We start from the raw sequence: 56,956 nt of genomic DNA, 5'->3' as shown, positions 1-56,956 counted from the left end.
GCCGAGGCGGATCGGCTCAAGAGTCTGCTGGTCGCCGAGGGCATGTGGAGTCAGTACCTGGAGGTGGGCATCGGTCCGGACGCCGAGATTTTCACCAAGGGTCAGATCCTCTCCGCCGTCGGCACGGGTGTCCCGGTCGGCGTGCTCGCCGCATCGACCTGGAACAACCCGGAACCCGAGGTCACTCTCATCGTCCAGTCCAGCGGTCGGATCATCGGCGCCACCCTCGGCAACGACGTGAACCTGCGCGACATCGAGGGCCGCTCGGCGCTTCTGCTTCCCCTGGCGAAGGACAACAACGCCTCCTGCGCCCTCGGCCCGCTGATCCGGCTCTTCGACGACCGGTTCGGCATGGACCGGGTACGCGAACTCGAGGTCCGCCTGGAGGTGCACGGCGAGGACGGCTTCCACCTGGAGGCGGTCTCGGAGATGACGCAGATGTCGCGCGACCCGCAGGAGTTGGTGCGGCAGCTGATCGGACCGCACCACCGTTATCCCGACGGCGCCGCCCTGATGCTCGGCACCATGTTCGCGCCCATCCAGGACCGGGACCGCCCCGGCGAGGGCTTCACCCACAAGGTCGACGACGTGGTGCGGATCAGCTGTCCGGCGCTCGGCACCCTGGTCAATCGGGTGCGGCATGCGGAGGAGTGCGAGCCCTGGCACTTCGGCGTCCGCGATCTCATGGGCAATCTGGTGAGGAGAGGACTGCTGTGAACGTGGTCAGCACGGTCGATCCACGCGACGGTCAGCGTCGCGCGACGGATCTCACCGAGACCGACGAGTCTCGGCTGGCGGTGATCGCCGGTCAGGCATCCCGGGCGGCGCAGTGGTTGGCCGACCGGGGGAGGCTTGGCCGCGCGGAGTTGCTGGACGCGATCGCCGCGTCGCTGGAGTCCCGTCGGGTGGACCTGGTCGCTGCCGCCGAGGCGGAGACCGGTCTGAGCGACGCGCGGCTGGACGGGGAACTCACCCGGGCGGCGGTCCAGTTCCGGATGTTCGGCGAGGTGCTGCGCGACGGAGCGTACGTCGAGGCGGCCATCGACCACGCCGCCGACACACCACTGGGACGTGGCCCGGACCTGCGACGGATGCTCGTACCCCTCGGACCGGTCGCGGTCTTCGGGGCCAGCAACTTCCCGTTCGCCTTCTCGGTCGCCGGTGGTGACACCGCCGCCGCGCTCGCCGCCGGTTGTCCGACGATCCTGAAGGCTCACCCGTCACACCCGCTGACCTCGCACGCCTCCGCCGCCGCGATCGAGTCGGCCGTCCGCGACCTCGGCGGGCCCGAGGGTGTCATCGCGACCGTGTACGGGGAGCAGGCCGGTCGTTCGCTGGTGCGCCACCCGGTGATCCGCGCGGCCGCGCTGACGGGCTCCGTCGGCGCCGCCCGCGCCATCCAGGCGGCCATCGACGAGCGTCCCGATCCCATTCCCCTGTACGCCGAACTGAGCAGCGTGAACCCGATCGTCGTCCTACCCGACGCGGCCACCGACCGGGGTGACCAGATCGCCGAAGGGTTGTTCGGCTCCTTCACGAACTCGGGCGGGCAGCTGTGCACCAAGCCCGGCCTGGCGTTCATCCCGGCGGGCTCCGGTGGCGACCGCCTGGTCGACGCGCTGCGGGTACGGGTCGCCTCCTCGGGCGGCACGGTTCTGCTCAACGAACGCATCCGGGACGCGTACGAGAACCGGGCCACGGAGTTCGAGCGGGCCGGCGCTCGGGTCTCGGCGCGGCCCCAGGTCGACCCCGGCGTGGGCTTCACCGTCGCGCCGACTCTCCTGGAGGTCGGCCTGTCGGGACTGACCGCGGAGATCGCCGACGAGTGCTTCGGCCCGCTCATGGTCGTGGTCCGCTACGACGACGCCGCCGACCTCGATGCCGCGCTGGCCGCCGTCCCGCCGTCGCTGACCGGATCGCTGCATCGCGGGCCGGGCGATGACGCCGACGTCGTGCGCCGACTGGTCGACGTGCTCGCCGCCCGCGCCGGTCGGATCGTCTTCGACGGCTATCCCACCGGTGTCCGCGTGTCGTGGGCCCAGCACCACGGTGGGCCATGGCCGTCGACCAACGCCGTGCACACGTCGGTGGGTGCCACGTCGATCCGCCGGTTCCTCCGCCCGCTGGCGTGGCAGGACGCCCCGACCTGGGTGCTTCCCGAGGAGTTGCGAGACGAGTACGCCGCCATTCCCCGACGCGTCGATGGGAGGTTGCAGCCGGCGACGCAATAGCCACGTCGGCACGTACCCACACGCGCGTTTCCTGACGGCGTGCGACGGGCGCGCGAATTCATTGACGAATTGGTTCGACAGGGAATTCGCGCGCCCGGCGTGTCGGGGTCGCTGAATCGCGCCCAAATCCTTTCACCGCAATTCCGGGGACTGATCTGCAAAAGCCATCTTGACCGTCAATGCGATTCATGGTTCTGTTTTCGACAGGGAACGATGTTAGCGCTCGCACAGCTGCATCGCTCGTTACTGGTATCCCTTCACCTCACCATCGAATGGTCGGTCGACCGCTGGGTGCGGTCTGACCACACACCGAAGAGGGAGCAGGACCATGCCCGTCGCACCACCCCGTCCCCTGCTGCCGGCACGGACACGCCGGCTGATGCTCACGCTGCTCGCCGCCCTCACCGTCACGGCCGCCACGGTCGCCGCGCCGGCGGCGTCGGCCGCACCACCCGCACCGCTGGGCCCGACCGTCACCCGCACCGACAAACCCCCGACCGGCTACACCGTCACCTTCCGGTACCGGGCACCGGAGGACGTCCAGCAGGTGCACATCTACGGCGACTGGTTCTACTCCCGACCGGAGAACATCGCCTGCCAGGACTGCGGCGACGCCCGGCCGCCCGCCGAGTGGCAGCCCGGAGACGTGGCGGCCACCCCGTGGCACACCCAGGCCATGCGGAAGGGCCCCGACGGGGTGTGGACCTTCACCACCCCGCTGCCGGCGGGCACCTTCCGCTACGCCTTCACCCACGACTGCGCCAACGAACTCGCCACCGGCTGCGCGCTGCACGACGACCCGGCCAACCGGTGGCAGATCCAACCGCAGTACCCGGGGGCGCCCGGTGCCGTACGGAGCACGATCTACGTCCCGGCCAGCAAGAAGTTCCCGACGTACGACACCGGCTACCAGGCGCCGGTCGCCAGGGTCGGCCGGCTGGAGTCCCGGCGGTACACCTCGCCGCTGTCGACCAATCCGGCGGGAGTGCACGACATCGTCGTCTACCTGCCGCACGGCTACGACCCCAACCGGGCCATCCCGTACCCGACCCTCTACCTGAGCCACGGCAGCGGTGACCACTCGACGGCCTGGACGATGCAGGGCGTTGCCCACCTCATCCTGGAGAACGCGATCAAGGACCGTGCGGCGCAGCCCATGGTGATCGTGTCCACCGACTTCAACGGCCTGCCCGGCGGCAACGAGGGCTTCGTCAACGAGCTGCGCAACAACATCTTCCCGTTCGTCGAGCAGAACTACCACGTCTCGACCCGGCCGCAGGACCGCGCGTTCGCCGGCTTCTCCGCCGGTGGCAGCCGGGCGTACACCATCATGTACAACCACACCGACCTGTTCGGCTACCACGCGGCCTGGAGTGCGGGCGGCCCGGCCGCCACCCAGGCGCAGATCGACAGCATGAAGGCGGTGGCCGGCGGCATCATGATCGGCACCGGGCTCCAGGACCGGCTGGGCAACATCGCCGAGAACTCGCAGCGCAACGCCGCCGCCCTGCGGGCCGCCGGCGTCGAGCTGGACGAGTACAACGTGCCGGGCGTGCACACCTGGCACGTCTGGCGTCCGCTGCTGAACCACTACCTGCGGGCGCTGGCGTTCCGGGCCACCACGACCGACCTCGACGTCACCACGTCGCCGGCAGGCGGGTCGCACCGCACGAAGGTCACCGCCACCGCGACGGTCGGCGCGGTGAGCACCAGCACGGTGGCACCTGCCGGCACTGTCGTCTTCTACGCGGGCGACACGCACCTCGGGTCGGCTCCGGTGCGGCACGGCGTGGCCCGGCTGACGAAGACCGTCCAGGGTGAGCTGACGGCGCCGGTGGTCGCCCGCTACCAGGGCGACAAGTTCTTCAGCGAGTCCCAGAGCGCACCCGTCGACGCCCGGTAGGCCGGGCTCGACCCGTATTCCCTGTGGTGGGGACACCCCGGCCGCGCACACCCTGGCTCTACCAGGGGGTGCGCGGCCGGAGTGGTCTACGGGGTCAGGTCGGCGGCCCGCAGCCGCAGCATGGTCCAGGACGCGGGTGGCAGGGTCAGCTGGACGCTGGCGTCGGCGCCGCGTGCCGTGCCGTTGGGGCGCGGCGCGGCGTGGTCCGGACCGTCCGCCGTGTTCTTGGCGTGCAGGTCGGTCCCGCCGACGGTGACGCACTCGATGATGTCGGTCACCTGCGCGCCGGAGACGTCGATGGTCACCTCGGCCGGCGTGGTGGTGACGCGGTTGACCAGGAACACGGTCATCTCGCCGGTGCTGTCGTCCCAGGTGGAGACCGCGTCGACCGCGTCCACCTCACCGTAGCGGTCGGTGCTCGTGGTGCTGCCCTCGCGGAGCACGTCCAGGACGGCGCCCTGGGCGTGCCGGGCCGTACGGGCGAAGGGGTGGAAAATGGTCTGACGCCAGGCCGAGCCCCCGGTTTCGGTCATGATCGGTGCGATGACGTTGACCAGTTGGGCCTGGCACGCCGCGGTCACCCGGTCGCTGTGCCGCAACAGGCTGATGAGCAGGCCACCGACGACGACGGCGTCGGCCACGCTGTAGTGATCCTCCAGCAGTGGCGGCGCTACCGGCCAGTCCTCGCCGCTCGGCGGAGTGGACGGGGCGGCGGACTGGTACCAGACGTTCCACTCGTCGAACGCGATCATGATCTTCTTGGTGGACCTGCGGATCGCCCCGACCGAGTCGGCGATGGCGGTCACGGCGTCGATGTACCGGTCCATGTCCTCGGCCGAGGCGAGGAAGCTGGCCAGGTCGTCGTCCACCGGCTGGTAGTAGGCGTGCAGCGAGATCAGGTCGACATCGTCGTACGCCTCGGTCAGCACGTCCCGTTCCCAGCTGCCGAAGGTCGGCATGCCGAGGTGCGACGAGCCGCAGGCGACGAGTTCGAGATCGGGGTCGAAGCGGCGCATGGCCTTCGCGGTCTGCGCCGCGAGACGCCCGTACTCGGTCGCGCTCCGCTGGCCCACCTGCCACGGACCGTCCATCTCGTTGCCCAGGCACCACAGCTTGATCCCGTACGGGTCGGTCGCCCCGTTGGCGCGGCGCTGGTCGGCGAGGTGACTCCCGCCGCGGTGATTGGCGTACTCCAACAGGTCGATGGCCTCGGCGGTGCCGCGGGTGCCGAGGTTGATCGCCATGATCGGGTCGACGCCCGCCTTGCGGACCCAGCGCATGAACTCGTCGAGCCCGAACGCGTTGGTCTCCAGGCTGTGCCAGGCGAGGTCGAGCCGGGCCGGCCGTTGGTCGACTGGGCCGACGCCGTCCTCCCAGCGGTAGGACGAGACGAAGTTTCCGCCCGGATAGCGCACCGTGGTGACGCCCAACTCGCGGACCAGCGCGAGGACGTCGCCGCGGAAGCCGTCGGCGTCGGCGGTGGGGTGCCCCGGCTCGTAGATTCCGTTGTAGACACAGCGGCCCAGGTGCTCCACGAACGAGCCGAAGAGCCGACGCGGCACCGGTGCGACGCGTCGGCGGGGGTCCAGGGTCAAGCGGGCCTCGAGGTGGGTGTTCAGGGCTGGCTCCCTTCGTGCGGGGTCCGACGCGGAGAACTCTGCCGGGCGCCGGGACCGAGGGGTGGTGGGGGCAGTGTGAGCTCTGGACAGCGTGGTCGCCTTCGATTACGTTGTCGATCTATGTAAACGTTACCGATTACGTTTACGTAAGGGAACACGGCATCTGGATCAAAGTTGTCGCTGGCCCGGCCCCCACGCCATGCCGCCGCAGCTGGCCGGGTGTCTCGCTCTCACGCTTCTGGCGGGTGATTGGGGTGACCGGGTGACCACTGTTGAGCCGGAGATCGAGGCGACCTACGCCGACGCGACCGCGCCCGTCGACGAACGGGTGGCGGACCTGCTGGCCCGGATGACCCGCGAGGAGAAGCTCGCGCAGCTGGGCAGTACGTGGGCGTTCACCCTCCTGGAGGGTGGACGGTTCGCGGCGGAGCGGGCCCGGCCGATCCTTCGACACGGCCTGGGGCACGTGACCCGCGTCGCGGGCGCGACCAGCCTGAAGGCGGCGCAGGTGGCGCGGGCCGCCAACGCGATCCAGCGCTTCCTGGTGACCGAGACCCGACTGGGCATCCCGGCGATCGTGCACGAGGAGGTCTGCTCGGGAGTGATGGCCCGCGAGGCGACCATCTTCCCGCAGGCGATCGGCGTCGCGAGCACCTGGGCGCCGGAGCTCAACCGACAGCTCGCGGACGCCGTTCGCGCGCAGATGCGTGCCATGGGAAGCCACCAGGGGCTCTCGCCGGTGCTGGACGTGGTGCGGGACCCGCGGTGGGGCCGCACGGAGGAGACCTACGGCGAGGATCCGTACCTGGTGTCCCGGATGGGGGTGGCGTTCGTCCGGGGCCTGCAGGGCGCCGACCTGACCGACGGAGTCCTCGCCACGGCCAAGCACTTCGTCGGCTACGGGGCGTCCGAGGGCGGGCTGAACTGGGCGCCGGCCCAGCTGCCACCGCGTCTGCTGCGCGAGGTCTACCTGTACCCGTTCGAGGCGGCCGTCCGCGAGGGTGGGCTCCAGTCGGTGATGGCCGGCTACCACGAGCTGGACGGGGTCCCGTGCCACGCCAACCGGGAGCTTCTCGCCGACGTCCTGCGGGGGCAGTGGGGCTTCGCGGGCAGCGTGGTCTCCGACTACTTCGCCGTCAACGACCTTCACTCGTACCACCACTTCGCCCCGGACCAGCAGCAGGCGGCGGCGGTGGGCCTCGACGCCGGAGTGGACGTCGAGCTGCCGGCGACCGACGCGTACGCGGACGCCCTCACCCGCGCCCTGGATGCCGGCGAGGTCAGCGAGGCTCGACTCGACGAAGCGGTCTCGCGGGTGCTGCGGCACAAGTTCGAGCTCGGGCTCTTCGAGAACCCGTACGTCGACGAGGACGCGGTCGGCACGACGGCGGAGGCCGAGCGGCACCGGAGCGTCGCGCTGGAGATCGCCCGTCGCAGTCTCGTCCTGCTCAAGAACGACGGCGTCCTGCCGCTGCTCGGGGCTGCCGGAACGGTCGCCCTCATCGGCCCGAACGCCGACGACGCCCGCCACCTGCTCGGTGACTACTCGTTCGCGGCCCACATCGAGGCACTGGTGGAGGCCCGTAAGCGCAAGGGCCTGCTCGGCGAGATGATGACGATCCCGGACGATCTGGAGATCGACGAGAGCACCGACGGTGTGCCCACGGTGCGGGACGAGCTCGCGGCGCGGCTGGGCGAACGGTTGCGCTTCGCCCCGGGCTGCGACGTGCTCGATCCGTCCACCGAGGGGTTCGCCGAGGCGGTCGCGGTCGCCGCGGCGGCCGACGTCGCGGTGCTGGTCCTCGGGGACCGCTCGGGGCTGACGCCCGGTGCCACCACGGGCGAGTCGCGCGACCGGTCCAGTCTGGACCTGCCGGGAGTGCAGGAGGAACTGGTCCGTGCCGTGGTCGCCACCGGCACGCCCGTCGTGGCGGTGCTCGTCGCCGGCCGACCCGTCGGCAGCGACTTCCTGCACGAGGAGTGTGCCGCGGTGCTGATGGCCTGGCTGCCGGGGGAGACCGGGGCGCAGGCGATCGCCGAGGTCCTTCTCGGTGAGGTGAACCCGAGCGGAAAGCTGCCGATCTCGTACCCCCGTAGCGTGGGCCAGATCCCCGTCTTCTACGGCCACAAGGTGTCCGGCGGACGGTCGCACTGGCACGGCGACTACGTGGATTCGCCGGTCAGCCCGCGATACGTCTTCGGCCACGGCCTCGGCTACTCCTCGTTCGCGCTCGACGACGCCACCGTGGAGAGCGCGGAGGTCCGCGCCGGAGACAGCGTCGGTGTCCAGGTCACGGTCACCAACACCGGGCAGCGGGCCGGGGAGGAGGTCGTGCAGCTCTACGTTCGCGACCCGCAGGCGACGGTCACCCGACCGGTGCTCGAACTGAAGGCCTTCGCCCGGGTCGCGGCCGCCGCCGGCCAGCGGGTGGCGGTGCGGTTCGAGCTACCCACCGGCCAGCTCGGTTTCTACGACCGGGCCATGGCCTACGCGGTGGAACCCGGGCAGATCGAGGTGTACGTCGGCTGCTCGTCGAACGACCGTGTCCACGCCGGTACCTTCGTCATCGGTGCGGACGCGGGCCGGCCGCCGCAGAAGGCCTTTACCGGGAGCACCGAAGTTCGGGGGCTGTGAGCGCTCACAGCCGTAGGGAATGGTTCCTTACGGAGAGTGCCGTCCCGTTGTCAACGGGTCGAGCCATTGGTGGAACCACGCTCCACTTTGATCGCCGGAAAAGTCGGTCGACCACATCCGTGTTGACGGCGACCGACGGTGCGCCGGGCCCTTGCGATCATCCAGATAGGACCTCCTTTTCGGCGCTCCGACGAGGGCGAGAAGGTCTTGTGTTCGTAATCGTTGTCGGTTACGTTGGCAACATCCTGGAAACGTAACCGATAACGATTGCAGTCCAGAGAGAGCGGCATGATCGAAGTCAATGCGCCGGTAACAATGAGTGATGTCGCCCGGGCCGCCGGCGTTTCCACCGCCACCGTCTCGCGCGTGGTCAACGGGCATTACGGCGTCAGTGCCCGCACGATCGCTCAGGTGCGTTCCGCCATCGAGCAGCTCGGCTACGAGTCGAGTCTGGTGGCCACGAGCCTCCGGCGCAGCCGCACCAATGTCCTGGGCCTCGTCGCGCACAGCTTCCAGTCGTACACGGCGGAGGTGCTCAAGGGCGTCATGAAGGCGTTGAGCCGGTCGGGCTTCGACCTGATCATCTACGCCAACAGCGACCTCTACGGCTCGTATTCGGAGGGCTGGGAGCAGCGGCACCTGACCCGCCTGTCCGGCACCCTCACCGATGGCTGCATCGTCGTCACGCCCTGGGGTGAGGTGCGCAGCCGGACGCCGGTCGTGGCCATCGACCCGGTGCGGGGCTCGACGGCGCCCTCGGTGATGGCCGACAACCTCGCCGGCGCCACCACCGCCGTCGAGCACCTGCTCGGCCTGGGCCACCGGCGCATCGGGTTCATCGCCGGCCGCGACAGCCTGGCTTCGGCCTGGTCGCGGGAGGAGGGCTACCGGGCCGCGCTGACCGACGCCGGCGTCCCGGTCGACCCGACGCTGATCGGCCGGGGGGATTTCAACCCCGAGTCGGCAACTCCGTTGGCGCGTGTCCTGCTGCAACGACCGGACCCGCCGACGGCGATCTTCGCGGCCAGTGACGGGATGGCCCTCAAGGTTCTGGAGGTCGCCAGGGAGCTGGGGTTCTCCGTGCCCGGCGACCTGTCCGTCGTCGGGTTCGACAACATTCCGGAGTCGGCGTTGACCGAGCCGGGCCTGACCACTGTGGACCAGTCGATGTATCAGCTCGGGTACGAAGCCGCCCGGATGTTGAAGTCACTGGTGACCGGCGAGTGGGACGAGCCCCGCCAGATCGTGCTTCCGACCAGCCTCGTGGTCCGCAGCTCGACCGCACCACCGACGAGCGCGGCACGACCATGACATCTGTCCACGGGCGCCAGCGCGGCCCGCTTCCGACAAAGCGAGCAGGGTTGGTGCACCCGTGGCAGGAGCCGGAAGGAGGTGCACGCAACACGCACGGCGAGATCCACCGATGAGTTGAGCCGGTCAGTCGGGTCGCATCCGCTGCCGGCACATGAAAGGAGTGGAGCGTGACAACCGAACAGTATCACGGGCGCTTACGCCGTTCAGGCGTACGCCGGCTCTCGGCAGCGTTCACCGCCGGAGTCATCGCCATGGCAGCGGCCCTGCTCGCGCCGCAACCAGCGGCGGCGGACACGCCGTGGCTGAGCGTCTCGGCGGACCGCTACGCCTCGTTCGCCGTTCCGGCCGCGTACGTCCAGGAAAAGCTGGGCACCGTCTCGCAGGTCGTCGTCGAAGGCAACTTCGGCCCGTCCGCCTCCTGGTCGGAATTCGGTCTGACTCGCCGGGGCGACGTGTGGTCGGGTGTTCTCGGCGCACTGGAGCCCGGGCTGTACCAATACCAGCTCACCGCCGACGACACCAAGACCATCAAGGACCCGACGAACAGCACCAGCGTCGCGTCCAACCCGCTGCGGAGCACGTTCCTCGTCGCGGGCGACTCGGCGCGGTGGCTGGTCGACGCCCAGCCCGGCTCCGGTGGAGCGATCGAGACGCTGACCTACCGCACCAGGAACGGTCAGCGGTCGGCTCTGGTCTGGACCCCGCCGGGATACGCGGCCAAGGGCGCGAAGGGTTACCCCGCGCTCTTCCTGCAGTCGGGTGACGGGGTGGCCGCCACCGACTGGCTCGACCTCGGTCGATCCAAGCAGATCCTCGACAACCTCTCGGCCGCTGGCGCCATCCGGCCGATGGTGGTGGTGATCAACGATGCGAACGGCTCGGACGACAAGCAGTTGACGGACCTCCGCAAGGCGGTCGCCGACAACTACCGGGTCCTTCGCGACCCGGCCCACCAGGCGATCGCGGGTGTGTCCGACGGCGCGACCGAGGCGGTACGCGGCGCGCTCACCAAGCCGGGTCAGTTCGGCTACGTCGGCTGGTTCTCGGGCACCTCGGCCCCGGCTATCGACCGGAAGGGCGCCAAGGCGATCAACCGTGGCGTCAAGATGCTGCGGCTGTACACGGGGAACGTGACCGATCCCGCGTACAACCCCACCTACCGCTTGATGAAGGCGTTGGGCCGCGCCGACGTCCGGTTCGAGTTCGACGGCGTCAACCCGGACGGTGGGGCGAACTGGACCACCTGGCAGGAGAACCTCGTCGACTTCCTGCCGCGACTGTTCGGGCCCGTGCGGGACGACGGGCCCAGCCCCGGTCACCAGCGGCTGAAGGGGGAGTTCGCTCCACCGCCGGCCGGCACCACCCCGACGCCCTTCGTCACCGAGGACGGGTTCGTCACCTTCGAGACCACCACCGCGTTCAAGGACGCCCAGCACGTCACGGTCTGGGCGAACGTGGCGCCGGGCGGTAGTTGGCTGCGTCTGCCGCTGACCCGCGACGGCGACCGCTGGCGGGCGACCGTGGGTCCGCTGAAGCCCTGGTTCTACTACTACCGGCTGATCGTGGACCGGGTCGCGGTCAAGGACGCCTCGAACCCGACGAGAGTCACCTCCGAACCGATGTGGAGCACCTTCCTCATCCCGGGGCCGGGTGCCCGACTGCTCTCGGACGTGCCCGCCGGTCGCGGCGGGAAGGTCGAGAGCATGACCTACCCGAGCACGGTGGCCGGCCAGGACCGGACCGCGCTGGTGTGGACCCCACCGGGGTACGACCCGGGCCGGGCGCAGCCGTACCCCGTTCTCTATCTCCAGCACGGCAGCGGCCAGAGCTACACGGACTGGGTAGAAATGGGCCGCGCCAAGCAGATCCTCGACCATCAGTTCCTCGACGGCGACCTCACGCCGATGGTGGTGGTGATGGGCAACGGCAACTCGTCGAACTTCAACCAGGAGCTGCGGGAGAACATCGTTCCGACGGCCCGTGCCCGCTACCACATCTCCAGCGATCCGTCGCAGCAGGCCCTCGCCGGCCTGTCGATGGGCGGCGGGCAGGCGCTGGGTGTGCTGCGCGCCTACCCGGGCGAGTTCGCCTACGTGGCAGCCCTGTCGGCCGGGTTCGGCAGCGGCACCGGCGTCGACGTCGAGGCGATCAACAACGGCACCACGATGCTGCGCCTGTACGTCGGTGACCGGACCGACTTCGTGTACCCGAGCTTCATGGCGTCACTGACCACGTTGAACAACCTCGGTATCCGCTACGAGTTCGACGGGGTGACCCCCGGGCCGCACGGCTGGGACGTGTGGCAGAAGAACCTCATCGACCTGGCGCCGCGCCTGTTCAAGCGCTAGGAGCCTTCGCCGGCGACGCCACCGGGAGCAGGGATTCCTGCCCCGGTGGCGGCCGCCAGCGTATGGATGCTGTGCACCGCCATCGCCGAAGGGAACCATCTCAATGAAGAGAAGACGGATACTCGCCACGGTAGCCATGCTCGTGGCGGGGAGTGGCCTCGTCGCCTGCTCGTCCGACGAGGGTGGCAGCGACGCGAGCAACTGCACGAACACCATCACCAAGCAGAACGTGCCGGTCGTGACGATGTGGGGCTGGTACCCCAACATGCAGCTCGTCGTCGACAACTTCAACAAGCAGCACGATGACGTGCAGGTCTGCTGGACCAACGTCGGCCAGGGTGGCGACGAGTACGACAAGTTCCAGACCGCCATCTCGGCGGGCACCGGGGCCCCTGATGTGATCATGGTCGAGGCGGACCGGATCCCGACCTTCCAGATCCAGGGCGCGCTCGTCGACATCAAGCAGTACGGCTACGACGCGGTGAAGGCCAACTACAGCGAGGGCGCCTGGAAGGACGTGTCGGTCGGTGACAAGGTCTACGGCGTCCCGGTCGACGGCGGCCCGATGGGCATGATCTACCGGAAGGACATCTTCGAGAAGTACAAGGTCACTCCGCCGAAGACCTGGGCCGAGTACGAGCAGACCGCGCAGAAGGTGAAGGACGCCGGTGGTCCGCTCTTCGGTGACCTCGGCGCGAACGTTCCTGCGGTCCTGATGGCGCTGCAGATCCAGAAGGGTGCCACGCCCTTCACCTACGACCCCGCGCAGCCGAAGGCGATCGGTGTGAAGCTCAACGACCAGGCGTCCAAGGACGTGCTGGACTACTGGGGCGGCCTGGCCAAGAAGGGGCTGGTCGGTACGCAGGACCAGTTCACCCCGGAGTACATCTCCGGCGTGATCAACGGGAACTACGCGACGTACATCTCGGCGGCGTGGGCGCCCGGCTACCTCACCGGCGCGGGCGTGGGTAAGGGGCAGGACACCGGCAAGTTCGCGGTGGCGCCGCTGCCGCAGTGGGATCCGGCCAACCCGGTGCAGGTGAACTGGGGTGGGTCGGCCTTCTCGGTGACCAAGCAGGCGAAGAAGCCGGAGCTGGCGGCGAAGGCCGCCTACGGGCTCTACGCCGACAAGGAGTCGCTCACCGACGGCTGGACCAACCAGATCATCTTCCCGCTGAACCTCACGGCGCTCAAGGACCCCGCGTTCGCCGACCTGAAGGTGGCGTTCTTCGACGGTCAGCAGGCGAACAAGGAGGTCTACCTTCCCGCCGCCGACGCCTACAAGGGCGTCGCGTACGCCCCCTTCGGTCAGTACTACCTCGACGCCATGACGAAACAGGTCAGCGAGATCATCAAAGGCTCGGTCACCGGTTCACAGGCTGCTGACCGGGTCCAGGAGGACGTGGCGAAGTACGCCAAGGAACAAGGTTTCACCGTTCAGTGACCGGACGGGTGGGCCGCGCCGGCACTGGGCGGCCCACCCTCCACCCCCAGCGTCCACGTCCCGGAGACCAAGATGACACTCCTGACCGAGAAGCGCGCACCGCGTCCTCAGCATGAGACGCGCAAGATCCGTGGCAAGGTGCACCTCCGCGAACACCTGATGGGGTGGCTCTTCGTCGGGCCGTTCGGGGTGGTGTTCCTGGCGTTCCTCATCGCGCCGCTGGCGTACGCGTTGTACCTCAGTCTCTTCCAGAAGAAGCTGATCGGCGGTACCAGCTTCGTTCTCTTCGACAACTACGTGAAGGCGTTCACCGACCCGAGCTTCCTGTCCGGGGCGTGGTTCGTCATCCGATTCTCGCTCGTCTCGATCCCGGTGCAGATCATCATCGCGCTCGTGATGGCTCTGATCCTGGACTCGGTGACCACAGTGTTCGCGCGCTTCTCCCGCCTCATGATCTTTCTTCCGTACGCGATCCCGACCGTCATCGGAGCGGTGATGTGGGGGTTCCTCTACAGCAAGGGATTCGGCCCGCTCACCGACATCTTCGGGCTGTTCGGCGCCACCGCACCCGACTTCCTGAGCAGCGACCTGATCTTCTACGGCCTGCTCAACGTGGTCACCTGGCAGTGGGCCGGCTACTACATGATCATCCTGTACGCGGCGTTGCAGGGCGTCGATCCGACGCTCTACGAGGCGGCCCGGATGGACGGCGCCGGGCGGTGGCAGGTCGCGACGCGGATCAAGATCCCGCTGATCGCGCCGGCGCTGATCCTGATCCTGGTCTTCTCGCTCATCGGCACCCTGCAGTTCTTCAACGAACCGCAGATCCTGCGATACCTCGCCGCGGGCACGATCGGGTCGGACTTCACCCCCAACATGTACGCGTACCAACAGGCGTTCTCTCTCGCCAACTTCAACTACGGGTCCGCCATCTCCTTCGCCCTCGGCGGGATCGTGTTCATCTGCGTGTACGCCTTCCTGTTCTTCACCCGCAAGCGGAGGAGTTTCCTCTGATGACCGAGCACACCAGCGTCCGCGCAGGCGCCCGCCGACCGCAGCGCTACCTCCCTCTGCAGATCCTCCTCGGCTTCCTGGTGATCTACTTCCTCGTACCGTTCTGGTGGGTCATCGTCAACAGCTCGAAGGACGCGCCGGGCCTGTTCGGCGGTGGTAACACCCTCTGGTTCACCGACCAGATCGACTACCTCGGCAACCTCCGGCAGCTCTTCACCTACGACGGTGGCATCTACCTCCGGTGGATCCTCAACTCCACGCTGTACGCCATCGCCGGCGGAATCGGCGCCACGGTCCTGGCGGTCATGGCCGGCTACGGGTTCGCCAAGTACCGGTTCGCCGCCCGACGCTTCAGCTTCGCCATCGTGCTCGGCGCGTTGATGGTGCCGGCCACCGCTCTGGTCATCCCGACCTTCATCATGTTCTCCCGGCTCGGCCTGACCAACACGGTGTGGGCGGTGATCCTCCCGTCGCTGCTCAACCCGTTCGGCGTCTACCTGATGCACGTGTACGCGCGCGACGCGGTGCCCGACGAGCTTCTGGACGCGGCGCGGGTCGACGGTGCGGGAGAGCTACGGACGTTCATTCAGATCGCTCTTCCGCTGATGCGTCCCGCGGTGGTCACCGTGCTGCTCCTGTCGGCGGTGGCGTCCTGGAACAACTACTTCCTGCCGCTGGCCATGCTCTCCGACAACCGGCTCTTCCCGGTGACCGTCGGCCTCGGCCTCTGGCAGGGGATCGCGTCCGCCAACAACGCGGGAACCACCTCGCTGTGGAGCCTCATCATCCTGGGCTCGCTGCTGTCCGTGATCCCGCTGATCATCGCGTTCTTCAGCCTGCAACGACACTGGCGCGGCGGGCTGTCGGTCGGAGGTCTCCGCTAGCCCGTAACCAATCCACCACACGCATTGATCGCCGCAGAGGACGCGGCCGGACGGATGACAGGAAGGTGTGCTGATGTCGACGACGGATCGAGCGCCGCGCAGCGGGCAGTGGTTCGGTGCGGAGGGCCGCAACGGGTTCATCCATCGGTCCTGGATGCGCAACCAGGGGTTCGCGGACGACGTCTTCGACGGTCGTCCGGTGATCGGCATCGCCACCACCTGGTCGGAGCTGACCCCCTGCAACGCCCACCTACGGGACCTGGCCGAGTCGGTCAAGCGGGGCGTGTGGGAGAGCGGCGGCCTGCCGCTGGAGTTCCCGGCGATGAGCCTGGGTGAGCCGCTGATGCGACCCACGACCATGCTCTACCGCAATCTGCTGGCGATGGAGTTGGAGGAGTCGGTTCGCGCCAACCCGCTCGACGGCGTGGTCCTGCTCTCCGGCTGCGACAAGACCACACCCGGCCTGCTGATGGGAGCGGCGAGCGTCGACCTGCCGACCCTGATGATGACCGGCGGTCCGATGCTCAACGGCAAGTTCCGGGGCCAGGACATCGGCTCGGGCACGGTGGTCTGGCGTTTCACCGAGGAGATGCGGGCCGGGCGGATGACCGCGGCCGACTGCTCCGAGGCGGAGGTCGGCATGTCCCGCAGCCGGGGTCACTGCATGACCATGGGCACGGCCTCCACGATGGCCTGCGTGACCGAGGCGCTGGGCGTGCAACTGCCGGGGGCCGCCGCTGTGCCGGCGGTCGACTCCCGGCGGTACGCGCTCGCGCAGGCCGCCGGACGGCGGATCGTCGCCATGGTCGAACAGGACCAACGGCTGTCCTCGGTGCTCACCAGGCAGGCGTTCGAGAACGCCATCCGGGTCAACGCCGCGATCGGCGGGTCCACCAACGCGGTCGTCCACCTGCTCGCCATCGCCGGACGCCTCGGCGTCCCCCTGTCGTTGGAGGACTTCGACACCCTCACCGCCGACGTGCCCATGCTGGTCAACCTCATGCCGTCCGGGGCGTACCTGATGGAGGACTTCGCCTACGCGGGCGGCCTGCCGGTGGTGATGAAGGAGCTCGCCCCGCTGCTGCACATGGACCACGTCACCGTCAGCGGCAGGAGTGTGGCGGACAACGTCGGGGGCGCCCAGTGCTGGAACCGGGACGTCATCGGCACCCTGGAGGAGCCGTTCCAGCCCGTCGGTTCGGGCACCGTGGTGCTGCGCGGGTCGCTCGCGCCGTCCGGGGCGGTGCTGAAGGTCTCCGCCGCCTCCGCCCAGCTCCTCACGCACACCGGCCCGGCACTCGTCTTCGACCGGATCGAGGACTACGTCGTCGCCGCCGACGACCCGGACCTCGACGTCACCCCCGACACGGTGATCGTCGTCCGTAACGCCGGACCACGGGGCTACCCCGGCTTCCCGGAGGTGGGCAACGTGCCCATGCCACGGCGGTTGCTCGCCGATGGCATCACGGACATGGTGCGCATCTCCGACGCGCGCATGAGCGGCACCGGGTACGGCACCTGCATCCTGCACGTGGCACCGGAGGCGTCCGTCGGTGGCCCGCTCGCCCTGGTACGCACCGGTGACCTGGTCTCCGTCGATGTTCCGACGCGCCGCCTGGACCTGCTGGTCGACGACGCGGAACTCGCCCAGCGCCGCTCCACCTGGCAGCCGCCGAAGCCGGTGGCCCACCGGGGTTGGGTGCGGCTGTACAGCGAACACGTTTTGCAGGCCGACAGCGGCGCGGACCTGGACTTTCTCGTCGGTGGCAGCGGCAGCGCGGTGCCCCGTCACTCACACTGACGGCCACGGACGGACGAGGCCCACGAGGAACTGATCCCATGGAAGAACGGACGGGCCGCCAGTGCGAGTTCCCGCAAGGGCCGCTGTGACAGCGGCCGACCGGCCACCGGTCATGGCCGATGTCGCTCGCCTCGCGGGCGTGTCACACCAGACGGTGTCCCGGGTCATCAACGGTGCGCCCAGCATCAGGCGCGAGACGCGGGAGCGGGTCCTCGAGGCCATTCGACGACTCGACTACCGCCCCAACACGGCCGCCCGTGCGCTGGTTCGCGGACGGTCCGGGATGATCGGCATCATCGGCACGGCCAGGACACTGTTCGGTCCGACGAGCATCCATCGCAGCGTCGAGGACGCCGCCCGCGCGGCCGGCTACTTCGCCACCTCGGTGAGCCTTTCCGAGGTGACGGTACGGGCGCTCAGCGACGCCACCGAACACCTCATGCGCGTCGGCGTCGAGGGCGTCGTGATGATCGCCGGCAACGACGAGGCGCTCGAGGTGGTGCGGATGACACGCTCGGGCGTGCCCTTCGTCGTCGTGGAGGGCGATCTGTCCAGGGCCAGCGTGACCGTCGGCGTCGACCAGGTGCTCGGCGCCCGGATGGCCACCGAACACCTCCTCGACCTGGGGCATCGGGAGATCGTGCACGTGAGCGGCCCGCTCAACTGGGCGGAGGCCCGCGCCCGCCTCGAAGGTTGGCGTCAGGCGATGAACGCGGCGGGCCTGCGCCCGCCGGAGCCGGTCGAGGGCGACTGGCGAGCGCCCAGCGGCTACGCCGCCGGGCTGCGGATCAGGGCGATGCGTGCCACGACGGCGGTGTTCGCCGCCAACGACCAGATGGCCATCGGCGTGCTGCGCGCGCTGCACGAACGCGGCCGGCGGGTGCCACAGGACGTCTCCGTCGTCGGATTCGACGACGTCCCCGAAGCGCCCTACCTCATCCCGCCGTTGACGACGATCCAGCAGGATTTCGACGCCGTCGGTCGACGGGCCATCACGGCCGTCACCCAGGCCATCGACGACACGGTGCCGCAGCGCCTGCCACTAGTTGTCCCCAAGCTCGTGGTGCGCCAGAGCACGGCACCGCCGACGGGGGCCACCAACGCCCTCTCGGGCGCTGACTGATCCCGCACCTGTCGGTCCAGTGGTCCGCACGTCATTTCACCGAAATTCGGCTAGCTGTCAGGTTCTGTCCGATGCGTGCTTCTCTTCCCTCGCAAGGCTCAGGGCATGACTGTTTCCACTGCTGGACTGTCCGGATTGCGCCGCGCCGGTGCGCTCGCTGCCGCCACGCTGGCCGCGGTGGCGCTTGGTGTCGTTCCGGGTGCCCGCGCCGACGCCGCCGGCGGCATCCTGCCAATCGGCGATGCCGACCTGACGGAGGTCACCACCAGCCGGGCCCTGGCCGACGGTGTGACCCTGACCCGCATCGTCCGTGGCACCGAGCCCGCGCCATCCGACCAGATCAACACCACCAGTCGAGGCCCGTGGGTGGTCAACGTGCTCACCATCGACCCGCGTCGGGCCCGCGGGCACCTGAAGGCGACGTACGGCCCGAACCTCGGCCAGGTCGAGAAGACCACCGATCTCGTTCGTGACGCCGGCGCCCTGGCCGGCGTCAATGCCTCGTTCTTCACCTTCACCGCCAGTCCGCTCTACCCCGGTGACCCGGTGGGCCTGGGCCTGTACGGCGGGAAGCTGCTCAGTGAACCCACCACCGAGCCCGGCGAAGTCAACTTCGTCGTCGACGCCAACAACAACCGCGCACTCACCGGAAAGCTCACCTGGTCGGGCAGCGTCCGAAACCGGCAGACCCGCGCGGTACTGCCACTGGAGTTCATCAACCACCCGCCGGTCATCCCAGCCGGCTGTACCGCCCTGACCGACCAGAGTGCGTGTACCGAACCAGGTGACGTCGTCCAGTTCACCTCCGAGTTCGACTCGGCCACTCCGACGGGCCTCGGCGTGGAGGTCGTCCTCAATCGGCTCGGCTGCGTGGTGCGGACCGCGACGAGCCGCGGCACCACCCTCGCCGCGGGCCAGACCTCGTTGCAGGCCACCGGGCGGGACGCGGGCGCGCTGCTCAAGGTGGCCGGCCGGGGATGCCTGGACCTGACCTCGACCCTTGCCGACCAGCAGGGGCGGCGACTCCCGCTGCGCCCCGGCCTGTTTGGCGTGAACGGGCGGTACCGGTTGACGGCGGACGGTCAGATCGTCGTGCCCGACGGCGGATCGGACAGCTTCTTCGCGCGCAACCCACGTACCATCGCCGGCACCACCCGGGAGGGGAAGGTCGTGCTCGCGACCATCGACGGCCGACAGACCACGAGCGTCGGCACCACACTGGACGAGACGGCCGCCGTCGCCCAGGCACTCGGTATGACCGACGCGGTCAACCTCGACGGCGGCGGCTCTACCGCCATGGCCGCCGAGGGCACGCTGGTCAACCACCCGAGCGGTGCCGAGCGGGCCGTTGGCGACGCGCTCGTCTACGTCGAAGGCCGGTACCACGGCGGGAAGTAACCGTCGCCGCCGATCCGTCCCCGTCTCCGCACCGGTTGCGGAGGACCCGGGAGAGGGAGTCGGCGCGCGCTGCCCGATGGTGATCATGGGGCGGAACACGCGCCCGCTGCCGAGCGGGTGCCCCAGCGTGTGGCTGGGGCACCCGCGGCGCTGGACGAGCCACGGTGGATGGCTGGCGGCGTTGGCGTTCTGCGAGGTGAGGTCACCGCCCGCAGGTGCCGCATTGCCTTCGAGTGCGCAGGTGGTAGTCGGCGGACGCGACGAGCAGGCCCAGCCCCATGACGAGGTACGCCGACATCGCCACCCACAGGAACGCGTCGGAGAACTCGCTGTACGAGCCCGACGTCACCTGCACGATCCCCATACCGAAGTAGGCCACGATGCCCGCGCCGAGCCCGAAGCCGGGCACCAGCAGCAGCGGACGAGGAATCGCGTGACCGGCGAGCAGCGGCACCCAACCCGGCCAGACCTCACCCCAGCGGTGCACCAGCGCCAACGGCAGCAGCACTCCCGCCAACACCAGACCGATCTCCAACCCGGTCAGGGCGGCGGTTCGGTCAAGGCGGTCGAACCCCACCACGAACTGGGCCGCGAAGCGGGTCACGAGGCCGGCTACCGTGGCGTACGCCGCCCAGAGTGCCCAGCGCGCGGAGGCTGAGCGTCGTGCACCCGGTTGTCCGGTACGGCAGCAGGCCGGACAGTCGCCCCGGGTGCGCCGCTGATAGCGCGCGGTGGCCAGAGCGAGCAGGACCGCTCCGGTGACACAACCGAGCCGACTGACGAACGCCACCAGGTCGAAGTTGGGGCCGACGGTGAACAGCAGGAAACCCACCAGCTCCGGCAGCAGGATCGCGGCCGCCGCGACGAGCGCCCCGGCGACCGCCCAGGCGGCCCCGGCAAGTGCCGGCCGCCACGTCGCCACCCGGTCCAGGGCAATCGCCAGCAGTCCTGCGGCCGCGCACAACGCCACCGACCGCCACCCGGTGAAAGCGAGCAGGTCCAACCCGAGCCGCCCGAACTCCGGAGCATCGCCGACCGTCCAGGCCAGACGTACGCCCCCGTATGCCACGGCCCAGCCGAGCATTGCGTACGTCAGGCCGTGGACGCTCCGACCGACGATCGATGCCGATGTCGTCATGCACCCGATCCTCCCGGCGTCCCGCGGGTGCCGTACCCCGCTGCCAGGGGACGTCACTCCCTCGCGGGAGGGACCTGCCGGACGGTGCCGGTGCTGCCGGCTGCCTGTTCGTGCGCCCGGTTCAGGATTGCCTCCGCCTCCCGGCGCGCGGCGCTCACCGTCTGCTCGGCGTCGAGCTTCGCAGCCCTGAGAAGGTCGTCGGCCTGCTCCTCGGCGATTTGGAGGATCTGCTCCACCCGGGGTCCCAGGTGGGCGAATGTGGGTCTGTCGGCGTTCGGCCGCTGTCGTTCGGTGACGCCCGCTGTGCCCGTCGCCGTTCGGTCGCCGGCCAGCTCGTCACGGTTGGCCAGGCCGTCCCCCACCAGATCGGACCCTGCCCTACCGATCAGGTAGAGCCCGATGCCGAGTGCGGCGACCGCGGCTCCGGACCAGACCGCGGCCAGCCCGAGGGATGGACCGACCGCGACACCGACGCCCAGCCCGAAGAGGACTGCCGCGGTCTTGACCGGCCTTCGCATGGGTCCTCCTCAGGTGGTGCGGAAACGAGGGCTGGCGGTTCCAGCATGACGACCGGGTCAACCGGGCTCGGTCCGTTGTGGAGTGACCGGGTGTGGTGTGGATGCCAGGTCTTCTATACCGTGGCACGGTCACGGGAGGTCACTTCCTTGACTGGGCTGTCCCGCGATGACGTCGCGTACGCGTTCGATATGGGGGTTCGTCGTGACCATGGAATCGCCGACGGCCGGCCAATCCGAGGCTGGTGAGGCTGGTACGCAGCAGAAGATCGACACGTCGGTCCCGCATTCGGCGCGGATCTGGAACTACTGGCTCGGCGGCAAGGACAACTTCGCGGTCGACCGCGAGGCAGGAGACCAGTATCGCCAGGTCTTCCCCGGCGTCGTCGATGTCGCGCGGGCGTCCCGACAGTTCCTGGTCCGCTCGATCATGTTCCTCACCGCCGACGCGGGCGTCCGCCAGTTCCTCGACGTCGGCACCGGGCTGCCGACCGCCAACAACACCCACGAGGTGGCGCAACGGATCGCGCCGGACGCGCGGATCGTCTACGTCGACAGCGACCCGCTGGTGCTGGTGCACGCCCGCGCATTGCTGATCGGCACGGCCGAGGGCAGGACCGCCTACATCGACGGCGACCTACACGACCCGGCCTCGGTGATCGCCGAGGCAGGCAAGACGCTCGACTTCGAGCAGCCGATCGGTCTCATTCTCAGCGGCGTCATGGGCCACGTGCCCGACTACGAGACGGCCCGGTCCATCACGCGGCGGCTGCTGGCGGCGCTGCCCAGCGGCAGCTACCTCTCCCTCAACGACGGCACGAGCCTGATCAGCGCCGAGATGCGGCAGGCGCAGGACGACTACAACGACAGCGGGGCGACGCCGTACACCCTGCGCTCGCCCGACGAGATCGCCGGCTTCTTCGACGGTCTGGAGCTGGTCGAGCCCGGCGTCGTGCCGTGCCCGCAGTGGCGACGCGACGACGCGGTCGACACGCCCGCCGACATCGACGCGTTCGGCGGAGTGGGCCGCAAGCGCTGACGCTTCTTCGTACGGCTCGCCGTCGGCCCGGTGTGCGGCATCGTCGAATCACCCCGCACGTGAGCGCCCCCGACCTGATGATGTCAGGACGGGCGTCGCGGGTTGGGAGGGCGATCAGGAGTGGCCGATCAGATGTCGGGAACCGTCGTGCTCACCGGAGGGACCAGCGGGATCGGTGCGGCGGCGGCACGGCGCATCGCCACCTCCGCCGAACGGTTGTTGCTGCATGGGCCAGAGCCACAGTCGGCCGTGCAGCCGCTGATCGACGAGCTTCGAGGCATCGGTCGGGCCGAACTGGTGTACGCCCAGGCCGACTTCGACCGACTCGACGATGTCGTCGCCCTGAGCCGTATGGTGGCGGAGGCGGCCGAGCGGGTCGACATCCTCATCAACAACGCGGGCCGCCCCGGTGCCAGGAGCCGTCGGTGCAGCACGGATGGTTATGAAGCGACGCTGCAGACCAACTATCTGGCAGCTGTCCTGCTCACCGAGCGGCTCCTGCCGTATGTTCCGGCTGGGGGACGGGTGGTGCACGTGTCGTCGGCGACCCATCTATCCGCCCGCCTCGACCTCGACGACCTGCAGTTTCGGCACGGCTACGAGCCGGCCGCCGCGTACGCCCGGTCCAAGCTTGCCCTGGTGGCCCACGCTGCGCGGCAGGCCAGGTACTACCGACCCGGCATCGTCAGCGTCCACCCGGGGGTGGTCAGCACCCGTCTGCTGCACGCGATGTTCGCGATTCAGGGTCAGGACGCGTCGCACGGTGCCGCGAACCTCATCCACGCCGCCGTCGATCCGGCTGTGCCCAGTGGCGCCTACCTGGACGAGGGGCGGGTCGCCGAGCCGGCCGAGCAGGCCCGCGTGCCGAGCTTCCAGGACGACCTCCACCGGCGGACCATGGCGCTGCTGACACCCTGGCTCGGCGACTCGTCGTCGCGGTCGGCCCCCGCGTGAGCGCCGGGTCGCATCCGGTAGCCCTGTTGTGCTGCCCGGCTGGCCACCGGGTGCGTCTTGTCCGGGTCATCCGGACGGTAGCGTTGAGGGGTGAGTGAGCCTGAGCGGCTGAATGCCCGTGAGCAGCGTGCGTGGTTCGGCTTCCTGACGATGCAGGAGGATGTTCGGCGTCACCTGAACCGCCAGTTGCTCCGGGAGGCGGGGATCTCGCTTGCGGATTTCGCCGTTCTGAGCACCCTGCGCCGCGCGCCGGACGGGCCGATGCGGGTCTTTGAACTGCGGGAAGCCCTCAGGTGGGAGAAGACCCGTCTCATCCACCAGATTTCGCGCATGATCCGACGCGGGCTGGTGGAGCGCCAGAGCTGCACCGAGGACCGTCGTGGCACTGACGTGGCCCTTACCGAGGAGGGGCGATCGGTGATCGACAGGGCCACCCCTCTGCACCTTCGGTACGTGCGTCAACTCTTCCTGGACGTTCTCAGTCCCCGTCAACTCGACACCCTGGCCGTCGTGTCCGAGGCCGTGCTGGACAACCTCGAGGACGAACCCCTCGAGGACTGAGGTGACGGTTCCAGCCCCGTGCCATTAGGGTGACGTGTCATTTAATCGTTGTTCCGAGGAACGCGGCAGGTGATCGCTTTGCTCTGAACTGGATGCCACGTCACCTTCCTCCCCGACCGAGCTGGCCCCGTACGCCGGTCGCCGAATACGGGACATCTGGGCACGTTTCCCATCCTGCGGTACGGATAACCAGCCCGAAGGCGTCGCGACATCTCCTCGGTCGGACTCCGCTCAGGGTGGCCATTCTTTGGGTCAACTAGGTGATGTGTCACCAGCCACAAAAGGGTGACGCATCACCTTGTGATGACTACGTTTGGCCACGGCGCCCGCACTCCCGGTCGTTTCGGGGGTGCCACCAAGCGCCCTCCACACCATGCGGAGGGCTCCTAGAAAGGATCGTTGTCATGGAACGCATCTGGCTCGTCACCGGAGCAGGCTCCGGCCTCGGTCGGGAAATCGCCCGGGCGGCGCTCGCCGCCGGGGACACCGTGGTGTTGAGCGATCGCCGTACGGCGGGGGCTGAGGAAGTTGTCGCCGCCTTCCCGGACCGCTCCCGCACCCTGGAACTCGACGTGACAGACCCGCAGCGGGTCGCTGCGGCCGTCGATGAGGTCGTTGGCCAGTACGGTCGGATCGACGTGCTCGTCAACGCCGCAGGGCGGGGTCACATCGGTGCGGTGGAGGAGACCACCGACGCCGAGATCCGGTCCCTCATGGAGCTGATCTTCTTCGGCCCCGCAGCCCTGACCAGAGCGGTCCTGCCGCACATGCGTAAGCAGGCAGGAGGCGCGATCGTCCAGGTCAGCAGTCTCGGCGGACAGTTGTCAGTCCCCGGGATGTCCGCGTATTCGGCGGGCAAGTTCGCGCTGGAAGGCTTCTCCGTCGCCCTCGCGCAGGAGGTCAACCCGCTCGGAATCAAGGTGCTGATTCCGCAGCCGGGACCGATGCGCACCAACTTCGCCGGGGCTGCGATCAGCGAGTCGGCCCACATCGCCGCGTACGACGGCACGGTCCGCAAGCTGCGCGATCACGTGAACGAGGTCGGCGGCAAGGAGGCGGGCGACCCGGTGAAGATCGCGGAGGCGATCCTGACCGCGTTGGCCGCCGAGAACACGCCCCTCCGGCTGCCGATGGGCAACGAGACCCTGGACCGTCTCAACGCCGTCGCCAAGCAGACGCAGGACGAGCGGGCCACCTGGGAAGCCGTCAGCCGCGGCACCGACTTCGCCGAATGAGATCACCCGCGCCCCTGGCGTGGGAGAAAGGAATTCGCAATGGATCGCGTACGGGGAAAGACAGCAGTCGTCACCGGCGGCGCGCTGGGAATGGGCGCTGCCACCGTCCGCCGGCTGGTGGGCGAGGGCGCGAACGTGGTGATCGCCGACGTGAAGGTCGCTGAGGCCGACGCGCTCGCCGCGGAGCTCGGACCGACGGCCGTGGTCGAGGAACTCGACGTCCGGTCACCGGATCAGTGGGCGGCCCTCGTCCAGCGCACGGAGGCGCGGTTCGGGTCTGTCGACATTCTGGTCAACAACGCCGGCATCGCCGACCCCGCCGCACTGGAGGACTGGGACGTCGCACGGCTGCAGCGCACGCTGGACGTGAACCTGATCGGTGTCTTCAATGGCATCCAGGCCGTGGTCCCGGCGATGAAGCGGGCTGGCGGTGGTTCGATCGTCAACATCGGCTCCGTCGGTGCCCTGCAGGGAGTGCCGAGAATGTCCGGCTACGTCGTCTCCAAGTGGGCGGTCCGTGGCCTGACCAAGACCGCCGCGCTGGAGCTGGGTGCACACGGGATCCGAGTGAACGCCGTCCATCCTGGCCAGATCAACACGCCAATGACCAACGGTGTCACCTTCGACACCAGGAATGTGGCGCTCGGTCGGGTTGGTGAACCCGACGACATCGCCAGGATCGTGCTCTTCTTCGCCAGCGACGACTCGCAGTTCGTCACGGGCAGCGAGGTGGCCGGTGACGGCGGACAGATCGCCGGGCAGGCCGACTATCAGGGCTTGCCCCAGTAGCGGACGGGGCGAGTCCGTTTGGGCGCGGAGCGCGACCGCGGACACCGGTGCCGAAACATGTGGCGCCGAGGCCGCCGAACGCCGACGGCGCCCTCCAGGCCGAGGCGGCGTCCATCCGGCGGGGCTGAGTTACTGGGCCGGTTGGTCGGTCGGCGGGAGGACGCTCTGCACCGCCACGCAGGGGTCGGTGGCCGGTGCGGCGGCGTGGATCGCCTCGGCGGCGCGGGAGGCGAGGTCGCGAAAGACACCGCGCTGCTTCTCGGGCAGCCCGCCCAGCACGTGGTCCTCAGCGTGGGCGACCCGTCGCTCGGCCTCGGCGAGCGTCTGACGCCCGCGTTCGGTGGCCACGATCCGCCAGGCCCGCCGGTCCTGGGGATCACGCTTGCGCTCGATGAGACCGGCGTCCTCCAGGTCGTCGATGACGTACGTCAGAACGCTGCGGTCGATGGCCAGACGGGCGGCAAGGGCGCCCTGCGTGGGCACCTCGTCATGGACGACGACGGCCAGAATGTGGTAGCCCCGGCTGCCGTGCGGCACGTCCTTGAGTAGCTCCTCGACGTGCTCGTGCCAGCGGCGCAGCACCATGCCCAGAGACCAGCCGAAGTTCGAACCGCGCTTGCGGTCGGCCGGCAGTTCGCAGGGGTCGGTCACGGACATATCCCGATGCTAGTTGGCGGCATGTTGATCATCAGGGAGCATCGTGCCGACCCAGGAATGATTGGCCCGGCGAACATGTTGTCAGACAAACGATAGGCACAGCACATAATAAGTTGACCAAACGATCGTGTGGATGGTGAAAGCAATGTCGGATTACGGGCACGAACTCCGGTTTGGGTCGTTCCTGACACCGAGCGTGCACGACCCGGACCGGGTGGTGGCGCTGGCCGAGCTGACCGAGGCGGCCGGGCTGGACCTCGCCACCTTCCAGGACCACCCCTACAACGCGGAGTTCCTCGACACCTGGACCCTGCTGAGCTGGGTTGCCGCCCGCACCGAACGGCTACGGATCTCGGGCAACGTCCTCAGTCTGCCGCTGCGCCCGCCGGCCGTGCTGGCCCGGGCCGCCGCGAGCCTGGACCGGTTGTCGCACGGCCGTTTCGAACTGGGCCTCGGCGCTGGCGCGTTCTGGGACGGGATCGAGGGCATGGGAGCGCGTCGGCTCACCCCCGGGCAGGGGGTCGCGGCGCTGCGGGAAGCGATCGACATCCTGCGCGGCGTCTGGGACGACACCGCCGCCGGGCCACTGCGGCGCGACGGGGAGTACTACCCGGTTCCCGGCATGCAGCGCGGCCCCGCGCCGGCACACGACATCGACATCTGGCTCGGCGCGTACCAGCCGAAGATGCTGGCCCTGACCGGCCAGAAGGCCAACGGCTGGCTCCCGACGCTGGAGTACCTGCGATCGCCGGACCGGGTGACCGCCAACCGGCTCATCGACGAGGCGGCCATCGCCGCGGGCCGGGAGCCCCGGGAGATCCGACGGCTGCTCAACCTGTTCAAGGTAGACGTCTCGTCGCGCAGTCGCGGTTTCCTGCAAGGGCCGGCCGAGCAGTGGGTCGACCAACTCCTTCCGCTCGTCCTCGAGGAGGGGTTCAGCACCTTCCTGATCGGACGCGACGACCCACGCCTGATCCAGACCCTCGGGCAGGAGATCGCCCCCGCGCTGCGGGAGGCGGTCGCCAAGGAGCGCACGGGGAGTGTGGTCGGCACCGGACGGGTCCGGCCGAGCGTCGCGCTGGCCGAGCGGCATCCGGGCGTCGACTACGACGCGCTGCCCACGTCCCTGGCCAGCAGGTCCGTCGAGCCCGGTGACCCGGAGTACGAGGACGTCCGCCACACCTACAGCTGGCACGGATCGCCGGCCCTGGTGATCCGGCCGCAGACGGCCGCCGAAGTGATCGACGCCGTGTCGTACGCCCGGACGCAGGACGTTCCCCTGTCGGTGCGCAGCGGCGGGCACGGCATCAGCGGCCGGTCGACGAACGACGGGGGAGTCGTCATCGACATGTCGAGGATGAACAAGGTCGAGGTGCTCGACCGGTCGACCCGTCGGGTGCGGCTGGAGCCGGGTGCCCGGTGGGGTGACGTGGCCCAGGCGCTCGCCCCGTACGGCCTGGCCATGAGCTCGGGCGACTACGGTGACGTGGGCGTCGGCGGTCTCGCCACCACCGCCGGAGTCGGCTACCTGGCGCGCAAGCACGGTCTGACCATCGACCACGTCGTCGCCGCCGAAATCGTCACCGCGGATGGCCGCCTGCTCCGCGTCGACGAGGAGCAGCACCCCGACCTGTTCTGGGCCATCCGCGGCGCCGGTGGGAACTTCGGTGTGGTCACCGCGCTCGAGCTGGAGGCGTACGAGGTCGGCAACGTCGTCTACGCGCAGCTGGTCGCGGACGCGACCGACACCGCCCAGCTGTTGCGCCGTTGGGGCAACCTCGTCGAGGACGCGCCACGGGAGTTGACGAGCTTCCTCTCGCTCTTTCCCGGCCGCCGTGGCAACCCACCGATGGCCCAGGTCACCCTCGTCTACGCCGGTGACGACGTCGAGGCGGCGCAGTCCGCCCTGAGCCCGTTCCTGGAGATCGGGCCGATTCTCGATCAGCAGGCGCAGCTCGTGCCGTACCCGGCGATCGTCGTACCGCCTGGCAATCAGCATCGGGGACAAGGGCTGCACGACACCCGCAGCGGGCTGTTGCACCACGTCACACCGCAGGCGGCCGACCTCATGGACAACATGATCCATTCCGGTGATGTGATGATCATGCAGTTCCGGTCGGTCGGTGGGGCGGTCAACGACGTCGCCCGAGATGCGACGGCGTACCCGCACCGGGAGCAGAACTTCTCGGTGCTCGCCGCCACCGTCCCGGACCGCAGGCCCCAGCTCGACAAGCTCTGGGCCGAGCTGTACCCGCACCTCGACGGCATGTACCTCAGCTTCGAGAGCGACACCGATCCGGCCCGACTGCTGGATGCCTGGCCCGAGCCCACCCTTGGCCGGCTGCGCGCCATCAAGGCCACCTACGACCCGGACAACGTCTTCAACCGGAACTTCCCGATCCCACCGGCCGGGCAAGTCGACTAGAGGGCGCCGGAGAGGTACTCGCGGCGACGCTGCGGTTCGAACTTCTCGATCGCGTATCGCAGCATGACCCGTGGCATGACCCGGTAGCGGCGGACGAGGAACTCCTCCTCCGCCGCTCTGTCCCGGTTGCCCACCTCGCGCAGCATCCAGCCCACCGCCTTCCGGACGAGGTCGTGCGGGTCGTGCAGGAGCCGGTCGCCGAGTCGGAAGGTCCACTCGAAGTCACCGGCCTTGATGAAGGCGAAGGTCGCCATGATGGCGATGCGCCGGTCCCACACGAGGCTCGACTCGGCCAACCGATCCAGCACGCTCCGGTCCCTGTCGATCAGCCAGGGGCCGACGATGTACGGCGCGGACGAGTCCACCAGGTCCCAGTTGTTGATGTGGTCGGTGTTGGCCAGGATGGTGTCGAAGACCTGGCCCCGTTGCTGCTCGTCGCCCTTGTTGAACTTTCGGACCAGGATGAACAGCGAGGTCAACCTCTCCTCGTGCGCACCGCCGGTGAGCAGCCTCGTTGTCTCGGCCAGTGAAAGGTCGCGCCAGTACCGGCCGGCCACCTTGCGCTGGTCGGGCACGGAGACACCGAGGGCCCGATCGCCCTCGCCGTACCCATCGGCGACCATCTGGAGGAAGCGACTCGATGCCTCGGCTCGACGTGGATCGGCGAGGCTGGCGAGTTCCCGACGCACGTCGTCGCTGGTGGCCATGACGGTCCACGCTATACCGACCCGGGGTGTGGGTGGGTGAGGCGGAGGTGAGGAACCAGACGTGCGGCGGACGTCGACCGAGAAGAATTCAGTGCCATGCACCCCGACCAGCCATCCAACCGAGGCGTTGGCCGAGTTGGGCCGCGTGAGACCGTCTTCGACGACCTGCTTCGTCGCATCGCCGACCTTGCCAAGGAGGCACGGCCTAGCGGCGAGAACCTGTCGCGCCGTGAAGATCGGACCCACGTCGAATCGTCGATCGACCGGGACCAGGTTGTTCGTCGCGAGTGCGACCCCCTGGTCCCAGCCGATCGGCCGATCAGCAGTTCTCGGTGGTGTACTGGACCCACGGGTTGAGGTACGCCCCGCTGATGAAGCCGGACCCACCGGTGCTGAAGCGCGCGTGCCACCAGACGGCGATGCCGTTGACCGTGTCCCCGCCCGTGGCGCAGTCCAGGTACGCCGTGACCCCGCGATTCACCTGGCCATAGGCGGTGCAGGACGTGTGCGGCCCGGTACGGTAACGGACACCGTCTGCCGTCACCACGGCTGTACGGCTGCTCCGGTCCGACCAGCCCTGCCCACAGGCCGCCGACGCCGGCGTCGTGGGCACAACGTAGGTCACCGCCGCCGCGAGCACCGCGATACCTGCCAGCCGAGCACTCATTCGTCGCGTGGTCATCTGTCTCCCTCCACAAAGGTGACTTTCGCCCAGCATATATCGATAGGTGTGCTCAAGCCTGTCGATTCTCGTAGACATCGGGCTACGGACAGCGCCGACGTCATGGTCTGGTCCATCTTCCGACGCCAGCACCAAGCCGCCCTGTCGCGCGCTCACGGACTGCCCTGTGGGCGGCCTCAGGCCGTCCTCGAGAGCTCGTGCGGCATTCGAGAGTCAGCGGATCGTCAGCGAACGCCGTACGTATGGCGACTCTCGATCATGCTCGGGGCACGACCGCTCCGTCTGGCCACGCGGTACGGCACTCGCTGCTACCTTAGCGATCAGCTGTTGTTCTGGATCCAGGGCGCTTCCTCGATGGTGGAGGGGGTGCATACGTTGTCGCCGGGGGACCGACGACAGGTCTGAAAACGAATTCGGCTGCCCTTGTCGCCGTAGTAATTGTTGCTGGCGGACTCGTAATAATCCTTGTTGCACCTGCCCCAGCTCGGGGCGCTCAAATTGTTGTTGCACTCGCCGTGACGGTATGGCCGCCACGTGGAGCCGTCCTTGAGCCAGTTCTCCCAGTAGATGAAGGTCTGGCTTCCATCGGCGAAGCTGTCCTGGATACGCCAGACGTCGCCGTACCTGGTGAAGCAGCCCTTTGCGGTCATGACCCATCCGACGGTCGGAACGAGCGCCCAACTCTCCGAACAGGACTCGCCGCCTGAATCATAGGTGAAGGTAGAGATGTCGTCCTCGAACGGCTTCGCGAAATCTGCGGCCAGGGCGGGACTCTGTCCGCCCAGCAGAATGGCGAGGACTGCCGCCGTAATGGCAAATGCTCTCTTCACGTGCACCTCCGTCTCATCGTTCGCGCTATCTCGTCGCGAACTCACTCATCATCGGTAGGGGCGGTGATCCCGGCAACGACACCGAACGACTTCGAACAATTCCGAACGGTCCCCGAACGCGCGTACGCCCGACGTGCGGCCCGGTTGGCCTGGGCCGGCGGGATCGGCTGATCTTCGACTTTCGGGGCCGCTCTTTGTGGGAGTCGCTTGCTGCCCTTCCCGACCAGCCGAGCTGGCTGCGCAAGCGAGTACTAGGGCTGAGCGGCGACGGAGGGGTCGAGAGGGTGCCGTGCCTGTGTGGCACAGCGGGGAAGTCGTGAAGCCACGCCGCTTCGTGGCGTACCGGCCGGTGTCGACGCGTCGTCCCGTTCGAGGTGCCGCAGCACCCCGGCGACGGTAAGCACACGAAGGACGAACGGCGAGAGGGCGCGAAGCGTCAGCCGGCCGCCCCCGTAGGCGGCCAGCTGCCCATGCGTTGATCCGGCAGGCCGCCGGGGGACAGCGGTCGGAGTGGGGGAATCTGGTCGGTCATATGCTGCCTCCGCCCTCGACGAGGGTCCGATGACGATGCGCGGGTGTGAGTGCCTGACCCACGGGTAGGGCTGACTCATGCTGACGCGAGCGGTGCGGCAAGGACTGGCGGCCGGTTTGGCCGGAGCGGTGGTGATGACCGCCGCGGAGAAGGTCGAACAGCGGGTGACCGGCCGTCCCGACTCCTACGTGCCGGCCCGTGTGCTGGCCAGGCTGACCGGACTGCCGGAATCGTCCGGACAGCAGCCGCGGTGGCAGAACCTGGCGATGCACTACGGACAGGGCGCGCTGGTCGGGGTGTTGCGCAGCGTCATGGCGCAGGCCGGGCTGCGCGGCGCCTGGGCTTCGACGATGTTCACGGCGCTGCGCTTGACCAACGACCAGATCCTGGAGAACGCCATCGCGCGTTGCACAAGTTCATCTACGCGTTCGCCACCGGAGCGGTGGCCGACGCGCTCGCCGCTCGTGACGGCGCGGGCCCGGGGCAGCGGCACGCGGCGCTGCGCCCCGGTCGCCACGCAGATGTCGGTCCACTGCCCCGGGCGGCAGTAGTCCGGGCCTAGATGATCGATTCCAAGGGGTGTGGGGCAGCGAATAGGCACGAGGGCATCCATGATCGGCGTTGCCTAGGCAACGAGACCATGGAGGCCACGCGCACGTCGATCTGGACACCCTCGCGACCGCACTGTCCGTCAGGATCGACGACGAGTTGAAGGCGTGCCCGCAGCTCATCCCGTGGCGGCCGAAGGTCGGGATCGCCGGCTACAACAAGCGCCTGCGGCGTCTGAGCACCCAGTTGGCCCCTGTCGCCGCGGTCCTGGCCATCGACACCGACCGGTGGCAGCACCCGATCCGGATCGCCGGCTCCACCCCGGTGCCGTGCGGCACGTCCCGGGAGACGGTCCTACGCTCCGACCTGGCCGGTTGGGCCGGCTACGGCTACTGCGCCTCGCACTCCCGGCTGGTCTGGGGTCTGCGGCTGTACCTGGTCACCACCGTGCACGGCAAGGGCTACCGCGACCGTGACACCGAAGCCTGGCTCAACGACAGCGGTATCACCCTCGTGCGACCCGCGTACCGCACCGAACCGGCACGCCTTGGCCGTGGCCTGCTGCGGGCCGTACGGCAGAGCATCGAATCGGTCAACCAGACCTTCAAAAGCCAACTCAACCTCGAACAACACGGCGGCCGCACCATCACCGGCGTCGCCGTCCGGATCCTGCAACGTGTCCTGGCCCTGACCGCCGCGATATGGCACAACTGGCACACCGGCCAACCGATCATGCGATCCCTAACCGCGTACGACCACTGACCCCTTGGAATCGATCATCTAGGGCTTGTCCTGCCGGTCAGTGATCAAATGTCGCCACCGTTGGGCTTGCCCTCGCTCCGAGGCCTGATCTGGTAGATCGTCTGGCGTGACGCAAGTGCACTGACAGACGAAGAGTGGGAGTTCATCGGGCCGTACCTGCCGATCGGCGAGTACGGCCCGCACCCCGCCGCCGACCGCAAGCGCACGCGGCCCGAAGCCGTCGCCGGGGACAAGGCCTGTTCGTCCCGCGGCAGTCGCACCCACCTGCGCAGACGGGGCATCAAGGCCGTCCGAGGCATCGCAATCCGCTACGACAGGACCCGGGAGGCTATCTCGGCGGCCTCCACCTGCGTGCCTGGGTGATCTGGATTCAAGAACTCACCCGGACAACCCGTTGATCACAATAGGATGCAGCAGCGATCGGCGGTGGGCGAGGGCAGACGATGACGCAGGTGGACACGGCGGAACCCGGGCAGGGCGACGCCGGCGGCCGGGATACCGGCGCCGGGACTTGGCGCGCGCGCATCCGCCGGGCGATACGCGCAGCCTCCCGGCCGCGCCCCTGGAAAAGCGGCCTGGTGCTCGCGGCGCTGGCGCTGCTGCTCGGCCTGATCCTGCTGCTGCACGCGCAGATCACGGACCGCCGGGGCCTCGGCAGCCTGGTGGAGACCTTCCTGCCGTGGTTCGGCCTGTTCATCCCCGTACTGCTGATCGGGGCGCTGTGGCGTCGTTCCGCCTCTGCGGTGGCCGCGCTGCTGCTGCCGGCCGTGGTGTGGCTGAACCTCTTCGGCGGGCTGCTCGGCGACAAGTCCCGCCCGGGCGGCGACCTCACCGTGGCCGAGCAAAACGTCAACGCCGACAACCCCGACCCGGCCGGCACCGCCCGCGACCTGGCCGCCTCCGGTGCGCACGTGCTGGCCCTGGTGGAGCTGACCCCGCAGGCCACGGGCACGTACCAGAAGGAGCTGGCGGAGGCGTATCCGTACCACACGGTGCAGGGCACGGTCGGGCTGTGGAGCAAGCTGCCGCTGTCGGACACTCAGCCGGTAGACATCCAGATGGACGCCGGCCCGCTCGCGGCCACCAAGCCGGCCGACATCAAGATGGCCTACAACCGGGCGCTGCGCGCCACGGTAACCACGGACCAGGGAACCCTTGCGGTGTATGTGGCCCACCTGGGGTCCGTACGGGTGAATCCCAGGGCGGGCTTCTCGACGGCCCACCGGGACAGAAACGCGCAGGCGCTCGGCGAGGCCATCGCCGCCGAGCGGAACGAGCGGGTGGTGCTGCTCGGCGACCTGAACGGCACCATGGACGACCGCGTGTTCGCCAGCATCACCTCGCAGTTGCGCTCGGCCCACGGCGAGGCCGGGAAAGGCTTCGGCTTCACCTGGCCGGCGACGTTCCCGGTGGTGCGGATCGACCAGATCCTGGTCCGCGGCGTGAAGCCGGAGAGGTCCTGGGTGCTGCCGGCCACCGGCGGCGACCACCTGCCGGTCGCGGCCACCATCAGCTGGTGAACACCGCATGGAGCTCCGATTCCGTCTCGGGATCCGTCCTGTGCTGCTCAGCAACTCACAACGCTCGGCAACGGAGTCGGGCCGAGATATGCCCTCGAGGGATCGACGCAGGCTCCTTCACTTCCAAGGTCGCTCACACCTCCGACACCTGGGGACGAAAGACCTTGCGGTACGCGCCCGGCGTGACGCCGAGGAGTTGTCCGAACTGGAAACGGAAGGTGCTCGTCGTAGGCAATCCGGTCCGATCGACGATCCGATCGACGGTGTGGTCGGTGGTTCCAAGCAGCTCCTGCGCGTGACGGATGCGCACCCCCGACACCCATTGCATCGGGCTCTGCCCTGTCTCGTCCTTGAATCGACGCGTCAGCGTACGCACAGTCATGCCGGTCGCGGCGGCGATGTCCGCGAGGGTGAGGTCACGGTACGGGTTTACTGCCGCTGCGGCCGCGATGCTGATCGCATTCATCTTGCCTGGTCAGACACGCGTCGTCCACGCGCTAGACACGGGCGCGGACGACGCCGGCGAGTCGGTGCCAGACGGGATCGCACGCCGACTCGGGATGCTGAGGGGCGTGTTCAACCTGCGCTGGGCGATCGTCGTCGTCCTCATGGTCTACCGTCCTGGCTCCACCACGGGCGTCGGACTGTGAGCCCGCGTCGCATCCTGCAGATCGTCGGCACGGTAGAGTTCGCCACCCTCGTGCTGACGCCTCGATCCCACGTTGGCGCTATCCCTGAGCTGTGACGAGGAACGGCGGCGCGACGACGAAGATCCGGTTCGCGCGGGCGCGCTTGGCCTGCCAGCTTCCAATTCGGTGATCCGTTGCAGCGGTTGTCACTCGGCCCCAAGGCCGATGGCCTCGGGCAAGCGCTACGCCGTCATCAGTTTCGAGAGCGTTCTCGACCGGCCGTGACGAGGGACTTCGTTTGGGTGGCTGCCGCCGAATCGGCGCATACGACGGGTGGCCGGTTTCCGTCGTAGGCTGCTCCCGCACGTGACGGACAGGAGGCTGAGGTGGCCGAGACGACGGTGGCCGAGGTGCTGGCCGAGTTGGCCGAGCTCGAGGACCCGAAGATGCGCGAGGTGAACGAGAAACACGGTGACGATCACGGCGTGAACCTCGGCAAGCTGCGTGCGCTCGCGAAGCGGCTGAAGACGCAGCAGGAACTCGCGTGTCAGCTGTGGGCGACGGGTGACACCGCGGCGAGACTGCTGGCGATTTTGATCTGCCGCCCGAAGGCGTTCGAGCGTGACGAGTTGGACGTCATGTTGCGCGAGGCGCGCACGCCCAAGGTGCACGACTGGCTCGTGAACTACGTGGTGAAGAAGAATCCGCACTCCGAGGAGCTGCGCCGGGCGTGGTTCGCCGATCCGGACCCGGTGGTTGCCAGTGCCGGCTGGGCGCTGACCACCGAACGCGTGGCGAAGAAGCCCGAGGGCCTCGACCTCGCTGGACTGCTCGACGTCATCGAGGCCGAGATGAAAGACGCCCCGGATCGCCTGCAGTGGGCGATGAACCACTGCCTGGCTCAGATCGGGATCGAGCACCCCGAGCACCGCGCCCGGGCAATCGACATCGGTGAGCGCCTGGAGGTGCTCAAGAACTACCCGACTCCCCCGGGCTGCACGTCGCCGTTCGCGCCCATCTGGATCACCGAAATGGTGCGCCGACAGCACGTCAAGTAGGAAGGCCGGCCCTCACGCTCGTGCCGCCACTTCCCCAGACGCTGCCATCCCGATGCCTCTGCGAAGGTCAAGGGGCGAAGTCGGCGCGTAGGGCGGTGCAAACGTCACGGTCGACGGCAGCAGTCGATCGTCATCGTCGCCGGAGCGGGAGGAGCACCGCAAGCAGCCAGACCGTGACCACCGCGACCGCCACCGCGACGCGTTGTCATGACCACCTCTGCATCCCCGCTCGTCCAGCTTCTCATCACGGCGAGCATGTCGGCCTGCTGGCCGACGCGGGCACGCCCTGGACGCACCCGACTCTCGGCGCCGGACACGCGGCTGGATAGCAGGTCGCGCAGACTCCGACCACTGTCCATGGCCGGAGCACTAAACTCGTGATGACTGAGGGTAGCGGCACAAAGACCTTTCGTGACCGCTCCAGGTCCTTCGGAGCAGACCTCCTAACAGCAGGCGCAGAGGGGAAGAACGACGTGGCTCATGACGTTCCGGCGGGTGAAGTTGACGAACTGAAGTTCATCAATCCGAAGGGTCTCTACGATCCTCGGCCGAACGCCTACTCGCATCTTGCGGTATTCCCGGCCGGCTGGCGAATGATCCTTCCGGCAGGACAAGGCGGCGAGACTGAGGACGGCGGTCTGGCGGAGAACTTCGGGACGCAGCTCAGACAAGCGCTGGCGAACACGGCGACTGTGCTCGCCGCCGCCGGTGCCACCATGTCGGACGTAGCGAAGTTCAACCTCCTCGTCGTTGACCACAACGAGGAGAAGTTTGGGATGGTGAGGCAGGAGTTCGATCGCGTATGGGGTGACCGGAAGCCGGCATGGACTCTGATCCCGGTGCCCGCCCTGGCGCTGGACGGAATGCTGATTGAGATCGACGTTATCGCTGTGGTGCCGCAGTAAGCCGGATCCCAGTACTGTCGATCACCGACGGCTAACCTCGCACGTGCAGGCCGAAGCCCTTGCGGCCCGGCACTTCCAGGCCCTCCTTCAACCGCAGCGACGGGATCTCGTAGTCACCGAAGTTTTGGCGCCGGAACGGAATCGGCTCGGTCGTCTCCAGCGACAGCAGCCGCTCCTTCCATGCCTTCGCGGCGTCCTCAAAGTCGCCGCCGGTGATCTTGTCGGTGCCGTACAGCACGAACGGCGGCAGCACCTCCACGCCCGGGTAGTACAGGATCCCGTGGTGGATCGGGAACAGCAGGTCCTCGATCGGGCCGTTGATCCCGCGATCGGTGTAGTGGGACTCCGGGCCCCCGACGGTCACCGACAGGATCGCCCGCCGCCCCTGCAGCGTCCCCTCACCGAAACGCTCGCCGTACCGGGTCTCGTCGTGCACCCCGACGCCGTACGCGAAGCGGAAGGAGAACACCCGGTCCACCCAGCCTTTGAGGATCGCCGGCATCGTGTACCACCACATCGGGAACTGGAAGACCACCGTGTCGGCCCACAGCAGCTTCTCCTGCTCGGCCGCCACGTCGGGCGTGAGCGCGCCGGCGTCGGTCGCCCCGCCCGAACTTGGTATCACCTGCAGCGGACTCGTAGCGTGCGCGCCGAAGTCCGCCGCGTCCACCACGGCCTTCCAGTTCATCGCGTACAGGTCGCTCACCCGCACCTCGTGCCCGGCGGCTTCGAGCGTGGAAACGGCGAGGTCCTTCAGCGAGCCGTTGAGCGAACGCGGCTCGGGGTGGGCGTAAACGATGAGGGTCTTCATGGCTGTTCCCTTCAACAAGGTGTGTCGCCATGGATGCTCGGCCGCCGGTGGCCGCGTCATTCAGGGGCGGCTCTTCCATCGGACGGGACTTCCTGGTAACGGCAGGACCACCTTCACGGGCGTTACCCGAGCCATACTGGGTGCATGGACGATCTCGCGGGCTTTCTGCGCACCCGGCGCTCCCGCATCGACCCTTCCGCCGTCGGCATCCCCACCGACAGCCGTCGCCGCGTCGAAGGGCTGCGTCGCGAAGAGGTCGCGCACCTGTCCGGGGTCAGCGTCGACTACTACGTACGCCTGGAGCAGGGCCGCGCCACCCAGCCCTCCGAACACGTCCTCGACGCGCTCGTCCGCGTTCTCCGCCTCGACGAGACCGAACGCGGGCACCTGTACCGGCTCGCCCGGCAGCGGCGCCGCCGCGCAAAGTCGCCCAGCGGGCGCCTGCGGCCGGAACTGCTGCGCGTACTCGACCTGGTCACCGACGCGCCCGCCCTGATCATGGACCACCGGCTGGACGTGACCGCCGGGAACCGCCTCGCCAGGCTCCTCTACGGCCGGGAGATGCCGGGCTTGAACACCGCTCGGCACATCTTCCTCGAGGAGGCCGAGCGTGGCCTGTACGCCGACTGGGAGAAATGCACCCTCGACGTGGTCGGGCACCTGCGCCTAGCGGCCGGGAAGTACCCCGACGACCGACGCCTGGCCTCGCTTATCGGCGAGCTGGCGATGGGCAGCGAGCGCTTCCGCCGCCTCTGGGCCCGCGCGGACGTGAGCGCCCGCACACATGGACGCAAGGCGTACCGGCACCCGCTGGTCGGACTACTGGACCTGCACCAGGAGAACTTCGTACTGCCGGATGAATCAGGCATGGAACTGCTAGTCCTGTCGGCGGCATCGGGGAGCTCTACCGAAGACGGGCTACGCCTGCTGAGCGCGCTTAGTAGTGACGGGAATTCCACAGGGAAAGGCTCACGGGTAACGAATGCGTCATGAGCCGCAACAAGCCGTTGCAGCGGCGATTCTGGTTGACCGGGTATTTTCGCGGATGCGTTTGGCAGTGTGCTGTCCTGTCCTGCTACGAGTCGGCCCGGACCAGGCCGCGGGCGAAGGCGGTGCAGGCGCTGGCGGCCGTGCTCGGCGTTGACGTGCTTCAGCTGCTTGCTGCCCGGAACACCGGTCACGCCGGTCACGTTGCGCGCGCCTCTGGGCTGACCCGGGACGACATCGGTGCCGCGCTGGCATCAGCCGCAGCCTCTAGATGATCGATTCCAAGGGGTGTGGGGCAGCGAATAGGCACGAGGGCATCCATGATCGGCGTTGCCTAGGCAACGAGGCCATGGAGGCCACGTGCACGTCGATCTGGACACCCTCGCGACCGCACTGTCCGTCAGGATCGACGACGAGTTGAAGGCGTGCCCGCAGCTCATCCCGTGGCGGCCGAAGGTCGGGATCGCCGGCTACAACAAGCGCCTGCGGCGTCTGAGCACCCAGTTGGCCCATGTCGCCGCGGTCCTGGCCACCGACACCGACCGGTGGCAGCACCCGATCCGGATCGCCGACTCCACCCCGGTGCCGTGCGGCACGTCCCGGGAGACGGACCTACGCTCCGACCTGGCCGGCTGGGCCGGCTACGGCTACTGCGCCTCGCACTCCCGGCTGTTCTGGGGTCTGCGGCTGCACCTGGTCACCACCGTGCACGGCAAGGGCTACCGCGACCGCGACACCGAAGCCTGGCTCAACGACAGCGGTATCACCCTCGTGCGACCCGCGTACCGCACCGAACCGGCACGCCCTGGCCGTGGCCTGCTGCGGGCCGTACGGCAGAGCATCGAATCGGTCAACCAGACCTTCAAAAGCCAACTCAACCTCGAACTGCACGGCGGACGCAGCATCGAAGGCGTCGCGGCACGCGTCGCGCAACGCCTCCTCGCAATGACCGCCGCGATCTGGCACAACCGGACCACCGGCCAACCCGTGACCAGGTCCTTGATCGCCTACGACCACTGACCAGGCTTCGGACTTACTCGTCTAGGTGTAGGCCCGGAAACTGCGGGTGGGGCCGTGGGGTGCTTAGCTGCACAGATGATCACACCCGTTCCCCTCGGTACCTGGCCGACGCCGTTGGAGGCCGCGCCGCGGCTCGCCGCCCGGCTGGGGCTGGCCGAGTTCTGGTTCAAGCGTGATGACCTCAACGGCCTCGGCGGGGGCGGCAACAAGGTCCGTAAGCTCCGGTACACCTGCGCGCAGGCGATCGCCGCCGGCGCCAACACCGTGATCACCTCGGGAGCGCCGCAGAGCAACCATGCCCGGCTCACCGCGGCGGCGTCCGCGCGGCTCGGCCTCTCCTGCGTGCTGGTGCTCGCCGGCCCGCCCCCGGAGAGCCGGCGAGGCAACCTGCTGCTCGACGGGCTCGCCGGCGCGGAGATCGTCTGGGCCGGTGAACGCCCGCTCGTCGACGTGGTGGCGGCCGAGGCGGCGCGACGATCGGCGTACGTCATTCCGTTCGGTGGCACCTCGACCGCGTCGATCCAGGGTTATGTGGACTGTGCTCGGGAGTTGCGGGACCAGCTGCCGACCATCGACGGGGTTGAGGTCGTGGTGGCGCTCGGCTCCGGCGGGACGATGGCCGGCCTGGTGCGGGAGTTGGGCGCGCAGCGGGTGGTCGGCGTGGATGTCGGCGCCGTGCCGGACCCCCGGGCGACCGTCGCCGGGCTGCTCGTCGGTGAGGTCGAGCCGGATGCACTGCGGATCGACGGCACTCAGGTCGGTGCCGGCTACCGCACGCTGACCGAGGCCGCCCGGGCGGCACTGGAGCTGACCGCGCGTACGGAGGGGGTCTTCCTCGACCCGACGTACACCGGTCGGGCGATGGCGGCGCTGCTGGCCGGTAGCTTCCCGCGTGGCGACCGGGTCGTCTTCCTGCACACCGGCGGGCTACCGGGGCTCTTCGGCCACCCCGAGCTGTACTCGTGGTAGCCGATCCCGAGGACGTCCGTCTCGACACCTGCGGTGACCAGGGCGACCTCCGGCTCCAGGCGGTACGGAACCTCGGGCGTGGTGTGCAGGCCGATCCCTTCTCACACGAGTCGGACCTCGTGTTCGCCGATGCCGTTCGACCAGCTGAGCCGGCGGCGCGGGACGCCGGCTCTCCCCGGGCGGGCGCGCCCGGCGGCGGACCGCGCGGATCCGGCCGAACTGGCATGCGAGCGCGCTCGCCGGGTACGCCGCCGTGGCTCTGGGCCGACGGAACGCCCGGGCCGGACCGCTTTCCGTGCAGCCGAGGAGCACCGACATGCCGATCGCAGGGCGAGCCCGACTCTCGCCGACGGTCTCCCTGGTGCTGCTGGCGTCGATCCTCGTGTCGTTTCTGGCCGCGTCGGCGGCCCCGACCCCGCTCTACGGCATCTACCAGGAACGCTGGCACTTCTCGCCGGTGACGACCACGGTGGTGTTCGCCGTCTACGCCCTCGCGGTGCTGGGGTCGCTGCTCACCTTCGGCAGGTTGTCCGACCACGTCGGTCGGCGGCCGGTGCTGGCCGTCGCGATCGCGGTGCAGATGCTCTCGCTGGTCGTCTTCGTCTTCGCCAACGGTGTACCCGCCCTGTTGGTGGCCCGCCTCGTGCAGGGGCTCGCGGCCGGCGCCGCCACCGGCGCCGTCGGTGCCGCCATGCTCGACATCAACCGCAGCCGAGGCACGCTCGCGAACTCGATCGCCCCGGGTATCGGCACCGGAAGCGGTGCCCTGCTCTCGGCGCTGCTCATCCAGTTCCTGCCCGCGCCGACGCGGCTGGTGTACGTCGTCCTTCTCGTGATCCTGCTGATCCAGGGCGTCGGGGTCGCGTTGATGCCGGAGACGGTCACGCCGATGGCCGGGGCGCGACGCAGTCTGCGGCCGGACATCACGCTGCCCCGTTCGGTGCGCCAACCGGTCCTGGTCGTCGTCCCGGTGCTGTTCGCGATCTGGGCGCTGGCCGGGTTCTTCGGCGCGCTCGGCCCGGCGCTCGTCCGCAGCCTGATGAACACGTCGATCGTGGTCGGCGGGCTGGTCCTCTTCGTCTTCGCCGTCTTCGGGTCGATCGCCGTTCTGGTGCAGCGCAACACCGCCGCGCGGACGGTGATCCTGACCGGGATCGTCGCGCTCATCCTGGGCATGATCGTCACACTGGTGTCGGTCATGGCGCAGTCCGTCCCGGGTTTCTTCGTCGGCCTCGCGCTCGGGGGCGTCGGCTTCGGCAGCGGCTTCCAGGGCAGCCTCAAGACGGTCATGCCGTTGGTCGAGGCGCACCAACGCGCCAGCGTGCTCTCCGTGCTCTACGTCGTCTGCTACGTCGGCTTCGGTCTCCCCACGGTGATCGCCGGTTTCCTCGTCGTCTACGCCGGGGGCCTGCCCCGGACCGCCGACGAGTACTCCGTCGCCGTCATCCTCCTGGCCCTGGTCGCCCTCTTCGGGGTGCGCAGGGCCACCAGGATGGCATCGGGCTGATGCCGGGAAGCCGGCGCCGAGCAGGGACGCAAGCAGTAGCGTGGTGATCAGGAGGGGGGCGGCGATGAGCCCGAAGGTTGCTCAGCGCGACGCGAGTGCGACGTCGCGCATCGAGAGCCTCGACGTGAAGCTCGAGGTGATCGTCATCCCGGTGTCGGACGTGGACCGTGCGAAGGCGTTCTACGAACGGCTCGGGTGGCGGCTCGACCAGACCCCACCGGGGATCGTCCAGTTGACGCCGCACGGTTCCGCGTGCTCCGTACAGTTCGGCCCCGGGCTCACGTCCGCGGCACCCGGTTCGGCCATGGCGTACCTGATCGTGTCCGACATCGAGGCGGCGCGCGACACCCTGGTCGCCGCCGGGGTCGACGTCGGCGACGTCTTTCATGTCAGCCCGGACGGCCCGGTCGCCGGGCCGGACCCCGAGCGGCGCAGCTACTTCTCGCGCGCCACGCTACGCGACCCGGACGGCAACACCTGGCTGATGCAGGAGATCACGACCAGGCTTCCCGGGCGCATCGAGGGTGGCCTGACGTCGTTCGGCTCCGCGAGCGACCTGGCGAGCGCGCTCCGGCGCGCGGCCGAGGCGCACGGCGAGCACGAGAAGCGCACCGGAGAGCGGGATGACAACTGGCCCGACTGGTACGCGGCGTACATGGTGAGCGAGCAGTCAGGCGCGGCGCTGCCGCAGTGAACTCCCGCCCGCCGGTGCGCTTGTCCTGCTCGCCGGTCAGCGCAGCCCGCGGATGAGGTTGTCGACCAAGGTGCGGGCGAAGTCCTCGGTCAGCGGCAGGTCGGGGATGAGAAGCCGGTGGTAGCAGGCGCCCCAGAGTTGGTCGACGACGGATTCGGGGTCGATGTCGGCGCGTAGCTGCCCGCGGGCCATGGCCCGGGTGAGGGTTTCGACGGCGAGGGCCCGCCGGGGGCCGGAGTAGCGCTCCCGGTAGGCGGCGGCCAGTTCCGGGTCGGTCTGCGCCTGTCCGATGAGTTGGCTGATGACCCGCCCGGCGGAGGTGTCCCGCACGAGGTGGACGAAGGCGACGAGCTGGTTGGTCAGGTCCGCGACGATGTCGCCGGTGTCGGCGAAGGCCAGGGTGGGTGCGACGACGGTGAAGTATCCGTCCAGGGCGAGCGCTCCCTTGGAGGGCCACCACTTGTAGATGGTCATTCGGCTGGCCCCGGCGCGGGCGGCGACCTTCTCGATGGTGAAGCCGGCCATGCCCTCGGCCAGCAGGAGGTCACCGGCAGCCGTGCGGATCTCGGCACGTACCTGCTCGGCGGGGCGACGGCCGCGACCACGCCGCGCTGGCGTGGGATCCGGCGTGAGCTCGACCACTGGTCCTCCCGGTTATATGGACGGGCTGTCTACTCGATGGTTATATGGACATAGCGTACACAGCGGTGCCCCGACACCACGACGCACCGCGACGACGACCGAAGGAGACGAGGACATGACGGGTCTACGACGGCGACGGTTGGGTGCCTCCGGGCCAGAGGTGTCGATCATCGGGCTCGGCGCGATGGGCATGTCGGACCTGTACGGGCCGGCCGACGAGGCGGAGAGCATTGCGACGCTGCACGCCGCGATCGATGCCGGGGTGAACCTGATCGACACCGGGGATTTCTACGGGTCGGGTCACAACGAGATGCTGATCGGCCGGGTGCTGCGCGAGCGGCGCCGGGAGGACGTGGTGCTCAGCGTGAAGTTCGGCGCGCGCCGGACGCCGGAGGGCGGCTTCCAGGCGGCACCGTACGACGTGTCGGCGGCGGCGGTGAAGGACCGGCTGGCCTATTCGCTGCGTCGGTTGGGCACCGACCACATCGACATCTACCGGCCGTCGCGGCTGAACCCGCAGGTGCCGATCGAGGAGACCGTGGGCGCGCTGCTCGAGATGCAGCAGGCCGGCTACATCCGGCACATCGGGCTCTCCGAGGTGGGCGCGGACAGCATCCGTCGGGCCGCCGCGGTGGCGCCGATCAGCGACCTCCAGATCGAGTACTCGCTGCTGTCCCGGGGCCCGGAGGCCACCATCCTGCCGACGTTGCGCGAGCTGGGCATCGGGCTGACCGCCTACGGGGTGCTGTCCCGAGGTCTGCTCAGCGGCCACTGGTCGGCGGACCGCGAGTTGACCGGCACGGACTTCCGGGCCAACAGCCCACGGTTCCAGGGCGAGCACCTGACCGCCAACCTGCGCCTGGTGGACGCCCTCGGCCGGGTCGCACAGCGGCTCGGGGTGACCACCAGTCAGGTGGCGATCGCCTGGGTGGCGGCGCAGGGCGAACAGATCGTGCCGTTGGTCGGTGCGCGGCGGCGGGATCGGCTGACCGAGTCGCTGGGCGCGGTCGACGTGCTGCTCGACCAGGACGCGTTGGACGAGATCGAGCGCGCCGTGCCGGCCGGTGCCGCCTCCGGCCAGCGGTACGCGAGCCCGATGATGGCTCTGCTCGACAGCGAGAAGTAGCCCCGGGCCGGCGGGTTCAGGAGGCTGCTGGGGCGGTCATCGGCCGATTATCGCCTGGTGCGCTCCCAGGCCCGCACCAGCTGCATCCGGTTGTGAATCCCCAGTTTGTGGTAGATGGAGCGGAGCTGGGTGTCGACGGTGTGGAAGGAGACGAAGAGGTTGGTGGCCGCCTCCTTCTTCGTGGCGCCGGCGGCGAGCATCTCGGCCACCCGCTCCTCGGCCGGGGTGAGCGCCTCGATGCCCCGGCCCAGGGGCTCGTCGCTCGACGGCCGATGGCGCGGGGTGGCGGCGAGGTCGGCGCAGCGCCGGTCGGCTGTCGCCTGGTCGCCCGGGGCGCCGATCCGCGCGTAGAGGGCGGCCGCCTCGTGTGCGGCATCGTGCGCCTCCCCGGTTCGCAGCCGAGGGTTGTTCGCGAGGTCGAGCAGCGCGTCGGCCAGTGCCGGTCGCGCGGCGGTGGTGCGCAGCCGCTCGACCGCCGACCGGAGCGCGTCCGGGTCGCGATCGCGCAACCCCCTGCTCTGGTCGGCCAGCGCCTGCCACAGCGGCACCGGCGTACGGGTGGCCACCAGCTCGACCAGTTCGGTGACCCGGCCGGCGGCCTGGGTGTCGCCGGCGGCCACCGCCGCGCGTACCAGTCGAGGGCCGAAGTGCGGCACGGGCAGCAGCGGCCGGACCGACCGGTGCAGATCGGCGACGACCCTGGTGAGCAGGCTCGCCGGCACGCTGAGGGTGGGATCGCGAACCGCGACGCAGAACGCCAGTGTCCACAGCGTACGGTCGGGCCAACGGTCCTCGGCGAGGCACGGGCGGAGGGCGGCGCGCGCGTCGTCCTGTTCGCCCCGGCGGTAGCGGACCTCGCCGATCACCGCGACCAGCAGGGCACGTACCTCCCGACTGATGTCCGCCGAGCCCGAGCTGAGCGTGGTGACCGCCAGCGCGGCCGCCTCCGGCAGCTCTCCCACGGCCACCATCCGCAGGCAGTCCAGCGCGGTGAGCCTGCTGAGCGGGGCATCGAGCCATGCGGTCTCGTCGGGCGCCTGGCGGGTCGAGGTCCGAGCGTCCTGGTGCTGACCCAGGCCGAGCTGCACGAGGATCCGTTCGGCGCGGATGGACGGGGCGTCAGCTCGTGCCGCCCAGGAATCCGAGTCCAGGGCCGCCAGCAGGGCCTGGGCTCCCGGTAGATCACCGTGCGCGAGCGAGCGGGCGGCCCGGCCGAGGGTGAGGTGGCGAGCGGACGACTGGTCACCCGCTGCGGCGTGCGCGGTGCCGGCGTTGCGGAGCAGAGCATCGGTGTCCGGATGGCCCGTGCGGGCCGCGATCGTGGCGACCAGGGCCAACAGGGTGCTGCGGCTGCGGGCGTCCAGTCGGAGGTGCAACGCCGCCCGCAGGCCGGCGAGGGCAATGGTCGGCTGCTCCAGTGTCACGATCTGCGCCAGGCGGCCGAGCAGGTGGGCCCGGGGGCGCTCGCCGCTCCGATTCGTGGCGATCTCCGCCGCCAGGACGTGTAGCGCCTCCATGCCGCGCCCGGCGAGCCGGAGTTGGTCCGCCGTGGCGAACAGTCGATGCCGTCGTTGTTCGACGTCGGTGGCACTGTCGTCGACCGGAAGCGCTCCGGCGTTGAGGGATGATTCGGACAATGGCGTTCTCCCCGGTCGTTACCCGGCCCGTCGACATGCCGTCCTGCAACCGAGCCTAGCCATGACGGCAGGTACGGGCGCCCGGATGGATGAACCGGCGGGATTGCGCGGAATGGCCCACGCCGTCCGGGATCTGACGTGAGGTAATGGCGCGATCACGTGATGCGACGGTCGACGCTCGGCGCCGATTATCGAATCATGGCCCAGTTCACCGAACTTCCCGGTCTGCATCGGCTCCGGGTCGTACTGCTGATGTTCGTCCTCTGCGCCAGCACCGGGGCGGGTGGCCACGCTCCGGGGTGGACCCGCCTGGTGCTGGTGGCGACCGCCGCGGCGATTCCGGTCGCGGTCGCGGTCCAGTACGGCTGGCCCGGGGTGTGTGCCCTGCTGGGGCTGTCGTCCCGGGAACGGCTGCGGGGCGGATCCGTTCCCGCGTCCAGTCCGATCCAACCCGAGTGAGGAGACAGCGATCATGGCGAAGAGCGATCCCGAGCCGCGGCGCGGCGACCAGGGCGCCGCGCCCCTGGCGGGCCGCAACGTCGAGCTTGAGCGGCAGAATCCGGACCTTGTGGTGCCGCCGACGACCGACAGCCGCCTGGTGCCCAACCTCAAGTTCTCCTTCTCGCAGGCGCACACCCGGGTGGAGAAGGGCGGCTGGACCCGGGAGGTCACCAGCCGCGACCTCCCGATCGCCAGCCAGCTGTCCGGCGTCCAGTTCGGTCTCGAGCCAGGCGCATACCGGGAGATCCACTGGCACCAGCAGTCGGAGTGGGCATACATGCTCAGTGGCAGTTGCCGGATCGCCGCCGTCGACCATGAGGGCCGCAACTTCATCGAGGACGTCAAGGCCGGCGATCTGTGGTTCTTTCCGCAGGGCGTGCCGCACAACATCCAGGCGCTGGAGGACGGCGCGCAGTTCCTGCTGGTCTTCGACGACGGCGCGTTCTCGGAGAACAACACCTTCCTGCTCAGCGACTTCTTCGCGCACACACCTCGGCACGTCCTGGCCAAGAACTTCGGCTGGACGCTGGAACAGATGGAGAACCTGCCCGCGCGGGAGAAGTACATCTTCCAGGGCGACGTCCCGCCGCCGCTGCAACAGGACCGGGTGGTCAGCCCGACCGGTGACATCCCGCGAAGCTTCAAGCACCGGATGCTCGCGCAGACCCCGCAGCGTTTCCGCGGCGGCACGGTCCGAGTCACCGACTCGACCAACTTCGCCGCCTCGGTGACCACCGCCGCCGCCCTCGTCGAGGTCGAGCCCGGAGGAATGCGGGAGTTGCACTGGCACCCCACTACCGACGAGTGGCAGTACTACATCTCCGGCACCGGCCGGATGGGCGTGTTCGCGTCGCAGGCCGCCGCTCGAACGTTCGACTTCCAGGCCGGCGACGTGGGCTACGTCCCCTTCGCCTACGGCCACTACATCGAGAACACCGGTGACGACCCGCTGGTGTTCCTGGAGATGTTCCGCCATCCCCGATTCGAGGACATTTCGGTGATGCAGTGGATGGCGAACACGCCCCACGAGATCATCGCCGACACGATCAACGTGCAGAAGTCGATTGTCGACGCGCTGCCGAACACCAAACAGGTCGTGATCTGAGCGGTGACCGGCCTCGATTCGCGAGGCCGGTCACCGCGTCGTGGAGGGTCTGCCGTCAGCGGCGGCCCGCCCGTCGGCGCAGCGACAGGCCGACGGCCGCCGCGACCAGGGCGGCCAGCACGGCACCCGCGACGAGGAAGCCCACGCGCGGTCCGCCGTCCGCCCTCGCGCCGACGGCGTCCGCCGAGGTGCCGGCGCCACTGATCGGCGCGGCGTTCGCCGTGGGGTCGGCCACCGAGAAGGGGTACGACCCCTGCAGCGGATGCCCGTCGGTGGAGACCACCCGATAGCCGACGGTGTACGTCCCGTTCGGCAGTGTGCCGGGCACCGAGATCGTGCTCGTCGTGCCGACCACGACCGGGTCGCCCGTAGGGACCCTGCGCTTGTTGGCGTCGGTCAGCACGACCGTCGCGAACGCCGGATCCAGCCGCGCCGAGAATTCGAGCGAAACCTCGGTCGGCGCGGCGGGCAGGGTCGCGTCCCGGGCCGGCGACGAGGACCGGAGCGTGTTGTGCGCCCACGCCGGGCCGGCCGGAGCGAGCAGCGTCAACACGGCGGCGAGCGCCGCGGCGCCGAGTCGTGCGGCGCGGCTCATCCGAGCACCTGCTCGCCGATCCACCCGTCCGGCTGACATCCGGGCGGGATGGCGAAGACGGCGGACCCGATCGGGGTGGTCCATTCGTTGAGCAGGTCCCGCTCGGCGAGGCGGCGTTGGATCGGCAGGAACTGCCGGGCGATGTCCGCCTGGTACGAGGCGAAGATCATGCCGCTGTCGGCGTGACCCTCCGCGGTCGGCACACCGTCGTAGTTGTACGGCCGGCGCAGGATCCGCTGCCGGTCGTCGCCGACATGGGCACGGGTCAGGTGGGAGAAGTCGGGGATGACGGTGAGGCCGTCGGCGTCGGTGGCGGCGAAGTCGGGCTCATCGTGCTCGGCGGTGCCGGTGAGCGGGGCGCCGGTGTCGAGGCGACGGCCGACGGCGACCTCGCGGTCGGCCCGGCCGAGCAGATCCCAGGTCTCCAGGTTCATGCTGATCCGCCGTAACACCAGGGTGGTGCTGTCGCGCAGCCACGCCGGCCCGTCCGGCACCCAGACGGCGGTGTCCAGCGGTGTGCCGGGACGGGGGTTGGCGGTGCCGTCGAGCTGACCGAACAGGTTGCGTTGGGTGCGGCCACCGGGTTCGACGCCGGGGCTGCGCCGGAAGCCCTGCTGGACCCACCGGACGGTGGCGAAGGGTCGGCTGTCCTTGATCAGGACCCGCTGGGCGTGCGCCACCGTGATCGCGTCGTCGGCGCAGATCTGCAGCAGCAGGTCACCGCCGGACCAGGCCGGCTGGAGCCGGTCGATGCGGAACGCGGGTAGCTCGGTGACCGAGGCCGGCCGCCGGTCGTCGACCCCGGCGGCACGGTAGAGGCCGGGGCCGAAGCCGAAGGTCACGGTCAGCCGGGCGGGCAGCAGACCGAGTTCGGCCTCGGTGTCGGCCAGGGCGGGCTGGCCCTGGGTGAGCCGGGCCGCGTCGTCGGTGAGCAGCCGCAGCATCCGACCGAGCGCGGCCCGGTCGGTGCCGGCCCGCAGAGTGAGTGCCACGAACGATCCGTGCGTCTGCGGTTCGGTGGCCACCCCGGCCTGCCGGACGCCGTGGAATGGCTCGACCATCGTGCCGACGGTGGCCAGCGCGGCCTCGGTCAGTCCGCCGTCGCGGGGGCGCGGGTCACGAGTGACGGCCACGCCGGTGAGCACACCTCCGGCGGCGAGGACCCCGCCGGTGAGCAGGCCGCGCCTGCGCACCGGACGGGGTGTCGGTTCCGAGGTCATGCGGCCGGGCTCATGCTCATCCCCGGCGTCGGGCTGGCCCCGTGACCGGGCGCGTAGCTCTCCTGGGCGCCGGTGAACGGCTTGGCCACCGCCGAGAAGGTCTGGGTCCTACCGTCGGCGAACGTGAGCGTGAACGTCAGCTGGTCGCCGGCGCGTACCGGCTGCTTCACGTTCATCAGCATCAGGTGGTCACCACCGGGCTCCAACACGTGGGTGCTCTTCGCCTTGACGACGACACCGCCCGGCTTGGCCCGCATGACCATCTTGCCGTTCTCCATGGCCATCTCGTGCAGCTCCATGGGGGACAGCTCGCTGGCGGCGCCGACGATCGTCACATCGGTGTCCGCGTCGTTGACCAGCGTGCCGAACGCGGCCGTCATGCCCGTGTCGGCGGCCTTCACCCATGGATCGCGGATGCCGACCACCCCGGCGGTCGCGCTGGCCGACGCCACCGCCGACGGGCTCGGGGTCGCCGACGGCGAGTCCTCGGACGACCCGCAGGCCGAGACGGCGGCCAGGAGTGTGGCGGTGGCGACGACGGCAGCCGAGCGGCGGTACCGGCCGACGAGGGTGGTGCTGAGCATGAACGGTCCCTTCGATCACGGGTGTGGCGTCCGGGTGGTCGGGCGCGTCAGCCGAAAAGTTCCGGCGGGGCCGATGCGGGACGCCGCCGAAGCCGCCCGGCGGCTAGCCCAGTCCGATAGCGTCCTCGTGACGACTTGATCACGGAGAGTGTGGATTGTCATGCGGGCTGCGGTGCTGCGGGAGTTCGACGTTCCACTGACGGTCGAGGAGATCGATCAACCCACTCCCGGGGCGGGTCAGGTGCTGGTGCGGATCGTCGCCAGCGGAGTCAACCCGCTCGACACGAAGATCCAGGCAGGAAAGGCCGCGCACGCGCGGGTCCAACTGCCCGCGGTGCTCGGCCTGGACCTGGCCGGCGTCGTCGCGGCGGTCGGCCCGGAGGTGACCGGCTTCGCGCCGGGGGACGAGGTGTACGGGCTCTGCGGAGGCGTGGGCGACCTGCAGGGCTCGCTGGCCGAGTACGCCGCTGTGGACGCCCGGTTGCTGGCCGGTAAGCCGAGGAGCCTCTCGATGCGGGAGGCCGCCGCGTTGCCACTGGCGGCGGTCACCTCCTGGGAGGGGTTGGTCGACCGGGCCGGGGTTCACGCCGGGCAGAAGGTGCTGGTGCACGGCGGTGCCGGCGGTGTCGGCTACGTGGGTGTGCAACTTGCCCAGGCGCGCGGCGCCGAGGCGTACGCCACCGGCGGCCCGGCGAGCCTGCGGGTGATCGAGAGTCTGGGCGCCGTTTCAATCGACTACACCACCAGCACCGTCGAGGAGTACGTCGAGAGGTACACCGGCGGCGAGGGGTTCGACGTCATCGTCGACAACGTCGGTGGCTCGACGCTCGACGCGTCGTTCGCGGCGGTACGCACCTACCACGGGCACGTCGTCAGCGCGCTGGGCTGGGGCTCACACTCGCTCGCCCCGCTGTCGTTCCGTGGGGCGACCTACTCCGGCGTGTTCACCCTGCTGCCGATGCTCACCGGGCGGGGCCGCGAACACCACGGCGAGATCCTGCGCGAGATCGCCACGCTGGCCGACGCCGGCGCGCTGCGCCCCCGCCTGGACCGGCGTACGTTCACGCTGGACACGGTCATGGACGCCCACCGCCTGGTCGCTGACGGCACCGCCCAGGGCAAGGTCATCGTGGACATCGCCGACTGAGCAGAGCGGTTCGTTCACACCGAGGAGGTCGCTGGTTCGATACCAGCATCGCCCACTCTCATTTTGCAAGTCAGAGGCTGGCGCTACGGAGCGAGCAATGCCTGGGTCAGGGTGGCAAGGTCCGAAACGACTGGGGTCTGGTTGGTGGCTAGGTGTTTGCGTGAATCGCGTCCGCATTCGTAGCCAAGCCCAATCGCACCCGCACGTCGGGCCTGGTACAGGCGCAGGAACGAACCGCACACGACAAGGCCGGACGCGACGGGCACTCCGAGCAAATCGGCCGCGCGTTCAGCTGTACACCCGGCGTCGATCCCGGGAAGGTCGAGTCCCTGCCGAGCGGCGACGGCGCAAGCCCCTTCATGGCCTGGCGCTCGGGCTGGGGTAGCTGCTCTATTGATGCGATGCGCGCTCGCCTCCTTCTCTGCGCCACCTTGCTGGTTGCGGGTGTGATGACGGCAGGGACCGGACTGATGGTCGCGTTGGGACACGTCGAGCAGCCAGGGCCTTCAACGAGGCGATACTGGGCGCGGTAGGTGGGAGCATGGCCGGGGCGGGTTTCCACCGTTGGAGGAAGTACCACTCCTCGGGCTTAGGGCACACACGGGGCACAAGACAGCGTGAGACGTCGGCAACCAGCCACCAATGACGTAAGGCCAGGACGGAAGGTGACCAGCATGCCGGCCAGCCTGCCGCAGGTCACGCGAAGGGGGTCTGAGTTCCGCTTCAACGTCTCCGGCTGCCGACACCTCACCTACCAGCCCTTACTTTCGCCTCGTGGCCAGGCGGCGAGCGCCGCTACGACAGCACACAGCATCAGGCAACTGAACCCGGCACAGAGGAACATGCCGAGTCCCAACAGAGTCCCCTCCACCTCAGCGATGGTAGGCGCTCTATCAGCAGCCGCATGACCGGCATGATCCATTGCCTCCAGGCGTGCCGCTCCCCCCGGTTGTGCCGTGCCGCAGGGATGGGAACCCGTCTACGTTCCGCTCCGCGTCAACGTCTGACGCTCGGGTCCGGAGATGGCAACCGAGCAGCAACCCTCGAGAGTTGTTCCGGCAGAAGCCACCACGGCTTCGGGGTCGCGGCTTCGCACCAGGCAGGCGCTTGTAAGAGCGACCAGAGTACGACCGCACCCGACAGTAGGTACAACACTCCAGGACCCACCTGGGTCGTCCGCCAGGCGGTGAGTAGCAAGCCAACGCGACAAGGCCCCAGTACCGTCGAAGGATCTTCATGTGCGATCAGTAACGTACGTGCTGCCCTTCGTAAACAGGACCGATTAGAGCCGAAACCTCATCAGGCCGCCCTTGGGTCGTCCGGACCGTCGCGGGCGCGCCGGCTGAGCCCAAGATCATGCCGGTTTCAGGCCGTCTGAGGGGAACCCCGCGGCGCCCACTGCTGACCATCAGTACCAGACGTAATAGCAGCTCAGAAGCCAAGTCAACCGCTTGATCGACTACGCCCCGCGCGTTGATCAATACAACACCAAGTGTTGAACGCTTACCCCTGCGGCGGGGGAGTGAGCCAGGCCAGGGGTTGTCCGCTGAGGGCGGCGTCGGCGAGGCGGTGGGCGCTGGCGGTTTTCAGCGCCGCTCGTGAACTGTCGATCCAGCGCTGCACGTTGTCGATGCCTTGGTGGCGGTACTCGACGGCTTGGACGAGGCATTCCAGCTTGTCGGCGTCGCGGGCGACGACAGCTTCCAGTGTCTCGCCGGCTTCGTACTCGGCGACGGCGGCGGTGATGACGTCGGCGACGGCTGGGGGACAGGCGGCCACCTGGTCGGCGGTGACGGCGGTGTTGGGTACGGCGGTGAGATAGCGCTTGGCGATTTGTGGGATGTCGGTGATTCGGGTTTCCTGGGTGTCGTGCAGGACGCAGAGCATCGACACTCGTGCTGGATCGGCGCCCTCCATGGCAGCGAGCATCATTCCGATGAGCGCCGTTCGGAAGGAGTGCTCGGCGATGGACTCGGGTTGCGGCTAACTCCTCGGCAACCCTCATGCGCGATGTCATCGATTTCAGTGCGCCGATGGGACCCGTTGGCGGCCTCGTGGCCAACTTCATCCTGCGGCCATATCTGCAACGCCTCATCGCGCGCCGCAACGCCTATCTTGCTGCCAGCGTGGCAGAGCCCCGAGATGGGGTCAGGGCACAAGATCCGGAACATGCCCGGAATGAACAAGACCTTCGCTGTTAGAACCGGGGTATGCCCTGGTCGGGGGCCGGTGCTTCAGGCGAATGCAACTCCTTCCTAAACCGTGCGGCAGCAGCGCTGACAGCAAGCGGCTGGGGCGAGGGCAGCTGCCGGCGGCCGGACCGCGGACTGTCGGCCGAGGTCGCGGACGGCCCCCGCCGGACGACGCGCCCAGAACTTACAAGCGAGGGGTCGTGTATTCGCTGGCTCAGCGTCGCTGCCCCGCGGCTCTCTCGACTTCACGGAGGACGAGGCCGAGGGTTTGCGAGCGGCGGTTGGTCGGTAGCGCAGCCCATGCGCGTCGGGCGTGTGCCAGTCCGCTGGGTCCGTCGCCGGCTTTGGCCATCATGAGGGCGCGATGAAGTTCGATGTGGGTGGCGAAGCGGGTCAGCGAGGCAGGCCGGAGACGGTCGGCGTCGATCTGGGCCTGCTCGCCGCGTTGGATGAGCCCGAGGCGGGCGTAGAGCATGGATCGGAAGGTCGCCATGCGCCAGGCGGGTACGGCGGCGTCGGATATCTCGCCGTCGGGTGAGGCGGTGCGCTCGAAGACACGTTGGGCGTCTTCATCTGCGGCGATGGCTGCGGCGGTGTCGCCTCGTCCGGCGGCGATGTGAGCGCGGGCCATCAGCGCTTGGACTTGTCCGAGCGACGGACGGTCAGACAAGCCAATCGCTTCGTCCGCGTAGCGCTGCGCAACGGGGAGTGCGGCGCCCTCGTAGGCCAGGGCGATGGCGGCTCGGCCGCGTACCCAGACGCGGACAGCGAGGTCGTCGGAGCGATCGGCGCCGACGCGGGTGGTGTCGTACCAGCCGATGGCTTCGGTGGGATCCTTCGTCGTCTTTCCGTAGGTGGTCAGGGCGCGGGCGGCGGTGGCCCACATGATCGGGCTGTCAAGCTGCTGTTGCATGACGACGAGGTCGTTGGCGAGCCTGATCTGAAGGGAGTCCGCGCCGAGCTCCATGTAGTCGCGGCCGTACTGGTCGACGCGGTCGCGCCAATGATCGACGCCGTCGCGGTGTCCGGCGAGCGCGGCAGTGAAGCCGTTGCGGATCAAGTCGTTGGCAGCGATCGGGCCGATGGTGGCTGCGGCGAGGAGGTCTCTGCGTCTCACGTCGGCTTCTCCCAACGCTCGCGCGTACGCGAGCACGATGTCCGGCGTCGCGGTCCGGCGTCCCGCCTCGACGTTGCTGAGATGCGAGGCCGAGTAGCAGGTACGGGCCGCGATGGAGGCCAGTGTCACGCCGGCCTCAAGCCGAGCCTGCCTCAATTGCGCACCGAGGTCATCCATCGGATCCCCTGTGAAAAGTCCTGAAAGCATCGAGGTGCTTCCGAGCGTAGTCGCGCGGTCACCAGAGTAGATCCCACATGAGGCAGGAGCGGAAGCACTGCGGAGGCAGGGATGAGTGACAACGCCGCAGGCGACAGGACCGGCGATCGGGTGCAGGCAGCGGAGCGGGAAGCTGCCAGGAAGCGGATTCTGGAGCAGGCCGAGGCGGACCGCATCCCGGTTGAGGAAACGACACGGGCGGTGCCGGATCGGCGGTGGCGTCGTGACCGGTGATTCGGTTCCGATTGGTCGGCGTGTGGCCTATCTGCGGGCACGGCGCAAGCTGTCGCAGCAGTCGTTCGCGGATCGACTGGGGAAGTCCAAGAGTTGGGTGGACAAGGTCGAGCGCGGGGTGCGGTCCCTGGAGCGGGTTTCGACGATCCGGGAGGTCGCTGCGGTTCTTCGGGTCGACGCCGCGACCCTGCTCGGACGGGACGTTCGATCCGTGGAGTTGGTCGAGCGCGCGGAAGGCGTCTCCAAGATTCGGGCGGCCCTTTCCACGTACGGGATGGCGAGCAGCCGTCCGGTTGCTTGCCGGGACGCGTCACCTGATCAGTTGGGCCGGGCGGTCGGGCACGCCTGGACTACCTACCAGCACGCACGGTATCCGCAGCTGATCGAGCAGCTGCCGGCGTTGTTGACAGGTGTTCAACGGCTTCAGGCACAGGAGTCGGGCGCTGACCGTACGGCCGTGGTGGAGGCGTATCGGGTGACGGCGGCGCTGCTGGTCAAGCTGGACGAGGCAAGCCTCGCCTGGCTGGCTGCCGATCGGGCAATGTCCGCTGCCATCGGAGATCCGGTGCTACTGGCCTGTGCGGCGGTGCAGCTCGGCCAAGTGTTGCGTGCGTCGGCTCGGGCGAAGTCGGTAATGCTGACCGCTGCGTACCGGATTGCTCCAGCCGATCCGAACGGCGGCACGCCGCAGGCGCTGTCCCTGTGCGGATCGCTGCTCGTGCAGGCTGCCCTAACAGCGGCCAGAGCGGGCATGGACCGCGACGCTGGTGGCCTGCTGAACGAGGCGACGGAGATGGCGATGCGGGTGGGCGATGGACACGATCACCATCACACCGCCTTCGGGCCGGTGGCCGTTGATCTGGCCCGAGTTGCCGTGGCAATCGAGCTGGGCGACGGAAAGCGCGCGGTTACGCAGCACGAGAAGGTCGTTGAACGAGAGGGGTGGCGATGGTTGCCGCTCGAACATCGTGCTGCGCATCTCGTCGACGTCGCTCGCGCGTACCTTCAGGTCGGCGACGTGATCACGGCGGCCCGGAGCCTGCTTCTGGTCGACAGCATCGCACCCTCGGAGATACGGCATCGACCGGCGGCGCGGCGCGTCGTCACCGAGGTTGCCCAACGGGCAGACGCCCCTACGACGATCACCGATTTCGCCATTGGCCTCGGCCTGGTTTGAGCGCGGATGCCTCCAGGGGGTCAGAAGTACAGCAGCGAAGTACAGCAACCGTGTAAGCCGAACCGAGCCGAGAAGCGCGCCAGCGGGTCGTCTGACCTCGCATCAAGCCCGACCCGACCGGCTCGCCGAGAGTTCACACCGAAGCGGCCGGCAGGAGCCAAGTCGTCCGCTTTGATCGACTAGGCCGTGTTTCGTAGGGCGCGAAGCCATTGGTTGATGGCGGCGATGGTGAGGGTGGCTTCGTAGCGAACGGCGAGTTTGTCGTAGCGGGTGG

At 69.0% G+C, this 56,956-nt stretch carries 50 protein-coding genes and 3 pseudogenes (1 of these 53 cut by a window edge); 36 read left to right on the top strand and 17 right to left on the bottom strand.

Annotated features, from left to right (window positions below):
- The 3 genes from ACIBF8_RS25940 to ACIBF8_RS25930 form a co-directional block, all read left to right on the top strand.
- On the top strand, positions 1-717 hold the 3' portion of the coding sequence (locus ACIBF8_RS25940) for a fumarylacetoacetate hydrolase family protein (protein WP_396786339.1). Its footprint begins 492 nt before the window's first position; 717 of the gene's 1,209 nt are visible here — the last part of the coding sequence; the start codon falls outside the window, past its left edge; the stop codon is at positions 715-717.
- A complete protein-coding gene (locus tag ACIBF8_RS25935) occupies positions 714-2,231 on the top strand; it encodes an aldehyde dehydrogenase family protein (RefSeq protein WP_396786338.1) in 1,518 nt (505 codons plus the stop codon). Before ACIBF8_RS25940 ends, ACIBF8_RS25935 begins: the two co-directional genes overlap by 4 nt.
- A gap of 328 nt (positions 2,232-2,559) precedes the next feature.
- Positions 2,560-4,134 carry an alpha/beta hydrolase-fold protein gene (locus ACIBF8_RS25930; RefSeq protein WP_396786337.1) on the top strand — a complete coding sequence of 525 codons (1,575 nt, stop codon included), beginning with the start codon at positions 2,560-2,562 and terminating at the stop codon, positions 4,132-4,134.
- Between the two features lie 86 nt (positions 4,135-4,220).
- Here ACIBF8_RS25930 and ACIBF8_RS25925 read toward each other — a convergent pair whose 3' ends face one another.
- Positions 4,221-5,729 (bottom strand): alpha-N-arabinofuranosidase, encoded by a 1,509-nt coding sequence (locus tag ACIBF8_RS25925; protein ID WP_396786336.1) that lies wholly within the window; start codon positions 5,727-5,729, stop codon positions 4,221-4,223.
- 286 nt (positions 5,730-6,015) lie between these two features.
- On the opposite strand from ACIBF8_RS25925, the gene ACIBF8_RS25920 reads away from it, so the two are divergent.
- Positions 6,016-8,388: a glycoside hydrolase family 3 N-terminal domain-containing protein gene (locus ACIBF8_RS25920; RefSeq protein WP_396786335.1), complete on the top strand. Its 2,373-nt coding sequence runs from the start codon at positions 6,016-6,018 to the stop codon at positions 8,386-8,388.
- A 50-nt stretch (positions 8,389-8,438) separates the two neighbouring features.
- On the opposite strand, the gene ACIBF8_RS25915 is transcribed toward ACIBF8_RS25920, so the two are convergent.
- The gene (locus ACIBF8_RS25915) at positions 8,439-8,762 is read right to left on the bottom strand and encodes a hypothetical protein (protein WP_396786478.1); all 324 of its coding nucleotides are present in this window, start codon (positions 8,760-8,762) and stop codon (positions 8,439-8,441) included.
- Between ACIBF8_RS25915 and ACIBF8_RS25910 the strand changes: the two genes are divergently transcribed.
- The 8 genes from ACIBF8_RS25910 to ACIBF8_RS25875 all read left to right on the top strand — a co-directional run bounded on the left by ACIBF8_RS25910 (position 8,677) and on the right by ACIBF8_RS25875 (position 19,714).
- A complete protein-coding gene (locus ACIBF8_RS25910) occupies positions 8,677-9,699 on the top strand; it encodes a LacI family DNA-binding transcriptional regulator (protein ID WP_396786334.1) in 1,023 nt (340 codons plus the stop codon). The genes ACIBF8_RS25915 and ACIBF8_RS25910 overlap by 86 nt on opposite strands.
- 170 nt (positions 9,700-9,869) lie before the next feature.
- Positions 9,870-12,050 carry an alpha/beta hydrolase-fold protein gene (locus ACIBF8_RS25905; RefSeq protein WP_396786333.1) on the top strand — a complete coding sequence of 727 codons (2,181 nt, stop codon included), beginning with the start codon at positions 9,870-9,872 and terminating at the stop codon, positions 12,048-12,050.
- A 103-nt stretch (positions 12,051-12,153) separates the two neighbouring features.
- Positions 12,154-13,494: an ABC transporter substrate-binding protein gene (locus tag ACIBF8_RS25900; RefSeq protein ID WP_396786331.1), complete on the top strand. Its 1,341-nt coding sequence runs from the start codon at positions 12,154-12,156 to the stop codon at positions 13,492-13,494.
- 72 nt (positions 13,495-13,566) lie between these two features.
- Positions 13,567-14,508 (top strand): carbohydrate ABC transporter permease, encoded by a 942-nt coding sequence (locus ACIBF8_RS25895; protein ID WP_396786329.1) that lies wholly within the window; start codon positions 13,567-13,569, stop codon positions 14,506-14,508.
- Positions 14,508-15,392, top strand: a complete 885-nt coding sequence (locus ACIBF8_RS25890) for a carbohydrate ABC transporter permease (protein ID WP_396786328.1) — start codon at positions 14,508-14,510, stop codon at positions 15,390-15,392. Before ACIBF8_RS25895 ends, ACIBF8_RS25890 begins: the two co-directional genes overlap by 1 nt.
- Positions 15,393-15,465: 73 nt before the next feature.
- Complete coding sequence (locus tag ACIBF8_RS25885; RefSeq protein ID WP_396786327.1) at positions 15,466-17,193, top strand: IlvD/Edd family dehydratase; 1,728 nt, start codon at positions 15,466-15,468, stop codon at positions 17,191-17,193.
- A 112-nt stretch (positions 17,194-17,305) separates the two neighbouring features.
- On the top strand, positions 17,306-18,316 hold the full coding sequence (locus ACIBF8_RS25880) for a LacI family DNA-binding transcriptional regulator (protein ID WP_396786326.1): 1,011 nt from the start codon (positions 17,306-17,308) through the stop codon (positions 18,314-18,316).
- 105 nt (positions 18,317-18,421) lie between these two features.
- The gene (locus ACIBF8_RS25875; RefSeq protein WP_396786324.1) at positions 18,422-19,714 is read left to right on the top strand and encodes a phosphodiester glycosidase family protein; all 1,293 of its coding nucleotides are present in this window, start codon (positions 18,422-18,424) and stop codon (positions 19,712-19,714) included.
- A gap of 202 nt (positions 19,715-19,916) precedes the next feature.
- Here the strand turns inward: ACIBF8_RS25875 and ACIBF8_RS25870 are convergent, their stop codons facing one another.
- Together ACIBF8_RS25870 and ACIBF8_RS25865 are read right to left on the bottom strand one after the other, a co-directional pair.
- On the bottom strand, positions 19,917-20,852 hold the full coding sequence (locus tag ACIBF8_RS25870) for a hypothetical protein (protein ID WP_396786322.1): 936 nt from the start codon (positions 20,850-20,852) through the stop codon (positions 19,917-19,919).
- 53 nt (positions 20,853-20,905) lie between these two features.
- The gene (locus ACIBF8_RS25865; RefSeq protein WP_396786320.1) at positions 20,906-21,370 is read right to left on the bottom strand and encodes a hypothetical protein; all 465 of its coding nucleotides are present in this window, start codon (positions 21,368-21,370) and stop codon (positions 20,906-20,908) included.
- A 208-nt stretch (positions 21,371-21,578) separates the two neighbouring features.
- Between ACIBF8_RS25865 and ACIBF8_RS25860 the strand changes: the two genes are divergently transcribed.
- From ACIBF8_RS25860 to ACIBF8_RS25840, 5 genes are all read left to right on the top strand, one after another.
- A complete protein-coding gene (locus ACIBF8_RS25860) occupies positions 21,579-22,406 on the top strand; it encodes an SAM-dependent methyltransferase (protein WP_396786474.1) in 828 nt (275 codons plus the stop codon).
- Between the two features lie 132 nt (positions 22,407-22,538).
- The gene (locus tag ACIBF8_RS25855; RefSeq protein WP_396786318.1) at positions 22,539-23,360 is read left to right on the top strand and encodes an SDR family NAD(P)-dependent oxidoreductase; all 822 of its coding nucleotides are present in this window, start codon (positions 22,539-22,541) and stop codon (positions 23,358-23,360) included.
- 90 nt (positions 23,361-23,450) lie between these two features.
- Positions 23,451-23,921, top strand: coding sequence for a MarR family winged helix-turn-helix transcriptional regulator (locus tag ACIBF8_RS25850; RefSeq protein ID WP_396786316.1), 471 nt, complete (start codon positions 23,451-23,453; stop codon positions 23,919-23,921).
- Between the two features lie 404 nt (positions 23,922-24,325).
- Positions 24,326-25,156, top strand: a complete 831-nt coding sequence (locus tag ACIBF8_RS25845) for an SDR family NAD(P)-dependent oxidoreductase (protein WP_396786314.1) — start codon at positions 24,326-24,328, stop codon at positions 25,154-25,156.
- 39 nt (positions 25,157-25,195) lie between these two features.
- Complete coding sequence (locus ACIBF8_RS25840; RefSeq protein WP_396786313.1) at positions 25,196-25,945, top strand: SDR family NAD(P)-dependent oxidoreductase; 750 nt, start codon at positions 25,196-25,198, stop codon at positions 25,943-25,945.
- A 129-nt stretch (positions 25,946-26,074) separates the two neighbouring features.
- Here ACIBF8_RS25840 and ACIBF8_RS25835 read toward each other — a convergent pair whose 3' ends face one another.
- The gene (locus ACIBF8_RS25835; RefSeq protein WP_396786311.1) at positions 26,075-26,602 is read right to left on the bottom strand and encodes a MarR family winged helix-turn-helix transcriptional regulator; all 528 of its coding nucleotides are present in this window, start codon (positions 26,600-26,602) and stop codon (positions 26,075-26,077) included.
- Positions 26,603-26,747: 145 nt separating this feature from the next.
- On the opposite strand from ACIBF8_RS25835, the gene ACIBF8_RS25830 reads away from it, so the two are divergent.
- The gene (locus tag ACIBF8_RS25830) at positions 26,748-29,027 is read left to right on the top strand and encodes an LLM class flavin-dependent oxidoreductase (protein ID WP_396786309.1); all 2,280 of its coding nucleotides are present in this window, start codon (positions 26,748-26,750) and stop codon (positions 29,025-29,027) included.
- On the opposite strand, the gene ACIBF8_RS25825 is transcribed toward ACIBF8_RS25830, so the two are convergent.
- The 3 genes from ACIBF8_RS25825 to ACIBF8_RS25815 all read right to left on the bottom strand — a co-directional run bounded on the left by ACIBF8_RS25825 (position 29,024) and on the right by ACIBF8_RS25815 (position 31,246).
- The gene (locus tag ACIBF8_RS25825) at positions 29,024-29,734 is read right to left on the bottom strand and encodes a DNA alkylation repair protein (protein WP_396786307.1); all 711 of its coding nucleotides are present in this window, start codon (positions 29,732-29,734) and stop codon (positions 29,024-29,026) included. The two genes, ACIBF8_RS25830 and ACIBF8_RS25825, sit on opposite strands and share 4 nt — an antisense overlap.
- 319 nt (positions 29,735-30,053) lie before the next feature.
- Complete coding sequence (locus ACIBF8_RS25820; RefSeq protein WP_396786305.1) at positions 30,054-30,416, bottom strand: hypothetical protein; 363 nt, start codon at positions 30,414-30,416, stop codon at positions 30,054-30,056.
- A 320-nt stretch (positions 30,417-30,736) separates the two neighbouring features.
- Positions 30,737-31,246, bottom strand: coding sequence for a hypothetical protein (locus tag ACIBF8_RS25815; protein WP_396786304.1), 510 nt, complete (start codon positions 31,244-31,246; stop codon positions 30,737-30,739).
- A 609-nt stretch (positions 31,247-31,855) separates the two neighbouring features.
- Between ACIBF8_RS25815 and ACIBF8_RS25810 the strand changes: the two genes are divergently transcribed.
- From ACIBF8_RS25810 to ACIBF8_RS25800, 3 genes are all read left to right on the top strand, one after another.
- A complete protein-coding gene (locus ACIBF8_RS25810) occupies positions 31,856-32,329 on the top strand; it encodes a hypothetical protein (RefSeq protein ID WP_396786302.1) in 474 nt (157 codons plus the stop codon).
- Between the two features lie 70 nt (positions 32,330-32,399).
- On the top strand, positions 32,400-33,089 hold the full coding sequence (locus ACIBF8_RS25805; protein WP_396786300.1) for an IS982 family transposase: 690 nt from the start codon (positions 32,400-32,402) through the stop codon (positions 33,087-33,089).
- Positions 33,090-33,625: 536 nt separating this feature from the next.
- Positions 33,626-34,609: an endonuclease/exonuclease/phosphatase family protein gene (locus ACIBF8_RS25800; RefSeq protein WP_396786472.1), complete on the top strand. Its 984-nt coding sequence runs from the start codon at positions 33,626-33,628 to the stop codon at positions 34,607-34,609.
- A gap of 133 nt (positions 34,610-34,742) precedes the next feature.
- Here ACIBF8_RS25800 and ACIBF8_RS25795 read toward each other — a convergent pair.
- Positions 34,743-35,033: pseudogene (locus ACIBF8_RS25795) on the bottom strand (helix-turn-helix domain-containing protein); the annotation flags it as partial.
- A 7-nt stretch (positions 35,034-35,040) separates the two neighbouring features.
- Between ACIBF8_RS25795 and ACIBF8_RS25790 the strand changes: the two are divergent.
- The 3 genes and pseudogenes from ACIBF8_RS25790 to ACIBF8_RS25780 all read left to right on the top strand — a co-directional run.
- Positions 35,041-35,259 (top strand): annotated as a pseudogene (locus ACIBF8_RS25790) (hypothetical protein); the annotation flags it as partial.
- A gap of 365 nt (positions 35,260-35,624) precedes the next feature.
- Positions 35,625-36,296, top strand: coding sequence for a DNA alkylation repair protein (locus tag ACIBF8_RS25785; protein ID WP_396786298.1), 672 nt, complete (start codon positions 35,625-35,627; stop codon positions 36,294-36,296).
- Positions 36,297-36,676: 380 nt separating this feature from the next.
- Positions 36,677-37,201 carry a RidA family protein gene (locus tag ACIBF8_RS25780; RefSeq protein WP_396786296.1) on the top strand — a complete coding sequence of 175 codons (525 nt, stop codon included), beginning with the start codon at positions 36,677-36,679 and terminating at the stop codon, positions 37,199-37,201.
- 31 nt (positions 37,202-37,232) lie between these two features.
- On the opposite strand, the gene ACIBF8_RS25775 is transcribed toward ACIBF8_RS25780, so the two are convergent.
- Positions 37,233-38,012, bottom strand: a complete 780-nt coding sequence (locus tag ACIBF8_RS25775) for an NAD(P)H-dependent oxidoreductase (RefSeq protein WP_396786294.1) — start codon at positions 38,010-38,012, stop codon at positions 37,233-37,235.
- Between the two features lie 144 nt (positions 38,013-38,156).
- On the opposite strand from ACIBF8_RS25775, the gene ACIBF8_RS25770 reads away from it, so the two are divergent.
- The 6 genes from ACIBF8_RS25770 (at position 38,157) to ACIBF8_RS25745 (ending at position 43,189) form a co-directional block, all read left to right on the top strand.
- On the top strand, positions 38,157-39,005 hold the full coding sequence (locus tag ACIBF8_RS25770; protein ID WP_396786292.1) for a helix-turn-helix transcriptional regulator: 849 nt from the start codon (positions 38,157-38,159) through the stop codon (positions 39,003-39,005).
- The gene (locus ACIBF8_RS25765) at positions 39,002-39,274 is read left to right on the top strand and encodes a hypothetical protein (RefSeq protein WP_396786290.1); all 273 of its coding nucleotides are present in this window, start codon (positions 39,002-39,004) and stop codon (positions 39,272-39,274) included. Before ACIBF8_RS25770 ends, ACIBF8_RS25765 begins: the two co-directional genes overlap by 4 nt.
- 85 nt (positions 39,275-39,359) lie before the next feature.
- A complete protein-coding gene (locus ACIBF8_RS25760; RefSeq protein ID WP_396786288.1) occupies positions 39,360-40,019 on the top strand; it encodes an IS982 family transposase in 660 nt (219 codons plus the stop codon).
- A 75-nt stretch (positions 40,020-40,094) separates the two neighbouring features.
- Positions 40,095-40,988 (top strand): pyridoxal-phosphate dependent enzyme, encoded by an 894-nt coding sequence (locus ACIBF8_RS25755; RefSeq protein ID WP_396786286.1) that lies wholly within the window; start codon positions 40,095-40,097, stop codon positions 40,986-40,988.
- A gap of 316 nt (positions 40,989-41,304) precedes the next feature.
- Positions 41,305-42,495, top strand: a complete 1,191-nt coding sequence (locus ACIBF8_RS25750) for an MFS transporter (RefSeq protein ID WP_396786284.1) — start codon at positions 41,305-41,307, stop codon at positions 42,493-42,495.
- 64 nt (positions 42,496-42,559) lie between these two features.
- The gene (locus tag ACIBF8_RS25745; RefSeq protein WP_396786282.1) at positions 42,560-43,189 is read left to right on the top strand and encodes a VOC family protein; all 630 of its coding nucleotides are present in this window, start codon (positions 42,560-42,562) and stop codon (positions 43,187-43,189) included.
- A 36-nt stretch (positions 43,190-43,225) separates the two neighbouring features.
- Here ACIBF8_RS25745 and ACIBF8_RS25740 read toward each other — a convergent pair whose 3' ends face one another.
- Positions 43,226-43,831 (bottom strand): TetR/AcrR family transcriptional regulator, encoded by a 606-nt coding sequence (locus ACIBF8_RS25740; RefSeq protein ID WP_396786280.1) that lies wholly within the window; start codon positions 43,829-43,831, stop codon positions 43,226-43,228.
- Between the two features lie 115 nt (positions 43,832-43,946).
- On the opposite strand from ACIBF8_RS25740, the gene ACIBF8_RS25735 reads away from it, so the two are divergent.
- Complete coding sequence (locus tag ACIBF8_RS25735) at positions 43,947-44,957, top strand: aldo/keto reductase (RefSeq protein WP_396786278.1); 1,011 nt, start codon at positions 43,947-43,949, stop codon at positions 44,955-44,957.
- 47 nt (positions 44,958-45,004) lie between these two features.
- Here ACIBF8_RS25735 and ACIBF8_RS25730 read toward each other — a convergent pair whose 3' ends face one another.
- Complete coding sequence (locus ACIBF8_RS25730; protein ID WP_396786276.1) at positions 45,005-46,594, bottom strand: LuxR C-terminal-related transcriptional regulator; 1,590 nt, start codon at positions 46,592-46,594, stop codon at positions 45,005-45,007.
- 198 nt (positions 46,595-46,792) lie between these two features.
- Between ACIBF8_RS25730 and ACIBF8_RS25725 the strand changes: the two genes are divergently transcribed.
- Together ACIBF8_RS25725 and ACIBF8_RS25720 are read left to right on the top strand one after the other, a co-directional pair.
- Positions 46,793-47,053, top strand: a complete 261-nt coding sequence (locus ACIBF8_RS25725) for a hypothetical protein (protein ID WP_396786274.1) — start codon at positions 46,793-46,795, stop codon at positions 47,051-47,053.
- A gap of 13 nt (positions 47,054-47,066) precedes the next feature.
- Positions 47,067-48,200 carry a cupin domain-containing protein gene (locus ACIBF8_RS25720; protein WP_396786271.1) on the top strand — a complete coding sequence of 378 codons (1,134 nt, stop codon included), beginning with the start codon at positions 47,067-47,069 and terminating at the stop codon, positions 48,198-48,200.
- A gap of 55 nt (positions 48,201-48,255) precedes the next feature.
- Here ACIBF8_RS25720 and ACIBF8_RS25715 read toward each other — a convergent pair whose 3' ends face one another.
- The 3 genes from ACIBF8_RS25715 to ACIBF8_RS25705 are packed head-to-tail and all read right to left on the bottom strand — an operon-like array spanning position 48,256 to position 50,599.
- Positions 48,256-48,795, bottom strand: coding sequence for a copper resistance protein CopC (locus ACIBF8_RS25715; RefSeq protein ID WP_396786269.1), 540 nt, complete (start codon positions 48,793-48,795; stop codon positions 48,256-48,258).
- Positions 48,792-50,015 carry a Dyp-type peroxidase gene (locus ACIBF8_RS25710; protein WP_396786267.1) on the bottom strand — a complete coding sequence of 408 codons (1,224 nt, stop codon included), beginning with the start codon at positions 50,013-50,015 and terminating at the stop codon, positions 48,792-48,794. Before ACIBF8_RS25710 ends, ACIBF8_RS25715 begins: the two co-directional genes overlap by 4 nt.
- Positions 50,012-50,599, bottom strand: a complete 588-nt coding sequence (locus ACIBF8_RS25705; RefSeq protein ID WP_396786265.1) for a copper chaperone PCu(A)C — start codon at positions 50,597-50,599, stop codon at positions 50,012-50,014. The genes ACIBF8_RS25710 and ACIBF8_RS25705 overlap by 4 nt, the downstream gene beginning before the upstream one ends.
- Before the next feature lie 160 nt (positions 50,600-50,759).
- Between ACIBF8_RS25705 and ACIBF8_RS25700 the strand changes: the two genes are divergently transcribed.
- On the top strand, positions 50,760-51,746 hold the full coding sequence (locus ACIBF8_RS25700) for a zinc-dependent alcohol dehydrogenase family protein (protein ID WP_396786263.1): 987 nt from the start codon (positions 50,760-50,762) through the stop codon (positions 51,744-51,746).
- A gap of 1,503 nt (positions 51,747-53,249) precedes the next feature.
- Here the strand turns inward: ACIBF8_RS25700 and ACIBF8_RS25695 are convergent.
- Together ACIBF8_RS25695 and ACIBF8_RS25690 are read right to left on the bottom strand one after the other, a co-directional pair.
- Positions 53,250-53,726, bottom strand: a pseudogene (locus ACIBF8_RS25695) (HD family hydrolase); the annotation flags it as partial.
- A gap of 426 nt (positions 53,727-54,152) precedes the next feature.
- A complete protein-coding gene (locus ACIBF8_RS25690) occupies positions 54,153-55,232 on the bottom strand; it encodes a helix-turn-helix domain-containing protein (protein WP_396786261.1) in 1,080 nt (359 codons plus the stop codon).
- Positions 55,233-55,343: 111 nt separating this feature from the next.
- Here ACIBF8_RS25690 and ACIBF8_RS25685 point away from each other — a divergent pair, with 111 nt between their 5' ends.
- Positions 55,344-55,505 (top strand): hypothetical protein, encoded by a 162-nt coding sequence (locus ACIBF8_RS25685; RefSeq protein ID WP_396786259.1) that lies wholly within the window; start codon positions 55,344-55,346, stop codon positions 55,503-55,505.
- Positions 55,495-56,682: a helix-turn-helix domain-containing protein gene (locus tag ACIBF8_RS25680; protein ID WP_396786257.1), complete on the top strand. Its 1,188-nt coding sequence runs from the start codon at positions 55,495-55,497 to the stop codon at positions 56,680-56,682. The genes ACIBF8_RS25685 and ACIBF8_RS25680 overlap by 11 nt, the downstream gene beginning before the upstream one ends.
- The last annotated feature ends 274 nt before the right edge of the window (positions 56,683-56,956 follow it).

Source organism: Micromonospora sp. NPDC050276 (assembly GCF_044459545.1).
Lineage (GTDB): Bacteria > Actinomycetota > Actinomycetes > Mycobacteriales > Micromonosporaceae > Micromonospora.
This window is presented reverse-complemented; position numbering and strand designations above follow the sequence as displayed.

Coding starts and splice junctions, on each gene's coding strand:
- ACIBF8_RS25895 (WP_396786329.1), top strand. CDS start 13,567: ATGACACTCCTGACCGAGAAGCGCGCACCGCGTCCTCAGCATGAGACG.
- ACIBF8_RS25820 (WP_396786305.1), bottom strand. CDS start 30,416: ATGACCACGCGACGAATGAGTGCTCGGCTGGCAGGTATCGCGGTGCTC.
- ACIBF8_RS25855 (WP_396786318.1), top strand. CDS start 22,539: ATGTCGGGAACCGTCGTGCTCACCGGAGGGACCAGCGGGATCGGTGCG.
- ACIBF8_RS25885 (WP_396786327.1), top strand. CDS start 15,466: ATGTCGACGACGGATCGAGCGCCGCGCAGCGGGCAGTGGTTCGGTGCG.
- ACIBF8_RS25810 (WP_396786302.1), top strand. CDS start 31,856: ATGCTGACGCGAGCGGTGCGGCAAGGACTGGCGGCCGGTTTGGCCGGA.
- ACIBF8_RS25710 (WP_396786267.1), bottom strand. CDS start 50,015: ATGACCTCGGAACCGACACCCCGTCCGGTGCGCAGGCGCGGCCTGCTC.
- ACIBF8_RS25735 (WP_396786278.1), top strand. CDS start 43,947: ATGACGGGTCTACGACGGCGACGGTTGGGTGCCTCCGGGCCAGAGGTG.
- ACIBF8_RS25910 (WP_396786334.1), top strand. CDS start 8,677: ATGATCGAAGTCAATGCGCCGGTAACAATGAGTGATGTCGCCCGGGCC.
- ACIBF8_RS25765 (WP_396786290.1), top strand. CDS start 39,002: ATGAGCCGCAACAAGCCGTTGCAGCGGCGATTCTGGTTGACCGGGTAT.
- ACIBF8_RS25720 (WP_396786271.1), top strand. CDS start 47,067: ATGGCGAAGAGCGATCCCGAGCCGCGGCGCGGCGACCAGGGCGCCGCG.
- ACIBF8_RS25715 (WP_396786269.1), bottom strand. CDS start 48,795: ATGAGCCGCGCCGCACGACTCGGCGCCGCGGCGCTCGCCGCCGTGTTG.
- ACIBF8_RS25830 (WP_396786309.1), top strand. CDS start 26,748: ATGTCGGATTACGGGCACGAACTCCGGTTTGGGTCGTTCCTGACACCG.
- ACIBF8_RS25745 (WP_396786282.1), top strand. CDS start 42,560: ATGAGCCCGAAGGTTGCTCAGCGCGACGCGAGTGCGACGTCGCGCATC.
- ACIBF8_RS25890 (WP_396786328.1), top strand. CDS start 14,508: ATGACCGAGCACACCAGCGTCCGCGCAGGCGCCCGCCGACCGCAGCGC.
- ACIBF8_RS25775 (WP_396786294.1), bottom strand. CDS start 38,012: ATGAAGACCCTCATCGTTTACGCCCACCCCGAGCCGCGTTCGCTCAAC.
- ACIBF8_RS25780 (WP_396786296.1), top strand. CDS start 36,677: ATGACTGAGGGTAGCGGCACAAAGACCTTTCGTGACCGCTCCAGGTCC.
- ACIBF8_RS25860 (WP_396786474.1), top strand. CDS start 21,579: ATGGAATCGCCGACGGCCGGCCAATCCGAGGCTGGTGAGGCTGGTACG.
- ACIBF8_RS25690 (WP_396786261.1), bottom strand. CDS start 55,232: ATGGATGACCTCGGTGCGCAATTGAGGCAGGCTCGGCTTGAGGCCGGC.
- ACIBF8_RS25930 (WP_396786337.1), top strand. CDS start 2,560: ATGCCCGTCGCACCACCCCGTCCCCTGCTGCCGGCACGGACACGCCGG.
- ACIBF8_RS25870 (WP_396786322.1), bottom strand. CDS start 20,852: ATGACGACATCGGCATCGATCGTCGGTCGGAGCGTCCACGGCCTGACG.
- ACIBF8_RS25700 (WP_396786263.1), top strand. CDS start 50,760: ATGCGGGCTGCGGTGCTGCGGGAGTTCGACGTTCCACTGACGGTCGAG.
- ACIBF8_RS25705 (WP_396786265.1), bottom strand. CDS start 50,599: ATGCTCAGCACCACCCTCGTCGGCCGGTACCGCCGCTCGGCTGCCGTC.
- ACIBF8_RS25840 (WP_396786313.1), top strand. CDS start 25,196: ATGGATCGCGTACGGGGAAAGACAGCAGTCGTCACCGGCGGCGCGCTG.
- ACIBF8_RS25755 (WP_396786286.1), top strand. CDS start 40,095: ATGATCACACCCGTTCCCCTCGGTACCTGGCCGACGCCGTTGGAGGCC.
- ACIBF8_RS25835 (WP_396786311.1), bottom strand. CDS start 26,602: ATGTCCGTGACCGACCCCTGCGAACTGCCGGCCGACCGCAAGCGCGGT.
- ACIBF8_RS25825 (WP_396786307.1), bottom strand. CDS start 29,734: ATGGCCACCAGCGACGACGTGCGTCGGGAACTCGCCAGCCTCGCCGAT.
- ACIBF8_RS25685 (WP_396786259.1), top strand. CDS start 55,344: ATGAGTGACAACGCCGCAGGCGACAGGACCGGCGATCGGGTGCAGGCA.
- ACIBF8_RS25900 (WP_396786331.1), top strand. CDS start 12,154: ATGAAGAGAAGACGGATACTCGCCACGGTAGCCATGCTCGTGGCGGGG.
- ACIBF8_RS25770 (WP_396786292.1), top strand. CDS start 38,157: ATGGACGATCTCGCGGGCTTTCTGCGCACCCGGCGCTCCCGCATCGAC.
- ACIBF8_RS25845 (WP_396786314.1), top strand. CDS start 24,326: ATGGAACGCATCTGGCTCGTCACCGGAGCAGGCTCCGGCCTCGGTCGG.
- ACIBF8_RS25875 (WP_396786324.1), top strand. CDS start 18,422: ATGACTGTTTCCACTGCTGGACTGTCCGGATTGCGCCGCGCCGGTGCG.
- ACIBF8_RS25725 (WP_396786274.1), top strand. CDS start 46,793: ATGGCCCAGTTCACCGAACTTCCCGGTCTGCATCGGCTCCGGGTCGTA.
- ACIBF8_RS25750 (WP_396786284.1), top strand. CDS start 41,305: ATGCCGATCGCAGGGCGAGCCCGACTCTCGCCGACGGTCTCCCTGGTG.
- ACIBF8_RS25880 (WP_396786326.1), top strand. CDS start 17,306: ATGGCCGATGTCGCTCGCCTCGCGGGCGTGTCACACCAGACGGTGTCC.
- ACIBF8_RS25865 (WP_396786320.1), bottom strand. CDS start 21,370: ATGCGAAGGCCGGTCAAGACCGCGGCAGTCCTCTTCGGGCTGGGCGTC.